Source organism: Kitasatospora atroaurantiaca (genome assembly GCF_007828955.1).
In the GTDB taxonomy this organism is placed as follows: Bacteria; Actinomycetota; Actinomycetes; order Streptomycetales; family Streptomycetaceae; genus Kitasatospora; species Kitasatospora atroaurantiaca.
Genome location: NZ_VIVR01000001.1, coordinates 7546896 through 7603705, shown reverse-complemented (window position 1 = coordinate 7603705; position 56810 = coordinate 7546896). Strand labels below are relative to the sequence as shown.

Annotated in this window: 48 protein-coding genes (1 of these 48 only partly in view); 26 read left to right on the top strand and 22 right to left on the bottom strand. The window is 72.6% G+C overall.

Translation table 11 applies throughout. The annotated features are described in order from the left end of the window. Window positions 1–158 precede the first annotated feature (158 nt). A complete protein-coding gene (locus tag FB465_RS34005; protein WP_145796779.1) occupies window positions 159–1049 on the bottom strand; it encodes a spherulation-specific family 4 protein in 891 nt (296 codons plus the stop codon). A gap of 245 nt (window positions 1050–1294) precedes the next feature. Here FB465_RS34005 and FB465_RS34000 point away from each other — a divergent pair, with 245 nt between their 5' ends. Next, entirely contained in the window at window positions 1295–1507 is a 213-nt protein-coding gene (locus FB465_RS34000) for an EF-hand domain-containing protein (RefSeq protein WP_145796777.1), read from the top strand. 105 nt (window positions 1508–1612) lie between these two features. Here FB465_RS34000 and FB465_RS33995 read toward each other — a convergent pair whose 3' ends face one another. Continuing rightward, the gene (locus tag FB465_RS33995) at window positions 1613–2089 is read right to left on the bottom strand and encodes a GNAT family N-acetyltransferase (protein WP_145796774.1); all 477 of its coding nucleotides are present in this window, start codon (window positions 2087–2089) and stop codon (window positions 1613–1615) included. 326 nt (window positions 2090–2415) lie between these two features. Here FB465_RS33995 and FB465_RS33990 point away from each other — a divergent pair, with 326 nt between their 5' ends. Then, window positions 2416–4041, top strand: a complete 1626-nt coding sequence (locus tag FB465_RS33990; protein ID WP_145796773.1) for a M4 family metallopeptidase — start codon at window positions 2416–2418, stop codon at window positions 4039–4041. Window positions 4042–4113: 72 nt separating this feature from the next. On the opposite strand, the gene FB465_RS33985 is transcribed toward FB465_RS33990, so the two are convergent. Beyond that, entirely contained in the window at window positions 4114–4515 is a 402-nt protein-coding gene (locus FB465_RS33985) for a pyridoxamine 5'-phosphate oxidase family protein (RefSeq protein ID WP_145796771.1), read from the bottom strand. A gap of 166 nt (window positions 4516–4681) precedes the next feature. On the opposite strand from FB465_RS33985, the gene FB465_RS33980 reads away from it, so the two are divergent. Both FB465_RS33980 and FB465_RS33975 read left to right on the top strand, forming a co-directional pair. Further along, window positions 4682–6124 (top strand): DUF2252 domain-containing protein, encoded by a 1443-nt coding sequence (locus tag FB465_RS33980; protein ID WP_425461232.1) that lies wholly within the window; start codon window positions 4682–4684, stop codon window positions 6122–6124. A 326-nt stretch (window positions 6125–6450) separates the two neighbouring features. Then, window positions 6451–7392 (top strand): NAD-dependent epimerase/dehydratase family protein, encoded by a 942-nt coding sequence (locus FB465_RS33975; protein ID WP_145796768.1) that lies wholly within the window; start codon window positions 6451–6453, stop codon window positions 7390–7392. Window positions 7393–7674: 282 nt separating this feature from the next. Here the strand turns inward: FB465_RS33975 and FB465_RS33970 are convergent, their stop codons facing one another. Beyond that, on the bottom strand, window positions 7675–8406 hold the full coding sequence (locus tag FB465_RS33970) for a DUF4386 domain-containing protein (protein ID WP_145796766.1): 732 nt from the start codon (window positions 8404–8406) through the stop codon (window positions 7675–7677). A gap of 153 nt (window positions 8407–8559) precedes the next feature. Between FB465_RS33970 and FB465_RS33965 the strand changes: the two genes are divergently transcribed. Further along, a complete protein-coding gene (locus FB465_RS33965; protein WP_145797765.1) occupies window positions 8560–9285 on the top strand; it encodes a TetR/AcrR family transcriptional regulator C-terminal domain-containing protein in 726 nt (241 codons plus the stop codon). A 38-nt stretch (window positions 9286–9323) separates the two neighbouring features. Here FB465_RS33965 and FB465_RS33960 read toward each other — a convergent pair whose 3' ends face one another. Together FB465_RS33960 and FB465_RS33955 are read right to left on the bottom strand one after the other, a co-directional pair. Beyond that, window positions 9324–10142: an ATP-grasp domain-containing protein gene (locus FB465_RS33960; RefSeq protein WP_145796764.1), complete on the bottom strand. Its 819-nt coding sequence runs from the start codon at window positions 10140–10142 to the stop codon at window positions 9324–9326. Beyond that, window positions 10139–11026: an ATP-grasp domain-containing protein gene (locus tag FB465_RS33955; protein WP_145796763.1), complete on the bottom strand. Its 888-nt coding sequence runs from the start codon at window positions 11024–11026 to the stop codon at window positions 10139–10141. The genes FB465_RS33960 and FB465_RS33955 overlap by 4 nt, the downstream gene beginning before the upstream one ends. Window positions 11027–11391: 365 nt before the next feature. Here FB465_RS33955 and FB465_RS33950 point away from each other — a divergent pair, with 365 nt between their 5' ends. Beyond that, on the top strand, window positions 11392–12042 hold the full coding sequence (locus FB465_RS33950) for an AAA family ATPase (RefSeq protein WP_145796761.1): 651 nt from the start codon (window positions 11392–11394) through the stop codon (window positions 12040–12042). 23 nt (window positions 12043–12065) lie between these two features. Here FB465_RS33950 and FB465_RS33945 read toward each other — a convergent pair whose 3' ends face one another. After that, window positions 12066–13883 (bottom strand): flavin monoamine oxidase family protein, encoded by a 1818-nt coding sequence (locus tag FB465_RS33945; RefSeq protein WP_145796759.1) that lies wholly within the window; start codon window positions 13881–13883, stop codon window positions 12066–12068. Between the two features lie 213 nt (window positions 13884–14096). On the opposite strand from FB465_RS33945, the gene FB465_RS33940 reads away from it, so the two are divergent. Next, window positions 14097–14858 (top strand): hypothetical protein, encoded by a 762-nt coding sequence (locus tag FB465_RS33940; protein ID WP_145796758.1) that lies wholly within the window; start codon window positions 14097–14099, stop codon window positions 14856–14858. Window positions 14859–14917: 59 nt separating this feature from the next. After that, window positions 14918–15052, top strand: coding sequence for a hypothetical protein (locus tag FB465_RS37620; RefSeq protein ID WP_281292373.1), 135 nt, complete (start codon window positions 14918–14920; stop codon window positions 15050–15052). A 13-nt stretch (window positions 15053–15065) separates the two neighbouring features. On the opposite strand, the gene FB465_RS33935 is transcribed toward FB465_RS37620, so the two are convergent. From FB465_RS33935 to FB465_RS33925, 3 genes are all read right to left on the bottom strand, one after another. Further along, the gene (locus FB465_RS33935; protein ID WP_145796756.1) at window positions 15066–15713 is read right to left on the bottom strand and encodes a response regulator; all 648 of its coding nucleotides are present in this window, start codon (window positions 15711–15713) and stop codon (window positions 15066–15068) included. Window positions 15714–15758: 45 nt separating this feature from the next. Continuing rightward, window positions 15759–17348, bottom strand: coding sequence for a sensor histidine kinase (locus FB465_RS33930; protein WP_145796754.1), 1590 nt, complete (start codon window positions 17346–17348; stop codon window positions 15759–15761). 82 nt (window positions 17349–17430) lie between these two features. Continuing rightward, entirely contained in the window at window positions 17431–19950 is a 2520-nt protein-coding gene (locus FB465_RS33925; RefSeq protein ID WP_145796752.1) for a SpoIIE family protein phosphatase, read from the bottom strand. Between the two features lie 226 nt (window positions 19951–20176). Here FB465_RS33925 and FB465_RS33920 point away from each other — a divergent pair, with 226 nt between their 5' ends. Then, window positions 20177–22435: a xanthine dehydrogenase family protein molybdopterin-binding subunit gene (locus FB465_RS33920; protein ID WP_246193058.1), complete on the top strand. Its 2259-nt coding sequence runs from the start codon at window positions 20177–20179 to the stop codon at window positions 22433–22435. Window positions 22436–22446: 11 nt separating this feature from the next. Continuing rightward, window positions 22447–22905 (top strand): (2Fe-2S)-binding protein, encoded by a 459-nt coding sequence (locus FB465_RS33915; RefSeq protein ID WP_145796750.1) that lies wholly within the window; start codon window positions 22447–22449, stop codon window positions 22903–22905. 518 nt (window positions 22906–23423) lie between these two features. On the opposite strand, the gene FB465_RS33910 is transcribed toward FB465_RS33915, so the two are convergent. Continuing rightward, on the bottom strand, window positions 23424–23708 hold the full coding sequence (locus FB465_RS33910) for a hypothetical protein (RefSeq protein ID WP_145796748.1): 285 nt from the start codon (window positions 23706–23708) through the stop codon (window positions 23424–23426). Window positions 23709–23711: 3 nt separating this feature from the next. Between FB465_RS33910 and FB465_RS33905 the strand changes: the two genes are divergently transcribed. Then, window positions 23712–23975: a hypothetical protein gene (locus tag FB465_RS33905; protein ID WP_145796747.1), complete on the top strand. Its 264-nt coding sequence runs from the start codon at window positions 23712–23714 to the stop codon at window positions 23973–23975. Between the two features lie 177 nt (window positions 23976–24152). On the opposite strand, the gene FB465_RS33900 is transcribed toward FB465_RS33905, so the two are convergent. Beyond that, window positions 24153–24566, bottom strand: a complete 414-nt coding sequence (locus FB465_RS33900; protein WP_145796745.1) for a winged helix-turn-helix transcriptional regulator — start codon at window positions 24564–24566, stop codon at window positions 24153–24155. Window positions 24567–24650: 84 nt separating this feature from the next. On the opposite strand from FB465_RS33900, the gene FB465_RS33895 reads away from it, so the two are divergent. Beyond that, entirely contained in the window at window positions 24651–25472 is an 822-nt protein-coding gene (locus tag FB465_RS33895; RefSeq protein ID WP_145796743.1) for an NAD(P)H-binding protein, read from the top strand. Window positions 25473–25708: 236 nt separating this feature from the next. On the opposite strand, the gene FB465_RS33890 is transcribed toward FB465_RS33895, so the two are convergent. Together FB465_RS33890 and FB465_RS33885 are read right to left on the bottom strand one after the other, a co-directional pair. Beyond that, a complete protein-coding gene (locus tag FB465_RS33890; protein ID WP_145796741.1) occupies window positions 25709–26974 on the bottom strand; it encodes an outer membrane protein assembly factor BamB family protein in 1266 nt (421 codons plus the stop codon). A gap of 102 nt (window positions 26975–27076) precedes the next feature. Then, the gene (locus FB465_RS33885; RefSeq protein WP_145796739.1) at window positions 27077–28603 is read right to left on the bottom strand and encodes an MFS transporter; all 1527 of its coding nucleotides are present in this window, start codon (window positions 28601–28603) and stop codon (window positions 27077–27079) included. A gap of 130 nt (window positions 28604–28733) precedes the next feature. Here FB465_RS33885 and FB465_RS33880 point away from each other — a divergent pair, with 130 nt between their 5' ends. The 3 genes from FB465_RS33880 (at window position 28734) to FB465_RS33870 (ending at window position 32136) form a co-directional block, all read left to right on the top strand. Further along, window positions 28734–29750, top strand: a complete 1017-nt coding sequence (locus tag FB465_RS33880) for an Lrp/AsnC family transcriptional regulator (RefSeq protein WP_342791870.1) — start codon at window positions 28734–28736, stop codon at window positions 29748–29750. Between the two features lie 66 nt (window positions 29751–29816). Then, window positions 29817–30359 (top strand): RBBP9/YdeN family alpha/beta hydrolase, encoded by a 543-nt coding sequence (locus FB465_RS33875; protein ID WP_145796735.1) that lies wholly within the window; start codon window positions 29817–29819, stop codon window positions 30357–30359. 160 nt (window positions 30360–30519) lie between these two features. Beyond that, complete coding sequence (locus FB465_RS33870; protein WP_145796734.1) at window positions 30520–32136, top strand: sigma-70 family RNA polymerase sigma factor; 1617 nt, start codon at window positions 30520–30522, stop codon at window positions 32134–32136. A gap of 5 nt (window positions 32137–32141) precedes the next feature. Here the strand turns inward: FB465_RS33870 and FB465_RS33865 are convergent, their stop codons facing one another. After that, a complete protein-coding gene (locus FB465_RS33865; protein WP_145796732.1) occupies window positions 32142–32366 on the bottom strand; it encodes a hypothetical protein in 225 nt (74 codons plus the stop codon). A 133-nt stretch (window positions 32367–32499) separates the two neighbouring features. Between FB465_RS33865 and FB465_RS33860 the strand changes: the two genes are divergently transcribed. Then, a complete protein-coding gene (locus tag FB465_RS33860) occupies window positions 32500–34629 on the top strand; it encodes an ATP-binding SpoIIE family protein phosphatase (protein WP_145796729.1) in 2130 nt (709 codons plus the stop codon). 14 nt (window positions 34630–34643) lie between these two features. Here FB465_RS33860 and FB465_RS33855 read toward each other — a convergent pair whose 3' ends face one another. Both FB465_RS33855 and FB465_RS33850 read right to left on the bottom strand, forming a co-directional pair. After that, complete coding sequence (locus FB465_RS33855) at window positions 34644–36668, bottom strand: bifunctional glycosyltransferase 87/phosphatase PAP2 family protein (RefSeq protein WP_145796727.1); 2025 nt, start codon at window positions 36666–36668, stop codon at window positions 34644–34646. A gap of 207 nt (window positions 36669–36875) precedes the next feature. Further along, window positions 36876–38273: a helix-turn-helix domain-containing protein gene (locus tag FB465_RS33850; protein WP_145796725.1), complete on the bottom strand. Its 1398-nt coding sequence runs from the start codon at window positions 38271–38273 to the stop codon at window positions 36876–36878. Between the two features lie 143 nt (window positions 38274–38416). On the opposite strand from FB465_RS33850, the gene FB465_RS33845 reads away from it, so the two are divergent. After that, window positions 38417–39745 (top strand): M64 family metallopeptidase, encoded by a 1329-nt coding sequence (locus FB465_RS33845; protein WP_145796723.1) that lies wholly within the window; start codon window positions 38417–38419, stop codon window positions 39743–39745. Window positions 39746–39914: 169 nt separating this feature from the next. Here FB465_RS33845 and FB465_RS33840 read toward each other — a convergent pair whose 3' ends face one another. Further along, a complete protein-coding gene (locus FB465_RS33840) occupies window positions 39915–40880 on the bottom strand; it encodes a LysR family transcriptional regulator (protein ID WP_246193056.1) in 966 nt (321 codons plus the stop codon). Window positions 40881–41106: 226 nt separating this feature from the next. Between FB465_RS33840 and snpA the strand changes: the two genes are divergently transcribed. Then, a complete protein-coding gene (gene snpA / locus FB465_RS33835; RefSeq protein WP_145796719.1) occupies window positions 41107–41787 on the top strand; it encodes a snapalysin in 681 nt (226 codons plus the stop codon). 36 nt (window positions 41788–41823) lie between these two features. Here the strand turns inward: snpA and FB465_RS33830 are convergent, their stop codons facing one another. Further along, a complete protein-coding gene (locus tag FB465_RS33830) occupies window positions 41824–44406 on the bottom strand; it encodes an alpha-N-acetylglucosaminidase (RefSeq protein ID WP_246193054.1) in 2583 nt (860 codons plus the stop codon). A gap of 155 nt (window positions 44407–44561) precedes the next feature. Here FB465_RS33830 and FB465_RS33825 point away from each other — a divergent pair, with 155 nt between their 5' ends. Beyond that, entirely contained in the window at window positions 44562–45479 is a 918-nt protein-coding gene (locus FB465_RS33825; protein WP_145796715.1) for a LysR family transcriptional regulator, read from the top strand. A 57-nt stretch (window positions 45480–45536) separates the two neighbouring features. On the opposite strand, the gene FB465_RS33820 is transcribed toward FB465_RS33825, so the two are convergent. After that, entirely contained in the window at window positions 45537–46637 is a 1101-nt protein-coding gene (locus FB465_RS33820; protein WP_145796713.1) for an O-fucosyltransferase family protein, read from the bottom strand. 195 nt (window positions 46638–46832) lie between these two features. On the opposite strand from FB465_RS33820, the gene FB465_RS33815 reads away from it, so the two are divergent. The 4 genes from FB465_RS33815 to FB465_RS33800 all read left to right on the top strand — a co-directional run bounded on the left by FB465_RS33815 (window position 46833) and on the right by FB465_RS33800 (window position 49295). Further along, window positions 46833–47165, top strand: a complete 333-nt coding sequence (locus FB465_RS33815) for an NAD-dependent epimerase/dehydratase family protein (RefSeq protein WP_145796711.1) — start codon at window positions 46833–46835, stop codon at window positions 47163–47165. 178 nt (window positions 47166–47343) lie between these two features. Continuing rightward, window positions 47344–47904: a hypothetical protein gene (locus FB465_RS33810; RefSeq protein ID WP_246193052.1), complete on the top strand. Its 561-nt coding sequence runs from the start codon at window positions 47344–47346 to the stop codon at window positions 47902–47904. A 132-nt stretch (window positions 47905–48036) separates the two neighbouring features. After that, window positions 48037–48363: an SHOCT domain-containing protein gene (locus tag FB465_RS33805; RefSeq protein WP_145796709.1), complete on the top strand. Its 327-nt coding sequence runs from the start codon at window positions 48037–48039 to the stop codon at window positions 48361–48363. A 119-nt stretch (window positions 48364–48482) separates the two neighbouring features. After that, window positions 48483–49295, top strand: coding sequence for an SDR family oxidoreductase (locus FB465_RS33800; RefSeq protein WP_145796707.1), 813 nt, complete (start codon window positions 48483–48485; stop codon window positions 49293–49295). Between the two features lie 36 nt (window positions 49296–49331). On the opposite strand, the gene FB465_RS33795 is transcribed toward FB465_RS33800, so the two are convergent. Beyond that, entirely contained in the window at window positions 49332–50945 is a 1614-nt protein-coding gene (locus FB465_RS33795; protein WP_246193050.1) for a peptide chain release factor 3, read from the bottom strand. A 217-nt stretch (window positions 50946–51162) separates the two neighbouring features. Here FB465_RS33795 and FB465_RS33790 point away from each other — a divergent pair, with 217 nt between their 5' ends. After that, window positions 51163–51879, top strand: a complete 717-nt coding sequence (locus tag FB465_RS33790) for an ABC transporter ATP-binding protein (RefSeq protein ID WP_145796703.1) — start codon at window positions 51163–51165, stop codon at window positions 51877–51879. Beyond that, a complete protein-coding gene (locus tag FB465_RS33785) occupies window positions 51876–53645 on the top strand; it encodes a DUF6297 family protein (protein ID WP_211785918.1) in 1770 nt (589 codons plus the stop codon). The genes FB465_RS33790 and FB465_RS33785 overlap by 4 nt, the downstream gene beginning before the upstream one ends. Window positions 53646–53666: 21 nt before the next feature. Here FB465_RS33785 and FB465_RS33780 read toward each other — a convergent pair whose 3' ends face one another. Continuing rightward, window positions 53667–55877, bottom strand: coding sequence for a molybdopterin oxidoreductase family protein (locus FB465_RS33780; protein ID WP_145796701.1), 2211 nt, complete (start codon window positions 55875–55877; stop codon window positions 53667–53669). Window positions 55878–56100: 223 nt separating this feature from the next. Here FB465_RS33780 and FB465_RS33775 point away from each other — a divergent pair, with 223 nt between their 5' ends. Then, window positions 56101–56810, top strand: partial view of an acyl-CoA dehydrogenase family protein gene (locus tag FB465_RS33775; protein WP_145796699.1) — the 5' portion only. The gene runs 448 nt beyond the window's last position; 710 of the gene's 1158 nt are visible here — the first part of the coding sequence; the start codon lies at window positions 56101–56103; its stop codon lies off the right edge, out of view.

The window sequence follows — 56810 nt, the reverse complement described above, 5'->3', positions numbered from 1 at the left end:
TCATCATTGCCGGACCAGGAGGTGGCCAGACCGGATCCGCTCTACAGGCTGATCGCTCTGCGAGGCCGCGGCGGCCGCCACGTCCGGGCGACGAACCCGACCACCTGAACCGGCGCCCCCTGGAGGGCGGAGCCCACAGCGGCTCCGCCCTCCTGCCGTCAGCCGATGGTGGCGGCGTACGACGTCTGGGCGCCGAACTTCCAGCTCGGGCTGACGTTCCAGGGGTTGGGCAGGCCCGCACCGGTCGCGTAAGCGTAGCCCGCGCCGCGGTTGAACGCGGTGGTCAGCGAGGTCTGCATGGCGGCGGTGTCCGGCACGTCGTAGACCAGGTGCCAGAAGGCGGTGCCGCTCGGGTCGAAGGTGGCGCCCGAGTAGTAGCCGGCCGTGTAGTTGAAGACGTTGCCGCCGAGCCAGCCGCCGCCGGTGTAGTCGGCGTAGCTGCCCTCGTACGTCACAAAGGTGTCGGCGGTGCGGTGGCCGGGCTCCAGGTAGCAGTCGGCGATGGCCGTACCGGGGTTGTCGACCACCAGGTCCTGCACGGACGGGTCCACGCCGTCCATGGTGTCCTGCACGTACTGGCGCAGCGAGTGGTAGTAGTCACGGATGCTGTTGTTGGTGCCGCACTCGCGGTTGACGACGTCGAAGAAGATGCCGTCGACGTGCAGCCGGCCGTCCGCGGTCTTCAGGTAGTTGTCGATGGAGGCCTTCACGGCCGCCACCGAGCGGCTGCCGTTCTCGGTGTGGACGTAACCCAGCACGCGGGTGTGGGCGCCGGTCGCGGTGACGCCCTGGCGCAGGGTGTCGGCCTGGGCCTGCCAACTCGCGTCGAACGGCGAGTCTCCGTTGCCGGGGTTGAGGATGACGATCGAGGTCGCCGGGGTGGCGGCCTTCAGGTCCGTGAGCATCGGGTCGCCCGGCCAGACGTACGCCGGGACACCGATCTCCAGGCCCCGGACCGGGGTCGCGGCCGCCGCATCGGCGGCGGTGGCCGGCACGGCCAGGAGCGAACTCAGCAGGACGGCCGCAAGGCCCTTCACCGCTGTACGCATGGGTTTTCCTCCGTTGACAAGAAGACAAGACGATAAACGGTGGCACTCGGCCACCCCCGGCATTCTGACTGATCGTCAGCGCGGATCGTCCGGCGCCCCCGCATGCTCGCCCGGGGCGCGGCCCGGAGGACGCGGGAGCGCACGCGACGGTTCCCACCAGGCACGATCCGGAGCCGGTGGACCAGGGCAGCCGGCGGGGCCGCTAAGGTACCTGCACGACAGCCATCCGTAGGAAGGGACAGACAATGGCAGACATAGAGGCGGCCAAGCAGGCATTCGACCGGTTCGACGTGAACCAGGACGGCTTCATCTCGGCCGCCGAGTACACCAAGGTCATGGCCGAGCTGGGCGACCCCTACGTCACCGTGCCCGTCGCTCAGGCCCTCATCAGCGACGCCGACACCAACAAGGACGGCCAGCTGTCCTTCGACGAGTTCTGGGCCATCCAGCAGCGCTGACGCGCCATCTCCGCGTCCGGCTCCCGGGCCGCCCCACCGGGCCGGTGCCGGACGCGGACATCACCTCAGCGCCCCACACCCGGCACGGCCTGCGGTCCGGGGCGCTCAGGCCCCGGTCAGGGCCAGTTCGCCGACGACCTGATCGCCGCTCTTCTCGCCGGTCAGGCGGAACCCGAGCCGCAGGTAGAACTCCTCGGGCCCGTGCTCTCCCGGGGCCCAGGTCACCGTGACGTGTGTCCGTCCACGCCTTCGGACCTCCTCGCACACGGACTCCACGGCGAAGCGGCCGTACCCCCGGCCCTGCTGGTCGGCGGCGGTGTTCAGCCGCCAGATTCCGGAGCGGAACCTGTCGTCCGGGTTGTCCGGGTCGAACTGGACATCGAAGAAGCCCATGACGAAGCCGACGAGCTGCTCACCGTCGAAGATCAGCCGGGGCCAGGCGATCTCAGGGTGCACATACGCCTCGGCGAGCGACTTGGCGACCGGGGCCACGAGCCCCTCCTGGTCGGGCCGCACCTTCAGCCGGCACGCGGCGTCGACGTTGTCCGGAGTGACCTTCTCGAGGCGAAGCGACGAAGACATGCCCGCACCCTACAGGCCCCTCACCAGCCGCTACCTGCGAGCTGTCGCCCAGTCAGCCCGCTGCCGGGCACGAGACCGTAGGGGTACGCACTCTGGACAGCTGATGTTCTGCACATGTAAAACTGCCTATCCGGCAGCTTCCACCCCCACCGGCCCTCGCGGCCCTGCCTGAACAGCGCCTCCCCACTCCCCGCGGCCCACGTCCGCCCTTCGCCATGCCCTCTCCGCTGCCGGCGCACACCCCTCCGCCCCGTCGTATCCCCGCCCGCACGGCGGCACACACCCGTGCCCCGCCGTCCGGGCGCCCCCGAGATCCGAGGAGCACGATGCCCGCCAGCATACGAACCACCGCCGCCGCCACGGCAGTTGCCCTGACCGCGAGCGCGCTGATCACTGCGGTGGCGCCCGCCGCCTCCGCCCAGGACGGCCGAGGAGCCGCGATCGGCAAGGCGGAGTCCGCGCTCACCGCGCACGCCGCCCAGCTCTCCGTCACCCCGCGTCAGGGGCACACCGTCCGCGACGTCGTCACCGACGCCGACGGCAGCCGGCACGTCCGCTTCGACCGAACCTTCGCGGGCCTGCCCGTGCTCGGCGGCGACCTCGTGGTCCACCTGACCGCCAAGGGCGCCTTCCGGGGTGCCGACCGGGCCGTCACCAATGACCTCGCGGTCGCCTCCACCACCCCCGCCGTCTCCGCCACCGCGGCGGGCGAGCAGGCCATCAGCGCCCTGCGGCAGGCCGCGCCCGGCCGGGCGGTCAGCAACCCCACCGCCGAGCCCCACCTGCTCGTCGACGCCCTGCACGGCACACCCCGGCTCGCCTGGCAGACCACGGCGGCCGGCCAGGACTCGCTCGGAAACCCGGTCGCCCGTACCGTGCTGACGGACGCCCGCACCGGCGCGCAGATCGACGCCTGGGACGCCATCGAGACGGCGGCCGGCGACGGCCAGTCGCTCTACGGCGCGACGGTCCCGCTGGAGACCACCCTCTCGGGCAGCACGTACCAGCTGAAGGACCCGACCCGCGGCAACACCTACACCGGTGACGCGGCCAACAAGACCGACCTGTGCTTCGGCAGCATCTGCATCAGCCGGGCCCCCGCCACCGTCTTCACCGACGCCGACAACCACTGGGGCACCGGCACCACCGCCGACCGCGCGACCGCCGCCGTCGACGCCCAGTACGGGACCAACGAGACCTGGGACTACTACAAGAACGTCCACGGCCGTAACGGCATCGCCAACGACGGCAAGGGCTCGTACAACCGCGTCCACTACGGCAGCAACTACAACAACGCCTTCTGGCAGGACAGTTGCTTCTGCATGACCTACGGTGACGGAGACGGCAGCACCTTCGGCCCGCTGGTCTCGCTGGACGTCGCCGGCCACGAGATGTCCCACGGCGTCACCTCACGGACCGCCAAGCTGACCTACTCCGGCGAGTCCGGCGGCCTCAACGAGGCGACCTCCGACATCTTCGGGACCCTGGTCGAGTGGTACGCGGGCAACGCCGCCGACAGCGGGGACTACCTGATCGGCGAGAAGATCGTGAAGCCGGGCTTCGGCAAGCCGGCGCTGCGCTTCATGGACCAGCCGTCCCGTGACACCAAGTCGGCCGACTGCTGGAGCTCCGGCGTCGGCAACCTGGACGTCCACTACTCCTCCGGCGTGGCCAACCACTTCGCCTACCTGCTCGACGAGGGCAGCGGTGCCAAGACCATCAACGGCGTCTCCTACAACAGCCCCACCTGCAACAACTCCACGGTCGCGGGCATCGGCCGGGACAAGCTCGGCAAGATCTGGTACCGCGCGCTGACCGTCTACATGACGTCCGGCACGACGTACGCGGGCGCCCGGACGGCCACCCTCAGCGCGGCGACCGACCTCTACGGCGCGGGCAGCGCCGAGTACGCCGCGGTCGCGGCGGCCTGGTCGGCGGTCGCCGTCGGCTGACCAGCGAAACGATCGGAGGCCCGGGCCGCCACATCGGCGCCCGGGCCGCCCCATGCCGTCCCGCCGAAGGACTCAGGCGCGGCCCAGCGCGCGGTCGACGGTGATCTCCATCACCACCCGCTCCGGGTTGACCCGCGGCGGACGGTAGCGCTCGGTGTAGCGGCGGACGGCGTCGGCGACGACGTCCGGCTCGTCGCGGATCACCGCGACGCCCTCCAGGGTGGACCAACGGGCCCGGTCCACCTGGCAGAGCGCGACCCGCAGCCCGCCCGGCCCGGCCTCCAGCACGTTGCGGACCTTGCGGCTGGTACGGCCGCTGATCACCCGGGCTATGCCGGTCTCGGGCTCGAAGGTGGCACCGACCGGGACGACGTGCGGCGAACCGTCCGGGCGCAGCGTGGTGAGGGTGCACAGGTGGTACTCGCGCCAGAAGGCCAGGTAGGAGTCGTCGAGCGCGCTGAGGTCGTGGGCCATACCGGCATGCTACGGCGCCGCCACCGGCGCTCGGCGGCCTGCCCGGGGTCCGGCCGTGGAACCGGCGAGCGGTACCGTTCGTCGCTGCAGGTGCGCCGGTTGTGGCGTGAACGTGCGACGTGAGCCAGTTGCGTGAGCCTGTGGCGTGCGACGGAAACGGAGTCCGGTGGTGGGGTTGGCTGATGTGAGAGTGGACACCGAGGCGCGGGCGGCCGGGGAGGGTGCCCGGACCTCCGCGGTGGCGGGCTTCGCGCCGTGGCCGCCGCAGGGCGGGGCGAAGCGGCGCGGCAAGCAGCTGCGCGAGGACGTGGCCCGCGAGGCGCACGCGAAGTTCGCCGTGCGGGCCGACCGGCCGGACGTGGCGCGGGCCGTGGAGGAGGCCAACGCGGGCCGGCTGGCCCACCTGGTGCCGATACGGGTCGGCCGGATGGCGGCCTCTCCGTTCGCTTTCCTGCGCGGCTCGGCCGGGCTGATGGCCTGCGACCTGGCCGGCACCCCGGCGAGCGGGACGACGGCGCAGCTGTGCGGCGACGCGCACGCGGCCAACTTCGGTCTGTACGGCGACGCCCGGGGCCGGTTGGTGATGGACATCAACGACTTCGACGAGACCGTGCCCGGGCCGTGGGAGTGGGACCTCAAGCGGCTCGCCGCCAGCCTGGTCCTGGCCGGGCGGCAGGCCGGCGCGAGCGAGGAGGTCTGCCGGCAGGCCGCGTACGACGCGGTCGGCTCGTACCGGCGGACGATGCGGGTGCTCGCCAAGCTGCCTGCGCTGGACGCCTGGAACGCGGTCGCCGACGAGCAGTTGGTCACCTTCGCCGATGCGCACGAGCTCACCGAGGTGCTGGGCAGCGTGGCGGCCAAGGCTCTGCGCAACACCAGTGCCCGGTTCGCCGCGAAGTCGACGGTGCGGGACGCGGACGGGCGGTGGCGGTTCACCGCCGCTCCGCCGGTGCTGAGCGAGGTGACGGATCGTCAGGCCGGTGGGGTTTCGGGCTCATTGGCCGAGTACCTGCGGACGGTTCCGGAGGAGCTGCACCCGTTGCTGGCCCGGTACAGCGTCCACGACGTGGCGTTCCGCGTGGTGGGCACGGGCAGCGTCGGCACCCGCTCGTACGTGGTCCTGCTGCTGGACCAGCGCGAGGAGCCGCTGGTGCTGCAGGTGAAGGAGGCGCGCCCGTCGGTGCTGCTGCCGCACCTGGCGCGGGCCGGTTTCCCGGTGCGGGAGGCGGTGGCCCACGAGGGCCGCCGGGTGGTGCTCGGCCAGAAGCGGATGCAAGTGGTCAGCGACGTCCTGATGGGCTGGACCACGGTCCACGGACTCCCCTACCAGGTACGCCAGTTCCGCAACCGCAAGGGCAGCGTGGACCCGGGGGCGTTGCAGCCGGAGCTGCTGGACGACTACGGCCGGATGACGGGCGCACTGCTCGCCCGGGCCCACGCGCACACCGCCGACGCGGGCGTGATCTCCGGCTACTGCGGCAAGAGCGAGGCCCTGGACGAGGCTTTCGCCGCGTTCGCCGTGGCCTACGCCGACCAGAGCGAGGCGGACCACACCGCACTGGTGGCGGCCGTGCGCTCCGGCCGTCTGCCGGCCGAGACCGGGGTGTGAGCCGGACGGGGGCCCGCCGCCCAACGGCGGGCCCCCACCCGCCTGATGGCTTGCTCAGGCATCCGGAGAGGGCACGAGGCGGTCGAGGCCTTGGGCGGCGGGGTGCGCTGCCCTGGCTCGACCTCCTCATCGGCCTCGCCACCACCGCCGTCCTCCTCCTGCGCCGCTACAACCACGCCCTCACCGCCAGGAGCGCCCCCACCGCACACGCGGTAGCCACCGCATAGCCGGCGCTGGAGGTGAGCGGCGGTGATCGGCGAGGTCCAACGGCCCTCGGCCGCCGGACATCTGACGTAGGGCAGCACAGTCCGCGCTAGTGTGCGTGCGTGAGCCTTTCTATCGTTATCGGATTCGGGCCCGCCGGCGCGGCCACTGCTCGGCTGCTGGCCGAGGAGGGGCACTCGGTACGGGTCGTCACCAAGTCGGGCCGAAGCCCGGAGCCCGGCATCGAGCACCTCGCGTTGGACGCGACGGACAGCAAGCAGCTGATCGAGGCGTCGCAGGGCGCGGCCGCGATCTACAGCTGTGCCGCACCGCCCTACCATCGCTGGGCGAGTGAATGGCCGCCGCTGGCCTCGTCGGTCTGCGCGGCAGCCGAAGCGACCGGGGCCGTCCTGGTCATGCTGGGCAATCTCTACGGCTACGGTCCGGTGGACGGTCCCATGACCGAGAAGCTGCCGCTCGCGGCGACCGGCCCCAAGGGACGGGTGCGCGCCGCCGTTTGGGAGCAGGCGCAGAACCTGCACGAGCAGGGTCGTCTCAAGGCGGTCGAGGTGCGGGCCTCGGACTTCTTCGGGCCCGGCGTGACCGACGGCGGGCACCTGGCCGCACGGGTCATGCCACGACTGCTGCGCGGCAAGCCGGTCTCCACGCTCGGGGATCCGGACACCCCGCACAGCTGGAGCTACCTCCCTGACGTGGCCAGGGCCCTGGTCGAGGTCGCGGGCGAGGAACGGGCCTGGGGACGGGCCTGGCACGTGCCGACGGAGCCCGCGCTGTCCACCCGGGAGATGGTCGACCGCCTTGCCGCTCAGGCGGAAACCGGGCCGGTCGCGGTACGCAGGCTCTCACCGGCCGTGCTGGGTGTCGCGTCGGTCTTCTCCCCGCTGATCCGCGAACTGAAGGAGGTCCGTTATCAGTTCGACCGTCCGTTTGTAGCGGATTCGAGCGCTTACGAAGCTGAATTCGCGGTACGAGCAACCCCCGTCGATGAGCAGGTCAAGGCGACGGTGGACTGGTGGCGTGACCGGCTGGCAAGCACCGGCTGAACAGACATCCTGCTCACCTCGCGTGGCCGGCGCCGTCCGGTGCCGGCCACGCGGGGTTTACGGACGGTCAGCCATCGCCACGGCTTCCCCGGCTCCGCCGGCGGAGCGAGATCCGGTTGCGCCGCCACCGCCCCGGACGGCCCGCCCTCGGCCCGGACGGCCGGACGCACCCGCGCCGCCCAACCTCAACCGCCCACGAGGCACTGGCCGAGGCCGCCGAGCTCTGCCCTGTGGAGGCCATCACCGTCCGCCTCGAAACAACCGGCGAACAGGTGGCACCGCTCAGCTGACACCGTGTGCCACCAGGACACCGGCCCCAGCTCCGGCACCTCCGGAGGTGAGCGGGGACGGCTTGAACCCCTTGGCCAGGAGCCGGACGGCGAGCGTCACCTCCCACGCGAACACCGGGAGGGCCGCGGCCGACCCCGGCACGGAGACCTGCTCGTAGAGTCCGAACATCACGGCGACCGCCGAAGCGCAGATCACCGGCCCTCCGACCAGCCCCAGCACGGCGATGAACCGTGGCACGAGCGCCGAACGGTACATCAGGTACGCCAGCAGCACGGTGTTCAGCCCCAGGGCGACGTTGGGCCCGAGCAGGAACGTCCAATCATGCATGGCCACCAGGGACTTGTCGGCAGCGACGAAACCGGCGGCGTCGGTGCCAGCAGCACCCGCCAGGTCCTGCCGCAACGTCACGACCGACAGCACGCTGACGATCCCGACGAGGATGAGGGCGGCTTCGAGCAGACGACCGCAGACGTACCCGAGCGCGATCCCCTCGTTCTGTCGCTTGACGACCGGGAACAGTGTCACCCCGGTGCCGACGGCGGCGACCGCCAGGACCACCTCGCACAACGCCCCGAGGAACACCCGGGTGTCGGCGCCGGAAGTGACCACGTAGTCCGCCCCGCCGAGCACCGGGCTGTAGAGAACAAGCCCTGCCATCGCGGCGATCTCGGTCACCAGGAACAACAGGCCCGCGACCACCGCGGTCCTTCTGTCTGAGCTCATCCTTGCTTCCTCTCGACCCACCCGAGCAGGTGTACGGCGTACACCTAGCCCTCGTGGCTCACCGTAGGCGTACGCCGTACACTCGTCAAGACGAGACACCGGACGGGAAAGCAGTCGATGCCTGATCAGGAGGAGCAGGAGGAGAGGGTCGCGATGGCTCAGCAGGTGGAGGCCGCGCGCCGCGTCCCCCTGAACAGGGACCGGGTGCTGCGGGCTGCCGTCGCGCTTGCCGACGACACCGGGATCGAGTCGCTCAGCATGCGCAGACTCGCCCAGGAGCTGGGCGTCGTGCCGATGGCGCTCTACAAGCACGTGGCCAACAAGGAGCAACTCCTGGACGGCATGGTGGATGTCGTCGTCGGCGAGATCGATCCACCGGCCGGCGGCTCCGACTGGAAGAGCGTGGTCCGGCAGCGGATCCTCTCGGCCCGGCGGGTGCTCCTACGCCACCGCTGGGCGTCCCAGGTGATCGAGTCGCGGACCAGCCCGACCCCGGCCGTGCTGGAGTACCTCGACTCGATGATCGGGATGTTCCGGGCCGGCGGGCTCTCCCTCGATCTCACCCATCACGTGATGCATGCCATGGGCAGCCGTCTGCTGGGGTTCAGCCAGGAGCTGTTCGACGACTCACAGAGCAACGCCTCACGAAGCGTCGACGCGGAAGCCCAGGCGGTCGCGCGCCGTCAGATGGCGGGGAAGTACCCCCACATCGCGGAGCTGGCCATGACGGCGGCCCACGACGAGGAGTCCACCGTCGGCCGGAGTTGCGACGACCAGTTCGAGTTCGAGTTCGCGCTGGATCTTCTCCTCGACGGCTTCGAGAGGCTCCGACAGCAGGGGTGGACGTCCGCCAACCGTCCAACAAAGAGACCGGCATGACGAAGCGCCCACGGAGCTGATGCGTACCCCCAAGCGCATCAGGCTGCCGCTCGTTCCTCCGCCGGGGCCGAGACCGTACGGGGGCGTCGGCGGCCGGCCGCGACCTCAAGGGCCAGTGCGGCCAGGGCCGATGGTGCGCCGGCCTGGCCGCGGATGCCGGGGAAGGCGTTGATGTCCACGATCAGCGGTTCGCCGGCCACGTCCAGGATGTCGACCCCGTAGACGTCCAGGCCGAACACCTCGCCCACCTGCAACGCCAGCTCTGCCCAGGGCCGTGGGACCGTCAGACGGCGGGCCGACCGCCTGGGGCCGGGGGCGAGTTCGGAGTGGCGCAGCTCCGCGAAGACCTCGCCCGCGATCACCCAGAGCTTGTGGTCCCACCCGGTGGTCGGCGCGAGGTCCTGGACGACCACGGGCTCGTCCGGCCAGTGGTCCGCGAGGGCGCGCAGCTCGGCGGCGTCCGTCACCCGCGCGACCAGGTCACCCCGGCGGCTGTGCCGGCTCTTGACCACGAGCGGGTGCTCGACCGGGCCGAGGGCCGCGAGGCGGTCGACCGCGGTGGTGGTGGCAAAGGGCAGTCCGGCGTGCTCGGCGAGCTCGGCCATCAGGACCCGGTCCTGGCACAGCTCGGTCGAGGCGGCCGAGTTGAGCACCGGCGCCCCCTGCGCCTCCAGCCGCCGGGCCAGGGCCAGCGCCGCCGGCGTCCGTGCCTTGAGCAGGTAGACGTCGGCGAGCTCGCCCGGGTCGGCCGAGCCGTCCGGCGTCAGCGCCGACACCTCGTGCCGCCCGGCCAGGAGCGCCGAGGTGGCGGCGAGCAGCGGGTGGCCGGGCGTGGAGGTCAGCAGGCAGATCCTCATGCGACGCCGCCCACGGCGGCGGAGGCGGGCATCCGGGGCGCCGGCATCGCCGGGACGAAGGGCCAGGAGGAGCCGGTCCGGGCCAGTTGCAGGACGGCGCGGGCCACCTTGGCCACCGCCTGCGGCACCTGGCGGAAGCTCGGGAAGTCGTTGACGTCGACCACGACCGGGCCCTCGGGCCCGAGCAGGATGTCCACGCCGTACAGGTCCAGGCCGAACACCTCGCCGACCCTGGCCGCGATCCCCCTGACCTCGGCGCTCAGCTCCACCGGGCGTTCCCGCAGCGGCCGCCCGCCCTGGTCCAGCGGCGAGGTGCGCTCGGTGCCGAACAGTTCGCCCCCGGCGCAGTACACCTTCAGGTCGACCCCGGTGTTGGGCACGTACGGCTGCGCGATCAGCAGGCCCTCGCCCGCGAGCCGCTGCCCGAGCGCCGACAGCTGCTCCGGCCGGTCGACCCGGTGGACGGCCCGGCCCGAGCTGCCGTCAGCGGGCTTGACCACCAGCGGATAGCGGTCGGCGGGTATCAGCGCGAGGTCCTCCGGCCGGGCCGCCGCCCAGGTGGTGGGCACGGGCAGACCACGGCCGGCCGCGAGCACGGCCGCCTGCGCCTTGTCCCGGACGCCACGGATCGAGCGGGCGTCGTTGATGGTGGTCAGCCCGGCCGAGGCGGCGGCCTCCAGCAGGCCGAGACCGGGGCCGCCGGAGACCGTCTTGAGCACCCAGGCGTCATGGCTGCCCGCCCGGACGAGCTCGCCGAGGTCGAGCAGCGAGCTGCCGGGACGCAGCACGTCGACCTCGTGGCCCCAGTCCGTCAGCTGCCGTACGACGTCCAGCGGCATGCCGTCGTTCCGGTAGTGCTCCTCCACCAGAAAGCAGAATTTCATCCGCACGACCCCTGTCCCCCCGCTCTCCCGCCGACCCCGCCCGGCCTGTCTGTAGCGCCCCAGGATGCCACGAATCGTCCACGCAAGATCACCCGCCCGGTAAGGAAACGGCAACAACCGGGCCACAGCGAGCCAAAGGGCGGTGGTCCGGGAAGCGGCCCCCTCGATCGCTCCGGCAGCGCGTCACCCACCGCTGTGCGACGGGCGGGGCAGCGCGCCGAAGGTCACAGCTTCGTCCTGACCAGGCATCGGACGGGCCCCAGCTGCGGTGGGCCCCTCGGCCGTGTCAGGCCGGGCCATTACGCTCTCTTGGTGAACCCTTGGCCGATCAGGGGCATGCTCACGGGGAGCGAGAAGGAGGGGCCGTGCGAGAGTCCGTCAGACCCGGCCCTGTCCGGACCGTTCCCGGCTGTCCGCCGTGGCCGCACGGCGCCCTGCGGCCGCACGGTCTGCACGACCTGCGGCACGGCCGTGCCCCGGTCGCGCTGTGCTACCCGCCCTCGGATCTCGTGGTCGTCTCCGGCCTGCCGGGCAGCGGCAAGAGCACGCTGATGCGGCGCTGCGCCCGCGCGCCGGTCATCGACTCCCAGCAGAGCCGGGAGCACTACGAGAACCTGCTGCCGCGCTGGCTTCCGTACGCGCTGTACCGGCCGCTGGTGCGGGTCCGTCACTACCGCGTCCTGCGGCGGGCCCTGCTGGCCGGCGGTCCGCTGGTCGTCCACGACTGCGGGACGCTGCCCTGGGTACGCGCGTGGCTGGCCCGCAGCGCCGCCCGGCAGGGCCGCCGGCTCCACCTGATACTGCTGGACAGCAGCCCGGCCCAGGCCAGGCAGGGCCAGTGCGCCCGGGGGCGGCGGGTGTCCGCCTACGCGTTCGCCCGCCACCGGCGCGCCACCGCCCGGCTGCACGCGCAGCTGACGGCGGGTGGCGGGCCGGCCGCCGGCTGCGCGTCCACGGTGGTGCTCGACCGCTCCGGCGCACTGGACCTGCAGCACATCGACTTCCCGGCGGTCTGACCAGGCCAGGGCCTAGCCAGGGCCTAGCGGGGGTGCACCTCCAGGAAGGCGCGCACCGCCGACTCGAGCGCCCCCTCGATCCAGGCGGGCTTCAGGCTGGTGTGCTCACCGGCGAAGTGCACCCGGCCCTCCGTGGTCCGGGCCGCCGGGTGCAGCTCGTGCAGCTGACCCGGGGTGAACATGACCGCCTCGCCGAGCGCGTAGCGGGCCCGCGCCCAGGACTGGGTGACGCCGACGCCGGTGAACTCGCTGCGCACCTTCGGCCCGAACAGCCGCTCCATGTCGTTGAGCGCGAAGGCGTACCGCTCGCCGGGCGTCAGCGAGTCCCAGCGCATCGCGTCGTCGGACCAGGTGTACGAGGCCAGCACCACGCCGCCGGGCGAGCCGTCGGGGGCGTGCGAGGGGAAGTAGGTGAAGCGGCTCGGGCTGTCCGAGACGCAGCCGCCGCCGGTGAAGCCGTTCGGCCCCTCCTCCCAGAAGCGGGTCTTGAACTCCAGCAGCACCTTGGTCGCGGAGTCGTAGTGCAGCTCGTTGACGGCCCGTCGCTTCTGGTACGACATCAGCGGCTCGATCGAGCAGAACCGCAGCGCGCTGAACGGGATGGTGACGATCGCGTAGTCGCCCTTGAAGGTCTCCACGGGCTCGATCGGCGCGCCGTCGGGCGACTCCTCGTCGCCGCTCTCGGCCATGGTCTCGATCTCCACGCCCGAGTCGGTCTGCACCAGCCGGGTCATCCGGCGGCCGAGCCGCAGCTCGTTCTTGAGCGGCGCGGCGAGCGCCTCGGTCAGGACGTCGGTGCCGCCCTCCAGCTCCCAGTACCGGTTGGTCGGGCTGATCACCGCATGGTCGATCAGGGTCGGGACCAGGGAGTAGTGCAGACGCGAGGTCATGTTCTCCAGGGTGCCCGCGGCCTGGATCCGGGCAAGGTCCCAGCCCGCTTCCTCCACCAGGTAGCGGTGGGTGGAGTAGCCGTCGTACTTCTGGAAGATCTTCGCCCAGGCCGCGAGCTGGTCGCCGATCTTGCCGTCCGGCACCGTGACCTCCTCGAAAGCCTTGGTGACCGCCGCCGAGACCGTGCTGTCGAGGTCCGTGCCGAAGGTCTTGTTGACCGCCTGCGGGGACTGCGCGTACGAGGCGCGGGTGACCTGGGTGCCGTTGACGGCGATCTTGGTGCGGAAGTTGGGCGTGGGCGCACTGAAGGTGCCCGACTCGGGACCGTTCGTCCAGGTCTCGCCGGTGAAGGAGCGGTAGACGACCGGCGGTACCGAACCGTCGGGCTGGGCCTTGGGGGTGATGTCGGCGTTGTAGAAGAGCCGCCGCTTGAGGCCGAGCTTGTCGGCCAGGGCCAGGACCATCGGGTGGAAGTCGGGCAGTCGCATCGCGCCGGCCTCGGCGTGCAGCTGCTTGTCCTGGAACATGCCGCGGAAGGTCTTGACCCGCCCGCCGACCCGGCTGGCGTTGGCCTCGATGACCACCACCTCGTGGCCCGCCTGCTTCAGCAGATGCGCGGCCGTCATCCCGGCCACGCCGGCGCCCACGATCAGCACCCTCTTCCGGCGCGCCGCCCGGGGCGGCAGCTTGCCGTCGATCAGGATGCGCAGGTACTCGAGCTTCAGGTCCTCCTGCTCGTCCTTGCCCACCAGCAGCATCTTCCGCGCCAGATCGTGGGCCTGCGCCTCGTCGGCGCCGCCGCTGCTTCGCGGCTTCGGCGCCTCGGTCACCGTACGGCCGGCGAACCCGGCGGCGCCCGCGACCGCGGCAACCGCTGCGGCGGAACTGATGAAGGTCCGCCGGGCGACCTTCGGGCGATCCTCGGCGGGCTGGGCAGTGGACAGATCCATAAGAACTCCATCACCTGTGTGCTCGGACAACATGTGAGGCAACTTCTGGATCTGATCAAGGTCACGTCATAACGGCACAGTTCACCTTTTTGAGCGGAACAGGCCCGGTCACGACCGGAACCGACACCACGTCACCCGATCGAGCGAGCAGGACGGGTGAGCCCGTCGGCGCCGTTGCGCCACGCACGGAACACCGGTCGCTACTGTGCTGCCATGCCCACCCCCACCCCCTCCCACCAGGCACGTCTGCAGCGGCTCGCCGACCGCCTCGGCGCGCAGCACCGGACGCCGATCGAGCCGCTGTACGACCCCGGCCGGCGTGGCTGGACCCTGCGCTGGTACGACGGGCCCGCCGTGGCCACCGTCCGGGCCGCCCTCGACCGGGACGGCCAGGTCGGCGCCAAGGCACTGGCCCGGCGTGACCTGACCACCCGCGCGCTGGCGCTCGCCGCCATCCGCGAGACCCGTGCGGGGGCGATGCGCCGCTGGGTCGGCAGCTGGGGCCAGCGCTACCACCTGGAGCAGATGATCGGCGACCGGCCGTACCCCGAGCGGGCCGGCAACCCGCGCGAGGAGGCCATGCTGGAACGCCTGCTGCGCACGGCCACCACCGGCACCGGCCGCTGGGCGGTCCCGGACGAGAGCCGGGCCTTCGAGCTGATCGCGCGGGACGGCATCGCCTGGCTGCTTCCGCACCACCGGCTCGCCGAGCCCGGCGAGACCGGCGGCCTGGCGCTGGACCCGCTGGAGTTCCTGACCGCCCGTTACGCCACCGGCGTGCACCGCACGGCGTGGGAGACCGCGCTCACCACGATGCCGCTGCGGGAGGCGATCGCGGCCGCCCAGACCGACTCCGACCCCTCCCCGGACGCCGCCCGCGCCGCCCTCACCCTGCTCCCCACCCTGCGCGCCCAGGTCACCGGCGAGCTCGACGCGACCCAGGCCACCCTCACCCGCGCAGCTCGCGTGCCGTAACCCTTGACGGCGCCCCGCCCCGGCGGTCTGATGGGGGCCCTGCGGCCGAAGGGGCTGGGATGGCGAACGAGAATGCGGGCCGATCGGGTCTGACGGGCTGTCTGGTCATGCTGATGCTGCTGGCGGCACTGGTCGCGTTCGCGGTCTGGGCCTGGAGCCAGGGCGGCGGGGGCGAGGCCAGCTACTGGCACTGAGCGGACGGCCGGTTCAGAGCTCGGCGTCGCGTGCCAGCAGTGCCGCCTGCACCCGGTTCTCGCACCCCAGCTTGGCGAGGATGCGGCTCACGTACGTCTTCACGGTGGCCTCGCTCATGTGCAGGCGAGCCCCCGCGTCCGCGTTGGAGAGGCCCTCCCCGAGCAGTGCGAGTACCTCGCGCTCACGCGCGGTGAGCCCGGCCAGCCGTCGCCGGGCGGCCTCGCCCCGGGTGGACGCCGGGCCTGCGGCGAGGCTGTCCACGATGTGCCGGGTCGCGGCCGGCGACAGGAAGGCGTTGCCGCTCGCGGCCGCCCGCACGGCCTGGATCAGTTCGGTGGGCGCGGTGTCCTTGAGCAGGAACCCGGCGCCTCCCGCGGTGACCGCCCGGAGCACGTTCTCCCGCTCGCCGAAGGTGGTCAGGATCAGCGCCCGCGCCCCCGGCGCGGCCCGGGGCAGCTCGGTGAGCGCGGTCAGACCGTCCATCACCGGCATCTGGATGTCCAGCAGCACCACGTCCACCGCGTGCGCGCGGGCCAGTTCGAGTGCCTCGCGGCCGTCGGCCGCCTCGGCGACGACGTCGATGTCGTCCGCCGAGGTGAGGATCATCCGGATCCCGGCGCGGATGAGCGGCTCGTCGTCGGCGACGAGGACTCGGATCACTGCTTGGCCTCCTGAACGGGCGGGGTGCGGGCGCTCTGTCGTGCTCTACACCTTCGCACGGTAGTGCAGCTTCTCGATCAGCACGCCGTCGCGGAAGCAGAGCCGGTCAACGTAGTCGGAGTTGAACTCCGAGCTCTGCTCCCCCGACATGAACCAGCTGCACGAGGCGCCCGGTGGGACGGCGGGCCCGCTGTCCCGGTACCCCTTGGTCAGGAAGTCGCTGCCGGGCGGCAGCTTCCCCCGTACCTCCGCCTCGGACTGGCCGACCTGGAGCGAGTCGTACACGCTCGTCGGGAGGGTGGCGTGGTCGAGCGACCGGAAGAACGTGACACCGCCCCAGACCACCAGACCGAGAACGGCCAGCACCACGACCGCGACGACGGCCGCGCAGCCGATGGCCGGGCTGCGCCGCAGGCCGGCGGACGGCTGCGGCGGCGCGTCCGGGAGGTCGGGGTCGTCGGCGGGCGGGCGGCCGGTGCCGTCGTACGGCAGCACGCCCGCGAGGCGGTAACCACCGTCGGCGGTGGGCCCCGTGTGCACCATGCCGCCGAGCAGCCGGGCCCGTTCGCGAAGGCCCGTCAGGCCCTGGCCGCCGCTGACGGCCGGCGCCGCCGAGGGGCCCGGTCCGTTGACCACCTCGACCAGGAGCGCGTCCGGCTCGAAGCGCAGGGCCACGCTGATCGGCGCCGTGGGCGCGTGCTTGTGGGCGTTGGTCAGCGCCTCCTGGACGATCCGGTACGCGGCGTGGCCGGTGGCGGCGGCCAGCGGGCGGACCTCGCCGCTGCGGTGCAGCTCGACGGCGGTGCCGGCAGCGCGGGAGGCGTCGGTGAGGCGCTCGACGGCGTCCACTCCCCCGGCGGCCTCGACCGCCTCGGAGTCCTCCCGCAGCAGGCCGACCACCTCGCGCAGCTCGCGCATCGCGGTGACGGCCGCCTGGCGCAGCACGGCGACCCCCTCCCGCTGAGGGCCCGTCAGGCCACGGTCCACCTCCAGGGCGCCGGTGTGGACGGCGATCAGGGCGAGCTGATGGCCGAGGCTGTCGTGCATGTCCTGGGCGATGCGCTGGCGCTCGCGCAGCCTGGCCTGGTGGGCGATCATGGCGCGCTCGCGCAGCAGCTGGTCGTTGCGTTCCTGCAGGGTGGTCAGCAGCGTGCGGCGCTGGGCCCGGTAGCGGCCGAGCACCGCGGGCAGGACGGCGACCAGCAGATACCCGGCGACGGTGACACCGAGCAGTGCCGTGGCGGGGAGCTCGTCGCCGTCGTGCCAGACCGACGCTGCGGCGTTCAGTCCGAAGGCGGCGAGGAAGGCCGCCGTGAGGGTCCGGGCGCGGGTGATCCGATAGCCGGCCGACCAACTGGTGACGGCCAGCAGCGGCAGGAAGCCGCCGAGCGCGCCGGCCAGAGCCGCGGCGCCCGCCAGCGCCACCCCCGGAAGGCCACGGCGCAGCGCGTAGAGGGTGCTCGCGGCGAGGCCGACGGCGGTCAGCCGGAGCGGGTTGCCCGAGCCGATGGCGGAGAGCAGCGTCGTCAGAGCGCCGAGAGCGAGGGAGACGGCGAGCTCACGGACGACGTCCCGCCTGCCCCACGGTCCGGGGAGCGCCCGCCGTCGTACCGTCGTCCATATGTTCCCCGTCATCGCCACCAGGCGAGGTTAGAGGTACGGGGGCAGTGGTGGCCGTCGCCGTTGGTCGCGACCGGCAGCGACGAAAGTCGTGGGCTCAGCGTCGGGCGGTGAGCAGCAGGGCGACGTCGTCGGCGCGGTGGGCGGAGTGCCTGGCGTCGCCGAGCAGCCGGTCGGCCAGCGCCTCCAGGCTCCCGTCGGCGGCGTGGGCGAGCGAGGCCCGCAGACGCTCGATGCCCTGGTCGATCCCGTAGCCGGACTCCTCGACCAGACCGTCGGTGTACAGGGCGAGCACGGAGCCGCGCGGCAGCAGGATCTCGTTGACGGGGTACTCGCTGAACGGGTCTACGCCGAGCAGGGCGCCGCCGTCGAGCTCGAGGATCTCGGTGTGCCCGTCGGGGTGCCGCAGCAGCGGCGGCACGTGGCCGGCACGGACGGCGCGGGCCCGCCCGTCGGTCGGGTCCAGACGGATCAGGCAGCAGCTCGCGAGCAGTCCGGGGTCGAGGTCGACGAGCAGCTGGTTGGTCCGGAGCAGGACCTCCGCCGGTGTGCTGCCGCCGGTGGCGAAGGCCCGTACGGCGCTGCGCAGCTGGCCCATGGTGGCGGCGGCGCCGACGCTGTGGCCCTCGACGTCGCCGATGACCAGGCAGAGGCCCTCGGCGGTGACGATGGCGTCGTACCAGTCGCCGCCGATCTCCATGCCCTGGGTGCCGGGCAGGTAGCGGGCGGCGATGGTGAAGCCCGGGACGTCGGGGAGCCGGTGCGGGAGGAGGGCCTGCTGGAGGCCGCGGGCGAGCACGAACTCGGCGTCGTACAGGCGGGCACGCTCCAGGGCCTGGGCGATCAGGCCGCCGAGGGCGGTGAGGACGGAGCGCTCCTCGGCCGTGAAGAGGCGGGGTTCGTCGAAGCCGAGGATGCAGCTGCCGATGGGGTGTCCGGAGGCGATCAGCGGCAGGAACGCCCACGCGCGCATCTCGTCGAGCGGGATGCCCGGGTAGGCGGCGAGCAGCTCGTGCTCGTCCTCGAAGAAGATCGGGGCACCGGAGCTGAGGGCGTCCGTGCCGGGCAGCCGGTTGCGCAGCGGGGTGCCCTCGAAGCCGTCGAGGAAGCCGTCGGGGTAGCCGCGTTGGGCGACCAGGAACATCCGGCCGGAGCGGACCAGATAGATCGCCAGCTCCTGGCCGCCGAAGCCGGGCAGGATCTGGTCGGCGACGGCGTCGCACACCTCGCGGACCGAGATGGCCTCGGTGAGCACGCTGGCGAGCTGGAGCAGGTGGTACATGGCGCCCGGACCGGCCCGGGCCCCCGCGGCGGCTTCGGGGGGTGCCGTCTCGGGGCGCAGGACGTCCGGCTGCATCGCCGCCGCGGGGTCGTGGGGCGGCGCGGACGGGACGACGCGGCCGGTGATGCCGTGGGCGTCGGGGTAGAGCGAGAAGGCCAGCCACTGGTCGGGCGGACGGCGGGCGAGGAACCCGGTGGGCCGCTGGGAGACCATGGCGGCGCGGTAGCGGTCCTCGTACGCCGGGTCCGCCAGCCAGGGCATCACGTCCCACGGGTGCCGGCCCTGCAGCTGCTCGCGCGGGGTGTCGAGGAGCAGTTCGAGGCTGCGGTTGGCGTAGTCGACCCGGCCTTCGGGGTCGAGGGAGAAGACCCCGTCCCGGAGCCGTTCCACGGCCGCGACGGCCGCGGCGCCGGCGGTGGTGTCCAGGACGGCGCCGATCAGGTGGGAGCGGGCCGGGCCCGTCGGCACCCGCCCCCAGATCTTGACCGGGCGGTAGCGGCCGTAGGCGTCGCGCACGCGCACGGTCTGGGTCGCCAGCGAGCCCGTCCTGGCGGCGGTCGCGGCGGCCGCGCGCAGCCGCGGGAGGTCCGCAGGTGAAATCAGCGTGGCCACGGTGGCGGCCCGGCCGTCGAACTCTGCCGGTGCCACGCCGAGGATGTCGCACAGCCCCTCGTCGGCGGCGACCGTGCCGGTGGTGAGGTCCCAGTCGAACAGGCCGACCCGGACGGCGGGGCCCACCGGCCCCGGCAGCTCGACCACGACGGGCTGCCCGGCGGCCTCGACGGGCAGCCCGGCAGCCGTCAGTTCGGCCAGCGAGGCCCCCAGCCGGTTGGCGGCGGCCCGCAGGTGGCGGCGGGCTGCGACCGGCACACCGGCGTCCGAACTCGGCCACAGCACGCTCAGCACCCCGAAGACCTCGCCGCCGCCCGCCACCGGCGCGCAGGCGGAGGCGAAGGCGTACGGCAGGCCGACGGCGAGCCGGGGGAAGCGCCGCATGGTGTCGTCGGCGCCGGAGAGACAGACGGTACGGCCGGTGCGGTAGGCCTCGGCGGCGGGCAGCGGGCTGGCCACCGGGACCCGCCGGAAACCGCTGAGGACGGGCAGCGGGACCCCGGCGACGGCGCCCAGCACCAGCGAGCGGCGGTCGGGCGAGCGGAGGTAGACCACTCCTCCGTAGGCCGAGGTGCTCTGCACCGCCTTGCGCAGCGCCACGCCGAGCAGTTCGTCACGGGCGACGGCGTTCTCCGGGGACGGGCGGTCCGCACCGGTCCGCGTCGCTCTGGTACCGCCGGTCACGTGCGGGCCAGGCGCACCCGCCGGAAAACCGTGGCGCATCTCTTCTCTGTACGCCCGCCGCCTGGGGGGTGTCAACCGGGGGCCTGTCACCCAGTGTCACCCACGGTGAGCCAGCTACCCTGTCCAGGGGCGCGTGGGGGCACCTCCCGGCCGGAGGCTGGGGGAGAACTGCGCGAGATCGGAAGGCAACGACCTGTGCCCTACCGCTTCGCGCAGTTCCTCGCGCCCCTACGGGGTTGACCGGCTGCCTTCACTACGAATCGGCATGACCATGTTGACCCGTCAACTGCCCGTCCCTATGCTCGACCCGCTCCGGTCCTCCCGGGCCGCGCAAGGCGTTCGGGAAGGACCTGCCATCAGCACCTCCACCACCCCGCAGCCCGTCAGCCGCAGGCGATTCCTCACCTATCTGGTGGCCGCCCCCGCCCTCGCCGTGGGTGCCCAGCTCGCCCTCGACGCCGAGCCGGCCCAGGCGCTGCCCGGAGTCCCCGACATCGCCGACCTGGGCGACGCACTGATCCTGGCCGGTCTGCCGACCTCCCACCTGCTGGTCCTGGAGGTCACCGAGGCGGGCCGGGTGGTGCTCCAACTCCCGCGCGTCGAGGTCGGCCAGGGCCTCACCACCGCAATGGCGATGCTCGTCGCCGACGAGCTGGACGCCCGGCTGGCGGACGTCGAGGTGCCGCTCTCGCCCGGCCGTCCGGATCTGATGTTCAACCAGCTGACCGGCGGCTCCAACTCGGTGCGCTCGCTCTACGACCCGGTACGAGCCGCCGCGGCCGCCGCCCGCGCCCGGCTGGTCACCGTCGCGGCCCGCCGCTGGGCCGTACCGGCGTCCACCCTGCGGACCCAGGACGGCGCCGTGCTCGCACCCGACGGGCGCAGTGCCCCGTACGGTTCGCTGGCCGTCGAGGCGGCGTCCGTGCTCGTACCGGCGGTGCCCGCGACCCCCAGGTCGCCCGCGCAGCAACAGCTGGTCGGACGGCCCACGGGCAGGATCGACGCGCGCGACATCGTCACCGGCAGAGCCAAGTACGCCGGCGACCTGGACGTCCCGGGCGCCGTGCCGACCGTGGTGTCCCGGCCCCCGACCATCAACGGCACCGTCGGCTCGTACGACGCGACGGCTGCCCTGGCGATGCCGGGTGTGCTCGGCGTGGTGCGGATCCCCAGCGGCATCGCGGTGCTCGCCGAGACCTTCGACCAGGCGCTCAAGGCCAAGTCCGCGCTGCAGGTCAGCTGGCAGCCGGGCCCGGTCGCCGCGCTCTCGGACGCGGACATCCGGGCCAAGCTGCGGGCCGCCCAACCACCGTTCCTGATACCGCCGCTGCTCACCCTGCACCTGGACGCCGAGTTCGACTTCGCGTTCGTCAGCCATGCGCCGATGGAGGTGCTCACGGCCGTCGCGGACGTCAGGGCCGACCACGCGGAGCTGTGGTTCGCCGCCCAGTCCCCGATCGTCGCCCAGCAGACCATCGCGGCCGAACTGGGCCTGCCGGTGTCCGCGGTGACGGTCCATGTGGTGCGTGGCGGCGGCTCGTTCGGGCGACGGCTGTTCTTCGACGCCGCCCTGGAGGCCGCGCAGATCTCCAAGGCCGCCGGGCGGCCGGTCAAGCTGATGTGGACCCGTAACGACGACGTCCGCCACGGGCGCCTGCGGCCCGCGAGCCACCACCGCATCCGGGCCACCCACGCGCTCGGCCAGGTGCTCACGTACGAGCACCGGGTCGCCACCGTCAGGACCGACTTCCGGCACGGCCTCGGCGAAGCCCTGACGGCGGCCGGGTTCGACCTCTCGGTGGCCGGGCTGAGCCTGGCACAGGCGTTCTTCCTGCTCACCGAGAACCTGCCGTACGAGCTCGGGGTGAGCACCCAGCTGCTCGCCGAGGTCCCGTTGGAGATGCACACGGGCAGCTGGCGCTCCGTCTACTCCGGCCTGGTGCGCACCGCCGACGAGATCATGGTCGACGAGCTCGCCCGGACGCTCGGCCAGGACCCGGTCGCCTTCCGGCGCGCCCGGCTGGCGAGCGCCGCCTCGCGGGCCGTCCTCGACAAGGCGGCGCAGGCCGGCCAGTGGGGGCGCGCCATGCCGGCCGGGCACGCCCAGGGCATCGCCTTCCACGAGGAGCACCGCTCCAGCGTCGCCTGCCTGGTCGAGATCGACGCCACCGACCGCGCCAACCCCCGGGTCACCAAGGCCGTGGTCGCCGCCGACGTCGGCAGGCCGGTCAACCCGCGCGGCCTGGAGGCACAGTTGATGGGCGCGGTGATGGACGGCATCTCCGTCACCCTGCAGGCAGGCGTGCACATCGACCACGGCGCCGTCCGCGAGGGCAGCTTCGCCGACTTCAGGTACGCCCGCCAGCGGCACAGTCCGCCCGCCTTCGAGGTGCACCTGATGCCGCCGAGCGGCGACCCGGGCGGCGCGGGAGAACTCGGCGTCCCGGCCGCCGCGGCGGCCGTCGCCAACGCCTACGCGCGCGCCACCGGTACGTCGCCCCGCAGCTTCCCGATCAACTTCTGAAGGGGCCTCACTTGCCCAGCTACGACTTCGTCCTCAACGGGCGGGCGGTCACCGTCGACGCGCCGGCCGACATGCCGCTGCTGTGGGTGCTGCGCGACAAGCTCGGTGTCACCGGGCCCAAGTACGGCTGCGGGGTCGGAGTCTGCCGCGCCTGCACCAGCCACCTGGACGGCGAGGAGATCCAGCCCTGCGTGGTGCCGGTCGCGGACTGCGCGGGCCACCAGGTCACCACCATCGAGGGCCTCGCGGACGGCGAGCAGCTGCACCCCGTCCAGCAGGCGTGGCTGGACTGCGACGTCGCGCAGTGCGGCTTCTGCCAGCCGGGCCAGATCATGACCGCCGTCGCCCTGCTGCGCCGCACCCCGAACCCCACGGACGCCGACATCGACCGGATCGAGAACGTCTGCCGCTGCGGCACCTACTTCCGCATCCGCGAGGCCATCAAGCAGGCCGCGGCCGCCCTCGACTGAGCCCGACCGGCCCATCTTGGGCATGCGGTCAGCCATAAACGAAACGGCACCGGCCTGGGCCCCTATCAAGTCGTCCGCGAGCTTCAGACACTCCTCGCCGCCCGGGCCGGCGCCTGCCCGGACGGTCCGTTCGGATAGCCACCGATCAGACGGGCCCGGAGGGGGCTTTGGTGGTTCGGGGTGGGTCATCGCCCTGGGCCTCCTCCTCCATCTCTCTGATCATCTCGTCCAGCCAGTCGATGCCCTGAGCGCACGCGCAGAGGCCCTGCTGTGGACGAACTGAAGGTTGGTCCGGTGGCATGGTCATTCTCCTCACAGCTCGGCAGGCGAGACGTCCAGCCTCACCTCCACGATTATCGGTCAGCACGCGCTCTGCCGATCGCCGCCCCAACACGGTCACCCGCCCGGCTCGCCTGCACTGGCTGCGCCGACCTGCGGCCGCTGGCCCGTCAGACCCTGGTGGCACCATCCCCACCATGGGCTTCTACTAGGACTACTTCAGCGCACCTGACGACGCCTCAGCGCTCTCCGCCTTCGCCGACGGGCCGGAAGGCGCTGGTTTCGACGCATTCTGCGTCAAGGGAATCGACCCCTGCGTCCTGCTCGGTCGCGCCGCCGCGCTGATCCTCGGCAAGCCGTTCTCCCAGGTCGTCGCCGATCCCCGGTTTGGTCGTCTGCTGACCGACCCGGCATCGGAGAGCAGCGGGATCCTCACCCTGACCGACGAGCTGCGCGATGCCCTCGGGGACGCGGGCGTCCCGGGCCGGCCCGCAGGCCTGACCGATCGCGAGCGGAGGAAGCATCTGGTGTCGGGGTCGGCCCCCTTCCGGTTCGTCGCCGCGGAGCGCACGTTCCTCAGTGGGGTCAACGCGGTCAACCCGGAGCCCTGGGAGGAAACCCTCCAAGTCCCGCTGGTGCCTGGTGAGCACAGAATCATCGCGAGCATGGTCAAGTGGGACATCGAACCCGCCGGCCACCAGGAAGACGGGACACCCGCCTCCGAGGCGTACATCGTCCTCGCGATCAACCCGATCGACACTGCGGACGATCTCCCTCCCCGGCACGGTTGAGGCTTTCCAGCGTCCTGGGCGGCGACCGCCGCTCCGACGGCCCGAGCTGATGCCGACACTGATGCCGACAGGCAGACAACTTCGCCTGATACGTGAGGTGTTGTCGGCGTACACCTGAAGTGTTCGGCCGGGGACAGATGAACGTGCTCGATCCCTCTTCCTCCCGGGGTGGCCTCGTCAGTGGATTCCCGAGCCGGGGTTCGCGTCGTCCCATTCCTGTCGGGCCCGGGCGATGGGGTCGCGGTGCTCCAGCGACCAGTCAGCGAGGGATTTGACCAGGTGGGTCAGGCTGTGGCCCATCGGTGTCAGGGCGTACTCGACCTGGGGTGGAACGGTCGGGTGGACGGTTCGGGTGAGCAGGCCGTCGCGTTCCAGCCGGCGTACGGTGAGCGTCAGCATTCGCTGGGAGATGCCCGGGACAGCGCGCTGCAGCTGGCGGAAGCGGCGCACGCCTTGTGCCAGCTCGACGACGACCAGGACGGACCACTTGTCCCCGATCCGGTCGAGGACGTCGCGGATGCCGCAGTCTTCGTGTTCACCACTGCAGCTGACGACGGGCCCGCTGGTTACCTCCGTGTGCCCTGCTGACATTGAAGTGCCTCCTTACGCCCCGCGACTCTGACCCGCAGGATGGTGCTGGTTACCGAAGAGAACCTACCCGCACAGGAGAGACCGTTGATCCTCGTCACCGGCGCCACCGGCGCCCTGGGCACCCTCATCGCCGAGTTGCTCGCCGACCGCGACGACGTGGTGCTCGGCACGCGCGAGCCCGAGCGTGTGCGCGTGGCGCTGCCCGTGCGCCGCATCGACTTCGACGACCCGCGTACCCTCACCGATGGCTTCGCCGACGCGGACGTGCTGCTGCTGGTCTCCGCCGGCTACGGCGAGGACGACACCGTCATCGCCCGCCACGGCGCCGCCATCGACGCGGCCGAGAAGACGGGTGTGGGCCACATCGTCTATACCAGCCTGACCGCGGACGGGGATCACCTCCCCTACGCCCTGCCGCACCGCTGGACCGAACGCCGGCTGCGCGCCGGTTCAGCGAACTGGACGATCCTGCGCAACGGCCTTTACGCGGAACTCCTGGGAGGGCTCGCGGCACCGGGCCCGGACGGCAGGCTGACCGCCCCGCTCGGCGACGGGCGCCTGGCGGCCGTGGCCCGCGCAGACCTCGCGGACGCCGCCGCCACGGTCGCCCTCCACGCGGCCGCCCACGCGGGACGGATCTACGAGCTCGTCGGCGAGGAGGCCATCAGCGGCGCCGACCTGGCCCGGGCCCATGGCCCGGCCACCAGCTACGAACCCGAGACCCTCGCCCAGGCCCGCAAGCGCCTTGACGCATCCGGCGCCGAGCCCTTCCAGGTGCCGATGCTGCTCGGCACCTACTCCGCCATCGCCGCCGGCTTCATGAGCCGCACCGGCAGCGAGCTGCGCCAACTGCTCGGAAAGACTCCCCGGCGCGCGATGGACGTCATCACCCACCACATCCGATAGAGAGCACCCCGCGCCACGGGAGAGAGATGTCGGCGGGTTTCGAGAGCATTTGGGTGCTCGCTTCGGGGCCATGGTTGTGCTGTGCACGACGACGGTCTTGGGTGCTGCCGAGCTCTCCTGGCTGTTCCGCGCGGGCGTCGAGCTGCCGGCCTGACGGTCCGGCCCGGTCCGGCCCGGTCCGGTCCCAGAGCAGTCCGGGGTCGGGTGTGCCGGGGCAGGCGTTGCCCGATGCGGCACTACCGAACCGGGAGGGCGTAGAGCACCGTGTCGTGCCCGGCGAACAGCCGCCGGCCGTCGGTGCTGAGGGTCCAGACCTGGATGCCCGGGCCGGAATCGCGGAAGGTCCAGCGGATCGTGCCGTTCTCGGTGTCCACCGCGCAGACCCCGCCGTCCGCCGGCCCGGGCACGAACAGGGTCTTCCCCACCAGGAGCGGCCTGCTCCGCGAGTCGAGCCGGAACGGCAGCCGGCAGGACCACACCTCGCGGCCGTCGACGGCGGAGTTCCTGGTCAGCAGGCCGCTGTCCCTGGGGACGTACACGGCACCGTCGGCGGGCAGCGGCTTCAGGCAGCGCCAGCTCTCGCCCTGATCCGGCATCAGGGACCACCTGCTGCTGCCGTCCGAGAGCCGGACGGCCCGCAGCCCACTGGCGCGCTGGGCGACGTAGACGTTGTCACCGTCCGTGGCACGCCAGCTGAGTGCCTGGTCGGCGGGGACGACCCAGAGCCGCGAGCCGTCCGCCACGTTGAGCGCCACCAGCTCGTCCCGGGTGCTGCGGGCCACGAGCCGGCCCCCGGGTGCCACCTGGACGTCCGACAGGTAGCCGCCTGCCTCGTCGTCCGGCCGGGACCAGAGCAGTTCGCGCGTCTGCGTGGAGAGGGCGAACAGGTCGCCGGTACCCATTCCCCTTCGGCGGACCCGGCCGTAGAGCACGGCCTGGTCGCAGCAGTCGAGGCTCCACGAGGCCGCCTCGCCGCCGAGGCTCTGCGGAGCCGTCAGCTCCCAGTCGGTGTCGGGGTCGGTGAGGTGGTAGCCCGTGAGGTGTCCGATGGTGGTGTCGTAGACCCGGTCGGCACCCATCACCACCCGGCTGCCGGGACGTTCGGCACCTGCCGAGCCCTCGTCGCCGGGGAGCCGGATCCGTCGGCGCACCCCACCGGTGGCCGGGTCCAGGCTCAGCAGCTCCGAGCGGGTGAGGAAGAGCGGCAGCACCGGCGGCTCGCCCAGCCGCTCGGCCGCCAGCGCCTCGTTGTCCCGGTGCGTCCACAGCGGCCGGGGGCCCGACACCGCCGGCGGCGGCGTCTCGGCGGCCGGTGCCCGGTTGAACCACCAGGCCGCCCCGCCCGCCAGCAGCGCGGCCCCGCCGACCAGCAGCTGACGCCGAGTCGGCCCGCCCGTTCCCTCGACGACGTCTTCCTCCGCCTCGGAGAGAGGGTCCGCCCGTACCTCGACGGATATCGCCCCCACCCGCTCGGCGGGCCCCTCCGGCCGTCCCGAACCCATACCTGCCCTCGCCTCCCCCGTGCGGCGCGGCCCCCGCCGCGCCGACCGGGAGACTACCGGACGCCTCGCGCGTACGAACGACCGCGGCCGCACCCTGACGGGTCACCCGGCGACGGCGCTGCCGACCGGGGCCGTGACAGGCGGCCGGGCGGGCGCCACCGGCCGGCGTACCAGCAGCAGCACCGCGGCCCCACCCGCCAGGCCCAGTGCACCCGACACCAGGAAGGTGTCCTGCAGGCCGGACGCGAAGGCCACGTGCACCAGGTGCCCGACAGCGGGCCGCTGCTCGGGCGCGGCCTGTGCGATGACCGCGCCCGCCTGACCACCCGTCAGTGCGTCGGCCGTACGCAGCGGGTCCGGCAGCGTACGGGCGGTGCGGAGTGAGTCGAGCAGCCCGGCCTGGAACACGGCGCCGAGCAGCGCGATGCCGAGCGCGTTGCCGAGCTGCCGCGCGGTGTTGAGCGCCCCGCCCGCCATCCCGGCCCGGGCCTGCGGGACGGCCGCCATCGCGGAGGAGGCCATCGCCGGGGTCGCCAGTCCCACCCCGGCCCCGGTCACGGCGAGGCCGAGGACCAGCGCCGTCCAGGTCGAGCCGGCGTCCAGCGTCGCCTGCAGGAGTGCGCCCGCGCCGATCAGCAGCAGCCCGCCCCCGATGGTGAAGCGGGGCGGCGCGCCGTGCAGCAACCGCCCGGCCAGACCGGCCACCAGGAAGGCCACGATGCTCATCGGCAGCAGGGCCAGACCCGCCGCCACCGGCCCGAGGCCGAGCACGGACTGCAGCCAGAGCGAGGTGTACACCAGGTAGGAGAAGGCGGCCACCGAGAGCAGCAGACCACCGATCATGATGCCGACGAAGGCCGGGCTGCGGAACAGCGCGAGGTCGAGCATCGGCCGGCTGCTGCTCCGCTGGACCAGCAGGAAGGCCAGCAGCGAGACGGCGCTCAGCGCGAGGAGTCCGAGCGTGGTGGTCGAGGTCCAGCCGTTGTCGCCGACCCGGATCAGCGCGTAGGTGAGCGCTCCGGCGGAGAGGGTGAAGGTGACCAGCCCGGGCAGGTCGACGCCACGGGCCTCGGGGTTGCGCGACTCCTTCACCACGCGGAGGGTGACGACCACCGCCAGTACGCTGACCGGCAGGTTGACGTAGAAGATCCAGCGCCAGTCGAGGTGTTCGGTGAGCAGGCCGCCGAGGATCGGGCCGGCCGCCGCCGCTGCCCCGTTCACCGCGCCCCAGACGCCGAACGCGATGCCGCGGTCCCGTCCCTGGTACGCGCCACTGAGCAGGGCCATCGTGGTGGCGAACATCGCCGCCCCGCCGACGCCCTGCAGACCCCGGAAGGCGATCAGTGCGGCCGGGCCGGTGGCCAGGCCGCAGGCCAGCGAGGCCGCCGCGAACAGGACCAGCCCGGCCAGGTAGACCTTGCGCCGTCCTATCTGGTCGGCGAGCGAGCCCGCGCCGAGCAGCAGCGCGGCCAGGGCGAGGGCGTAGACGTCCATCACCCATTGCAGGTCGGCGAAGGTGGTGTGCAGGCTGGTGGCCATGTCGGGCAGGGCGACGGTCACGATCGTGACGTCCACCAGCAGCATGAACGCCCCCAGGCACACCGCGATCAGCGGCAGCCATTTGCGCATCGGAATCTCCTCGGTTCCTCGGCCGGGCAAGGGCTGCCCGGGCTCCCACCGAAGCTCGCAGCCGTGGGGCGGATCGGCCTATCCAGCCGAACGGCTGCGGCGGATTCCGATGCTGAGGCACCCTGTGATGATGGAAACCATCAAGGAGCCGGAGCTGGACGGGCTCGACCGGATGCTCGTCGAGGCGCTGATGATCGACGGCCGGGCCTCGTTCAGCCGGCTCGCCGAGGTGCTGGAGGTGTCGGACCAGACGGTGATCCGGCGCTACCGCCGGATGCGCACGGCCGGGATCCTGCGCGTGGTCGGCCTGCCGCTGGGCCACCGGGTCGGCTTGTTCGAGTCCTGGCTGCGGGTCCAGTGCACACCGGACGCCGCGGTCGCCGTGGCGGACGCGCTGGCGCGTCGCCCGGACACCGCGTGGGTCACGCTCAACTCGGGCGGCACCGAGATCCACTGCGTCACCAAGGCCAGGACCCGGCAGGACCGGGACGCGCTCCTGCTGCAGAAGCTCCCGCGCACCCGCCGGGTCACCGCCGTCTCCGCCCACAGCATCCTGCGGACGTACATCGGCGGCCCGGCGCGCTGGCGCGGCCCCGACGTCCTGACCGAGGCTCAGGTGGCTGCCCTGGAACGTCCGGTGACCGCCGGTCCGGGGCTCCGGGTGAAGCTCGACGAGGCCGAGCTGGCGATGCTGGCCACGCTGAGCCACGACGGCCGGGCCGGCTACCCGGAGCTCGCCAGGGCGACCCGGCTCTCCGAGTCCACCGTCCGCCGCCGCCTCGACCAGCTGCGGGACAGTGGCGCGCTCTACCTCGATGTCGAGATCGACCCCCTCCTGCTCGGATTCGAGAGCCAGGCGGTCCTGCTGGCCACCGTCGCACCCGGCGAGCTGGCGGCGGTGGGCGCCGCGATCGGCCGGCACCGTGAGGTCCCGTTCGCCGCGGCCATCACCGGGTCGGCCAACCTCCTCGCCGTGGTGGTCTGCCGCGACACCGACGCGTTCTACGACTACCTGACCGAACGCATCGGCGCACTCAAGGCCGTCCAGAACGTCGAGGTCGTGCCCGTGATCCGCACCGTCAAGCGCGCCGGGATGCTGATGGACGGCTCCCGCCTGGTGGATCCGCCGTCGCAGGTGATCGGCTAGGGTCCTCGCCAGGGGACGGCCAATGACGCCCCGTCCGCCACGTGACACTGAGGGAGACGTGCCCCGATGACGGCAAACCCGACGATCCTCGTCCTGCCCGGCTACGAGAACTCCGGCCCCGAGCACTGGCAGAGCCGGTGGGAGCAGGAGACCCCGGCCTTCCAGCGGGTCGAGCAGGCCGACTGGGACAACCCGCTCGTCGGCGACTGGGTGGAGACCCTGGACAAGGCGGTCACCGACCGGCCGGGCCCGGTCGTCCTGGTCGCCCACAGCCTCGGCTGCATCACGGTCGCCCACTGGGCTGCGTCCCACCCCGGCCGTGAGGTACGCGGCGCCCTGCTCGTCGCCCCCGCCGACATCGACACCGCCGACGTCCCCGAGCTGGTGAACTTCCGCCCGATCCCGCTGCAGCCGCTGCCCTTCCCCAGCATCGTGGTCGCGAGCAGCGACGACCCCTGGTGCTCCCCCGCCCGTTCCCGCCTCCTCGCCGACAGCTGGGGCTCCCGCTTCGTCGACGTCGGCCCGTACGGCCACCTCAACTCCGCCTCCGGCCTCGGCTCCTGGCCCGAGGGCCGCGCCCTGCTCGCGGAGCTGACCGCCGGCCGGTGAAACCCCGGCGGGCGACCCGGCCTCCGAGGTCGGGTACGCTCCGCCGCCGGAGGCGGCGAGAAATCCGTGGCCCGGATTTCCGTTATCGGGCGGCAGCCGCCGGATCTCCCAGTACGACAGGGCAGAGCCGGACGAGCTGACGGAGAAGGTGGACCACGCAATGGACAGGGACTGCGGCGTAACGACGGTGGTGCAGGCGCAGGCCGGGGACCAGCGAGCCACGGACGAGCTGATCAGCAGCCACCTCCCGCTGGTCTACAACATCGTCGGCCGGGCCCTCGGCGGGCACCCGGACACCGACGACGTGGTGCAGGACACCATGCTCCGCGCGGTGGACAGCCTGCCCGCCCTGCGCGAGCCGGCCAGCTTCCGGTCCTGGCTGGTGGCGATCGCGATGAACCAGGTCCGCCGCCGGCATCAGGAGCACCTGACCCACCAGGCGTACCGGGCGGCCACGCCCGGCCCGGGCTTCGAGGACGCGTACGAGCCGGCCGATCCCGGGGCGGACTTCGTCGACCTCACCATCGTCCGCCTCGGCCTGGCCGGGCAGCGCCGGGAGGTCGCGGAGGCGACCCGCTGGCTGGACGAGGCGGACCGCGAGCTGCTCTCCCTGTGGTGGCTGGAGGCGGCGGGCGAGCTGACCCGGGCGGAGCTCGCGGGGGCGCTCGAGCTGTCGCCGCAGCACGCGGCGGTGCGGGTGCAGCGGATGAAGGGCCAGCTGGAGACGGCCCGGGTCGTCGTCCGGGCGCTCGCGACGACGCCGCCCTGCTCGGAGCTGGCGGAGCTGACGGCCGGCTGGGACGGCGTCCCGAGCGCGCTGTGGCGCAAGCGGATCGCCCGCCACGCCCGGGACTGCGGGGTCTGCTCCCGGCACTGGAGCGGCCTGGTGCCCGCCGAGGGCCTGCTCGCGGGCCTGGCCCTGGTGCCCGTCCCGCACACCTACGGCGCGTCCGCTGCCGCCTCGCTGCTCGGCTCGCACTCGGCGGCGAGCGCCTCGAACTCCGCGGCCGCGCACTCCGCGGCCTCGAACGCCTCGGTGTCGAACTCCGCAGTGTCGGCCGGCCACCGCGCCCGGCCGAACGGCGGCGGTCGGCGTCACCGGGCCAAGCCCCGCCGGCGCATGCTGACGGCCGCCGTCGGCACGGCGGTCCTGACGCTCGCCGCCGTGGGAGTGGTGGCCGCCGACCAGGATCAGCCGGCCGACTCCACGGCCCGTACGGACGCCGCTGCGGCGGCCTCACAGCCGGTCCCGGTGGAGGCCGCCCTCGAGAAGACGGCCTCGGCATCGCCCACCCCGACCCTCTCCCCCACGCCCACGCCCACCCCGACGCCCAGCAAGAGCCCGAGCGCCTCCCCGACGCCGACCCCGAGCGTCTCCCGCAGCGCGACGCCGTCCACCACCGCGCAGCAGGTCCTCGACCTGGTGAACACCGAGCGCGCCCGGGCGGGCTGTGCGGCGGTGCGCAGCAACTCCAAGCTGCAGGCCGCGGCCCAGGGCCACTCCGACGACATGGCGGCCCGCAACTTCTTCGACCACACCAACCCCGACGGCGAGGGCCCGCAGCCCCGGATCGAGGCGCAGGGCTACCGCTGGAGCACCTGGGGGGAGAACATCGCCCGCGGCCAGCGCGACGCCACAGCCGTCATGACCAGCTGGATGAACAGCCCGGGACACAAGGCCAACATCCTCAACTGCGCCTTCACCGAACTCGGCGTGGGCGTGCACCAGGGCACCGGCGGCCCCTGGTGGACGCAGGACTTCGGGACTCCCCGATGACCTGATCAGCGCTCGTCGTCGCCGTCCTCCCGAAGACGGCTGGGACCGGTGCGGTCGGTGTGGTGCGGTGAGCGGTTCCAGAAGAGATCGTCGGGCCCGGCCTCGGGGTCCGGAGGCTCGTGGCCGGCCTCGTGGGGAGCCGAACGGCCCTCGAAGAGATCGTCGCCGGCGCCGTCGTAGGGCCCTTCGAAGGACCTCGATGCGCCGTCCTGATGGTGCTGACCGGTCATCATGACTCCCGCAATTGGATGGCCCGGACACCGCAAGCCTACTGCCGGGCGTCCCGAGGCCCGGCTTGATGACATGCGGCGGAAGGATCACGCTGGCAGAGGGGCCTGGTAGCGGGTACGGGAATGAGCGGCGATGCACACCGACCGTAACGACTCCTCCGCCGAACCCGGCGATCGGGCGATCGTGGAGTGGGCGTTCGCCCAGTCCCCGGTGTCCATGGCCATCTTCGACACCCAGGTCAGGTACTGGCGGCTCAACGAGACCGCCAGTCGCTTCATGGGAGTCGGCGAGGCGGATCTGCGCGGGCGCGGCTACCTGGAGACGGCGCCCGAGGACGAGGCCGGCCAGGGCTTCCATCGCCGGCTGCGCCAGGTCGCCGAGAGCGGGCAGCCGGCCTGCTACGAGAGCTTCACCCGGGCACCGTCCTCGACCCGCGAGCACGCCTGGAACACCTGGATGTGGCCCGTACGGGACGAAGCCGGCACCGTGTGCGCCGTCGCCATCGCGGCGTTCGACAACAGCGAGCAGCACGCGGCCCGGCGCCGGCTGGCCCTGCTCAACGAGGCCAGCACCACCATCGGGACCACCCTGGACGTGCTGCACACCGCCGCCGAGCTCGCCCGGCTGGTGGTGCCGCGGCTGGCGGACTTCACCACCGTGGACCTGCTGGAGTCCGTGCTGTACGGGCAGGAGCCGACACCCGGACCGGTCGGCGGCTCCGTGGTGCTGCGCCGGGTCGCGCACGAGTCCGTCAGTCCGGGCGTCCCGGAGACCGTCGTCGAGCTAGGCGGGATCGACAGCTATCCGCCGTTCTCGCCCGCGGCCCGCGCTCTGGCCGCCGGCCGGCCTGTCCTCAGCGGGCCGGGCGAGCCGGACTTCGAGCGCTGGCTCGCGCAGGACGCCGCCAGGGCCGCCATGGTCCGCGAGTACACCCTGCGCTCGATCACGGCGGTGCCGCTGAGCGCGCGCGGCACCACGCTGGGGGTGGCCGTGTTCATCCGCCGGGACGGCCGTGATCCCTTCGACCGGGAGGACGTCGCGCTGGCCGGGGAGCTCGGCGCCCGCGCCGCCGTCAGCATCGACAACGCCCGCCGCTACACCCGCGAGCACACCACGGCCCTGGCCCTGCAGCGGAGCCTGCTCCCGCAGGGGCTGCCCGGGCAAGCGGCCGTGGAGGCCGCGTCGCGGTACCTGCCCGCGCACGCGGGCGCCGGTGTGGGCGGCGACTGGTTCGATGTGATCCCGCTGTCGGGCATCCGGGTCGCGCTGGTGGTCGGGGACGTGGTCGGCCACGGCCTGCACGCCTCCGCCACCATGGGCCGGCTGCGCACCGCGGTGCGCACCCTCGCGGACGTGGACCTCCCGCCCGACGAGCTCCTCGCGCACCTCGACGACATGGTCAGCCATCTGAGCGTCGAGTCGGAGAACTCCGGGGCCGCGGGCGACACCCACGACGCCTACGCCGGGCCGGTCCCGGAAGCGGCCGGCGACATCGGCGCCACCTGCCTGTACGCCGTCTACGACCCGGTCTCCCGACGCTGTACGGTCGCCAGCGCCGGCCACCCCTCGCCCGTGCTGCTCCGCCCGGACGGCGTCGCCGAGGTCATCCGGCTCTCGCCGGGCCCGCCGCTGGGTGTCGGCGGCCTGCCCTTCGAGGCGACCGAGCTGGAGCTGCCCGAGGACAGCCTGATCGCCCTCTACACGGACGGTCTGGTGGTGTCGCGCGACCGCGACATCGACGCCGGGGTCGAGGAGCTGGGCCGGGTCCTGACCTCCGCCTCCCCGTCCCTGGAGGTGACCTGCGACTCCGTCATGAAGGCCCTGCTCACCGCGCGCCCCACGGACGACGCCGCCCTGCTCCTCGCCCGCACCCGCGCGCTCACCGCCGACCAGGTCGCGACCTGGGACATCCCCGCCGACCCTGCCCTGGTCGCCGACGCCCGCAACCTGGCGGCGCGCCAACTCGCCGTGTGGGGGCTGGGCGAGGCCGCGTTCGTGACCGAACTCGTGGTCAGCGAGCTGGTCACCAACGCCATCCGCTACGGCCGCACCCCCATCCAGCTGCGGCTGATCCGGGACCGCGCCCTGATCTGCGAGGTCTCCGACGCCAGCAACACCGCTCCCCACCTGCGACGTGCCCGGAAATTCGACGAGGGCGGCCGGGGCCTGCTGCTGGTCGCCCAGCTGACTCAGCGTTGGGGCACCCGCCAGAGCGCCGTCGGCAAGACCATCTGGGCCGAACAACCGCTTCCGACGGGGTGACGGACCGACGGGTCCTACGGCCCGTGCGGTGGCGGGTTGCCCGGCGGGGGCGGGGGTGTCGCGACGCCCCCCTGCGGGGTGCCCTCCGCCTCGGGCTCCGCCGTGGCCGAGGGGGGTGGGCCTGGAGTGGTGACCGCGAGGCGGTCGCGGTCGGTGAGCCGGCGGCCGGTGAGCAGGTACTGGACCAGGCACCCGACCGCGAGCACCAGGGCGCCTCCCACCGCGTCCAGCAGCCAGTGGTTGGCGCTGGTGAGGACGACGAAGAGGGTGACCACCGGATACAGCACCGCCGGGATCCGGGCCCATGGACTGCGTGTGGTCGTGACGACGACCAGCGTGCACCACACGGCCCAGGCGATGTGCAGTGAGGGCATCGCGGCGTACTGGTTGGTCAGCGAGGTCAACGCCCCGAGCGGGGCGGAGTCGGGGCTGCTCACCGGGCTGTCCCGGAACCCGAGGCCCGGGGTGAGCCTGGGCGGGGCGAGCGGCAGGCCCCAGAAGCCGAGCAGGGCCAGGCCGGTGGTGGCGAACAGGACGGTCCGGCCCGTGCGGTAGCGCGAGGGATGGCGCACGTAGAGCCAGATCAGGACGCTCAGCACGCTGGTGAAGTGCATGAGCTTGTAAAAGTCCAGCATCACGTCCAGGAGCCAGTCGTACTGCAGGGCCCAGGCGTTGAGCGTCTGTTCGATGTCGAGGTGCACGGCCTGCTCCCACCGGTAGATCTCCCGTGCGTGCTCGACCGACAGGGCCACCCGGTCCGGCGCGGCATTGCGGATCGTGGTGTAGATGCCATAACCCACCTGGATCAGCAGCAGCTCCAGCAGCAGGTTGGGCCGGGAGACCGGGCGCAGCACCGCCGGCAGCAGCGGCAGGTAGGAACGACCCAGGGGGTGTTGCGGGGTCGGCCCGGGCGTACGGCGCACCCGCCACAGGGGGTCGGCCCGGCGGCGGAACGGCAGCACGGCGGCGGCCGCCGCGGCGGTCAGCGTCGGGGCGTTGAGCAGCAGGTAGCCGGTGACCGGCTCGATCCGCGGGTCCAGCGCCTGGCTGGGCAGCAGTGCGGCGGTGGCCGCGACGATCGGCCAGAGCGCCCGGTCCTCCGGCCGTCGCCCCACCCGGCCGGTCGCCGCGAGCAGCAGCCAGCCGAGCTCGGCGGGCTGGACGACGGGGGCCGCGACCACGGCCGCGCAGCCGACCAGCCCGGCGGCCAGCAGCCGCTGGCCGTCCGCTGCGAAGGCCGCACCGCGTCGCAGGGCGAGGACGCCGACCACGATCGCCGCCGCGAGCCAGGCACTCAGCAGCGGCAGTTCGTGCAGCCCCAGGCGCAGCAGGGCCCCGAGCACCGACTGGTCCCCGAGGTCGGCGACGGGCACGACCGCCGGGTCGGCGAGATGCTGCCAGTACCGGATGGTCCCGGCGGGCCGGGCGGCCCAGGCGATCGCGTCCAGCCCGAGCGTGACCGCGACGGCGGTCAGGGCTCGCCGCCGTGAGTGCGTGCACCACAGCAGCACCGCGAAGAGGACCAGCGCGGGCTGGACCGTCATCGCGACGCCCAGCGGAACGCCGCCGGGTATCCGTCTTCGGCCCCGGCCGCCGGCGAGCAGGTCCGTCAGCACGAGTGCCAGACAGCACAGGCCGAGCACCGCGTCGACCGCGGAGCCTCGTAACTCGGCGCTGATCAGTACGGCGCTCGCGGCCGGCGCGGCGGCCGGGACCAGTACGGGCGCGTCGGACGGTCTGTTCCGGGCGACCAGGACGCTGATCCCCGCGACGGCGGCGAGCGCCGCCAGCGTCAGCACGAGCCTGCCGCCCGTCGCGGCGCCGGCGCCGAGCAGGTCCAGTGCCATCCCCGGTACCGGGGTCCCCCGGCCTGCGGTGAGGGTGTCGAGCCGCTGCCGGTCGGCCGGCCTGCCGAGCGTGAACCAGGTGACCGCCGCCGAGGCCGTGAGCGCCAGCAGAAGGCAGACCGGCGTCACAGCGCCCAGAGCCGCGGAGCCGACCGCACCACGCCGCACCGGGGCCGGCCGGGTCGGAGGCATCGCCGCTCCTTTCGCCCTACCTCGGCACGCTCCGAACCGCGGCGAGGGGACGGGGCCTCACCTCGAGCCCTCCGCCGGATTCCGCGATTCCGGGACCGGGGGCCGAAACCCCTCATCTGCCGACCTTCCGGCGACGGCGCGCTCCCCGCACCTTCTGCTTGCCATCCGAGTGGCCGCCGGGCGGGCGACCCGGATGGCCGCCGAGGCCTACCGGGACTGGTCCGGTGTGCGGGTCGGGAGAGGCCGGCCGAGGCTGCCCGGCGGCACCGGGGGGTTCGCGGGGGCGGGCCCCAGCGTCGTCGTGCCCGGGGCCGCCCGGTGGCCGAGTCCGGTGCGGTACACGTCCAGGGCCAGTTCGACCCGGCCGGTACGACGCAGCAGATCGCCCAGCAGCCGGCACAGGTCGGCGAGGTCTCCGGCCGCTCCCGCGCGTTCGAGCAGGGACAGGGCGCTGACGTAGTGCTCCTCGGCGAGCTCCGGCTCGCCCCCGTCCTCGGCAATGAGCCCGAGCAGCCGGTGCGCTCCGGCGGCGTGGACGGCGCCGCGGTCCGGGCCGATGCGGTTCAGAAGACTGCTGAGCAGTTCGCCGGCCTCCCGGTCGCGGCCACGGCGGCGCAGCACGTCCGCGAGCTCGACCTCGACCTGGTGGGTGAAGAGCACGGCGTGCTGAGAGGCCAGCATGTCGCGGGCGGTGCACAGTTCGCGTTCCGCCCGTTCCAGGTCACCGGCCTGCGCGTGGACGTAGCCGCGCATCCAGTGGCACTTGGCGAGGTCCGAACTGAGCCGCAGCCGCTGGTACAGCTCCTGGGCCTTGGCCAGGGAGACGTCCGCCTCGGCGGTGCGGCCCTCGGCGATCAGGGTCCGCGCGACGCTTCGGTGCAGCCCGGCGACGAGCGCGGGGTCGGTGGCGCCGGGGGCGAGCGCGAGGGCGAGTTCGGCCGCCTGGGCGGCGCGGGCGTGTGCGCCCATGTCCATGTAGGGGCCGATGGCGGCGGAGTAGAGCAGCAGCAACGCGTCCGGATCGTGCAGACCGCCCGCGTTGAGCTGGTCGATCGCGGTCTCCAACAGGTAACAGGCGTAGCGTAGTTCGCCCGCGAGCAGGTGGGCGACGGCCCGGCCTCGGATGGCGGCGGCGCGGCGCGGCAGCGGCTCCTCGGCCAACAGCCGCTCGGCCGCCTCGAAGTGCTCGCGGGCCTCGTCGAGCTGCCCGCTCTCCAGCGCGCACTCGCCGAGGCCGAGCAGGGCCGCCGGCTGTACGGTCTCGACGCCGTGCCGGGTGGCGCTTGCCAGGCAGGCGGCGAACTGCTCGGCCGCGACGGCGGTGTCGCCCGCCGCGAGGGCGCTGTGGGCCTCGGTCAGGGCGAGCCGTAGCTCGGTGTCCAGGTGGGCGGGGCGGCCGGTGGCGAGCTCGTCGTAGGTCACGCCGAGACGTTCGGCGAGATGTCGCAGCGCGGCCTCGGAGGGGCGGACCCGGCCGGCCTCCAGCGTGGAGACGTAGGCGGCGGTGTAGGCGGGCTCGGCGAGCTTGCGCTGCGTCAAGCCCCTTTCCCGCCGGAGTCTCTGGACACGCTGCCCGATGTCGTCCGGGCCCTTCCCCTCGGTCATGGCTTGCTTCCTTCCGCGCGAGCTCGCCATTCTTCCCGCCCCATTGCCGGAGGCGTAGAGGTGCCCTACATTAACTCAGCACTTAAGTCTGATTAACCGTCAACTTAATCTCGACCCATCATCCCTCACCCGGAGGTTGTACCGTGCGCAGCGGAAGACTCACCACCCTGGCCCTGGCCGCCGCCACCGCCCTGGCGGCGCTCGGCACCGGCACCGCGCCCGTCGCCGTGGCCGCCACCGCTCCCGCCGACCCGGCCGGTCCGGGCCCGGGCTCGGCCGGTCACCAGGTCGAGGTCTTCGGCGAGGACGGCAGCATCAGCCGCGCCCGAGTCCCGGCGGCCTCACCGTTCGCCTCCGCCGGGCGCGCGCCCCGGGCCGCCGGTGCCGACGGCGCCGTCACCTCGATCGTGCGGAGCGGCGGCACCGACGCCAAACTCGACGTGGTCGTCATCGGTGACGGCTACACCGCGGACGAGCAGGGGAAGTTCCACGCCGACGCCGCCGCGAAGTGGCAGGAGATCACCGCCGTCGAGCCCTATGCGACCTACCGCGGCCTGTTCAACGTCTGGGCCGTGGAGGCCGTCTCCGCCCAGTCGGGCGTCTCCGGGGACCCGGCGCAGTCCACCGTCCGCGACACCGCCCTCGGCTCGTACTTCTGGTGCGACGGCGTCGAGCGCCTGCTGTGCGTCGACACCGCGGCGGTGGAGCGGTACGCAGCCAAGGCCCCTCAGGCGGATCTCGTCATCGTCGTCGCCAACAGCGCCAAGTACGGCGGCGCCGGCTACAACGACATCGTCTCCCCGCTGGGTTACTCCGGCATAGCCACCGTCGCCGGTGGCAACGCCCTGTCCGGCCAGATAGCCGTCCACGAGACGGGGCACTCGCTCGGCAAGCTCGCGGACGAGTACTCCTACGACGGCTACGGCACCTACGACGGGGACGAGCCGGCGGAAGCCAACACGACGAAGCTGACCGCCGATCAGATGCGCCGCACGCACGCCAAGTGGTACCGCTGGCTCGGTCGCACCTCCCCCGACGGCGGTACCGTCGGCGCCTACGAAGGCGGCGGCTACTACCCGCTCGGGATCTACCGGCCGACCGACAACTCGATCATGCGATCGCTGGGCCATGAGTTCAACCTCCCCGGCCGCGAGGCGATGATCGCGGGCTTCTACCGCTACGCCTCGGTGCTGGCCAGCGCCACGCCCACCACCACCCTCCTCAGGCAGGGCGACCGGCTCACCGTGGACCTGCCCGCTCCCGGCACCCGGCTGCGCTGGTACGTCGACGGCAGGGAGGCCCGGGAACTCGCGGGCCGCACCACGATCAGCATCTCCTCCCTCGGCCTCACCGGCCCGAAGGGCCTGCGCCACCGCCTCACCGCCCTGGCCACCGACCCGACCCCCGCCGTCATCGACCCGGCCCTGCGCAGCTCCCTCACCGACCGGCTGTCCTGGCAGGTCGCCCGCTGAGGGCGGCAATCGATCAGGATCGTGCATCCCGGGGCATCCCCAGGGGCCCGGGGAACTGCGCGACATCGGAAGGCAACGGCGTGTGCCCTCCCACCTCGCGCAGTTCTCCCCCAGCCTTCGGCCGGGGGTACCCCCACGCGCCCCCGGACAGTGCAACCAGCTGCGCCGCCTACCGGCGGAGCGGCCCGAGAAGGTGGTGCAGGGTGCGGTTGTTCCGCAGCAGCCAGGCCAGATAGGTGGGGTTGACGCGCGCCAGGTCGAGGTAGGCCGAGCGGAGGTCGGTGTAGAGCGCGTCCAGAGCGGCCGCGCTCAGTGCTCTCGGTCTCCAGGCGAGCAGCAGGCGGACCGCGAGGGGGTCGCCGTGGACGGGGCGGACGACGGTGCCGGCGGCGGCGACCGAGGTGGGCTGGCACGGGCGGACGGCCTCTCCGGAGGCCACCAGCTCGGCGGCGGTCGCGTTGTCGCGGACCTGCACCACGCGCGGGTTCAGCCCGGCCTCGGTGAAGACGCGGCGCATCGCCGCGTACTCGTGGTCCGCCGTCGGGTCCACCATCCAGGTGTCGTCGGCGAGATCCGCGAGGCGGACCACCGACAGCGCGGCGGCCGGATGTCCGACGGACAGCGCGACGAACTGCGGCTCGCGTGCCAGCAGGACGCGGTGCTCCGCGTCGGCCGGTACGCGGAGCGGGAAGCCCTCGCTCTCGTGGACGAAAGCGATGTCGAGCTGGTTCGCCGCGACCATGCGCAGGAGGGCGTTGGCCGAGATGTCGATGTGGATCGTGGTGTCCGTGTCGGGCAGCCGCTCGTGGACCCGGCGCAGCCAGGCGGCGACGGCCCGGCTGCCGACGCTTCCGATGCGTAAACGTCTCTTCTCGGCGCCGCCCGCCTCATGGCGGGCCGCGGTCACCAGCGCAGCCATCTCGGTGATGATGGGCCGGGCCCGGGACAGCACCGAATGACCGAGCGCGGTGGGCCGGCTGCCGGTCCGCTCGCGGGTGAACAGCTCGCCGCCGATGGACCTTTCGATACGGTGCAGCTGGGTGGTGAGGGACGGCTGGGTCATGCCGAGCTGCAGCGCCGCCTTTCGCATGCTGCCGTTGTCGGCGATCGCGCACAGCACACGGAGATGTCTCACGTCGAGCTCCACGGACGGAGCATAACGGCGCCACGAGGACATTAGCCAGGGACATGTCATATACCAAGACGCCTTGCCCACGGGGGTATTGAGCGCAGCTATCACCGGTTGACATCATCCGCTCGCCCGCCGGAGTGGATGAAGCTCTGTGCATCAACGATTCATCCGGTGTCCCACGGCCGTCGAATCCCCCGGGCCGTGGGGCTCGCGAATTGGAGTCCCCCACATGAAACGCTCCATGACTGCGCTGTCGATGACGGTCGGGCTCGCCCTGGCGACCGGACTCGCCGCCGCGCCCGCGTCCGCCGCCACGCCCGCCACTGCTCCCCACCAGCAGTACGCCGCGTCGTCGTACGTCGGAACGGCCGCCGAGCAGGCGGACAACCAGGCCTTCTACCAGGCCGTGATGAAGTCCGCGCTCGCCAAGCAGGCCGCGACCCCCTTCCTCAGGACGGTCGTCGTCACCTACGACGCCAGCCGCGCACCCTCGTTCGCCAACCAGATAGCCCGTAGCGCACAGATCTGGAACGGCTCCGAGCGCAACGTCCAGCTCCGGGCCGGCAGCAACGCCGACTTCCGGTACTACGAGGGCAACGACTCGCGCGGCTCGTACGCGAGCACCGACGGCCACGGTCAGGGGTACATCTTCCTCGACTACGCGCAGAACCAGCAGTACAACTCCGTCCGCGTCACCGCCCACGAGACCGGCCACGTGCTCGGCCTGCCGGACCACTACTCGGGCCCCTGCAGTGAGTTGATGTCCGGCGGCGGGCCCGGCACGTCCTGCACCAACCCCTACCCGAACGCGAACGAGAAGCGCCGGGTGGACTCGCTGTGGGCCAACGGCCTCAGCGCTTTCGAGAAGAGTGCGTTCGTGAAGGGTGCAACCGTCACGACGGCCCGCTGAGCGAGCGGCTCGCAGGACAGTGGCAGCTGCCCGGTCTCAACCGGGCAGCTGCCACTGCTGGTTGGCGCTCGCCGTACATGTCCAGACCAGCAGCCGGGTGCCGTTGGCACTGCTGCCGCCCTCGGCGTCCAGGCAGAGTCCGGACTTGGTGTTCTGCAGGGTGCGGTCGGCACGTGCGATCCAGGACTGGGCGGGCGTGCCGTTGCAGTCCCAGAGCTGGACGACGGTGCCCGCCGTGACGGCGCCCCTGCGCACGTCCATGCACTTGCCGAGGGCCCGCAGGGTGCCGTCACCGGCGAGCGTCCAGGTCTGGGCGGCCGTGCCGTTGCACTGGAAGAGCTGGAGTCCGGTGCCACTGGTGGAGTTGCTGTTGGGAATGTCGACGCAGCTACCGCCGACGCCGGTGACCGGCCCCGGCCGGGCGGGCACCGGCAGGGCGTCGTGCACCAGCGCCGCCTGGGCCACGGGGTCGCCCCAGGGCTGGACGGGATAGGCCTCGCGCTGCCGGTTCCAGGCGTCCTCGGTGGCGAACCAGTCGATCGCCGCGGCCGCCTTCCCGGACGCCAGCTCGGCGTCGAGCGCGTCGAGGTACGTGGTCCACCGCACGGCGTAGAACTCCGAGACCAGCCCCGACCACTCCCGGTTGGCGTAGTCGTGCAGCCCACCGGACTCGCTGCCTGAGCGGGTGCCCCAGGTGGTGAGGATGGAACGGGCGTCGTACTCCACGGCGGCCTGCTCCGCGTCCGTGCTGCCCCACGACTTGGCCGCCTCCAACCACGGGCCGAGCAGGAAACGGGAGTCGGTGGCGAGCAGCCGGTCCAGCAGGATGAGGTCGTTCTTCCACTCGGTGGCGTGCCCGCGGAAGGCGGTGAGGTCCTTGGCGTCATACGCCGCTCTGAGCAGCGGGAGCAGGCTGCGGCTGCGGTTGGCGAGCGCCTGCCTGGCCACGTCCACCAGGTCGAAGCGGTAGGCGTCGGTACTGCGCAACTCCGGTGCCACCTGGAGCAGTTCGGCGAGCGCCTGCTGGACGGTGGCGGGGTCGTAGCGCATCGAGTCCGGGCCCCAGGACGCCGCCGTGGCCACGGTGAGGCTCGGGCGAGCGGTGAAGAGGCTGTCCTGCGGCTCGCTCCAGCTGCCGGACGGCGTGCTGTAGGGGCCGCGTCGCAGCAGCTCCCAGGCCTTGGCGGCGTGCGGGTCGGCACCGCCGTACCGGCGGGCGGAGTAGTCGGCGAACCAGGCGTGCTGATCCACCGGGACCGTACGCCAGGCGAGTTCGGCGAACAGCTCGTAGCCGGCCGGGTTGCCGCCGGTGCCCTCGGGGAGGTAGGCGATGCCCTGCAGAGCGCTGTTCGGCTTGGTGCGCCACTGGTCGAAGCGGCCGGCCCAGACGGTCGTGTTGGCACCGATGCTGGTGTGGCCGCCGAAGTTCGGGATGGTGCCGAAGGCGTAGGGCGTGCCGTGCCAGGCCTTCTCGCGGTCGAGGTCGTCGTAGCGGTCGGACAGGCCGTCCACGACGAACAGCCTGCTCCTGTCGACGGCGTCGATGACCTGGGTGGACGGATTGTTCTGCCAGCCGAGGAGCACCCAGGTGGCGCCGGGGTGGGCGGTCTGAAGAGCGTTCATCACGGCCCTGGCCGCGTCCGGGACGGGTACGTCACCGGCGGTGCCGCCCTCGTGCAGCAGGTCCATCTTGTACATCGTCGAGTCGCCGAACAGCTCGCGCTGGTGGCGGTAGAAGGCCTCGGCCACCGTCGGGTACATCGCGTTGCGCGGGTCCAGCCAGTCGGGCCGGGCGAAGCCGACCCAGCCGCCCTGCGGGACGACCCGGCCGGTCGGGTTCCTGGCGACGAACTCCGGTGGGACGGTGCCGAAGTAGCCGGGGAGGACCGGGGTCATGCCGAGCGAACGCAGCCGGTCGGCGATCCTGCGACCCAGGGCGGCGCGGCCGTCGATGAGCCGCTCGGTGACCGGGCCGCCGAAGCCGGACATGTTCTGCATCAGCCACCAGGACTGGTGGGCGGGGCCGGGGATCCAGGACCGGAGTTCGGCCGTGGAGTAGCCGAACTCCTGGAAGGCGGCGTAGTAGGCGGCGTCGGCACCCATCTGGAGGAAGACCTCGTTGACGCCGTGGAGTGCGAGCAGATCGATCTGCTTCTCGTACGAGGCCCAGTCGCGGTACGCGCCCGAGTAGCCGTCGTCGGTGTCGTTGAGCGCGAAGCGGTGCGGGACGGTGGCCGACTGCCGGACGGTCCCGGATGGGGCCGGGAGGGTGGCCGGGAGCCGCGCGGTGCTGGCGCCCGGCCAGCCGATGTCCACCTTGGCGGTGTACTTCAGGTACCAGTTGACGCCGCTGAGCAGGACGGCGGGGCTGGTCCCCTGGACGTGGACGTCTCCGGCGCTGCCGGACACGGCGAAGAAGTCACCGGCGGCCGGCCTGGCCACCGGCTCCAGGGTGAACTGGGCGGCGTGGTCCGGCAGCAGCCGGGCGAGCGCGGCCTCGGCGGGCCCCGCGGCGAACGCGGACACCGTGACCACCCGAGTAGGAGCGGCAAAGGCGGTGCCCAGGACGGCGAGAGCGGTGGCCACGCCGACTGCGGCCCAGGTTCGGAGGCTTCGCACGAGGGCCACCTTGCCGCAGAAACCCACCGCCCGGCCGCCGCCTCGCCGTTCGGCACGCGCCAGGTCGCTCAGGCGGGTGAAGATGATTCCTGCAGCTCTCCGGCTTGCTGCATAGATAATCTATAGCGAGCCTCCCCCGCCAGACTGGATCGCCCATGCTCGAGCTCCGCCATCTCCAGGTCCTGCGCGCCATCGCCCGTGAAGGCTCGCTCGCCGCCGCCGCGCGGGCGCTTCGCTACACACAGCCCACCATCACCCACCACCTCGCCACGCTCGAGTCCCACTTCGGCGCTCCGCTGTTCCACCGCGGCCCGCGCGGAGCGAGCCTCACCGAGGTCGGGGAGTCGCTCCTCCCCCATGCCGAGGCGGTGCTGGAACGCGTCCGCCTCGCCGAACAGGAGGTCCGCGGCCTGGTGAAACGCGGCACCGCCTCCCTGCGCGTCGGCACCTTCCCCACCGCCGGCGCCCTGCTGCTCCCACCTGCCGTCAGAAGGCTGCACCAGCGCGGAGTCCACATCTCCCTCCGGGAGGGCGAGCTCCCCACCCTGCTGGCCGGACTCCGCTCCCGGGAGCTGCACCTCGCCCTGGTCTTCTCCCAGCCCGGCGACCGCCTCGACCTGGAGGAGGAGTTCGCCGTCCATCCGCTCCTCGAGGATCCGCTGTTTCTCGTCCTCCCCGCCGACCATCCGCAGGCGGCGCTCGAACGCGTCCCCCTGACCGCTCTCCGCGACGACGGCTGGATCATGGGAACCACCGACTGGGACCCGTGCGACCGCCTGCTCAACTGGGCCTGTGCACAGGAGGGCTTCGCACCGGTCCACGTCATGCGCACCGACGACTACGGCGTGCTGCAGGGCTTTGTCGCCGCAGGCATCGGGGTGGCACTCGTCCCGCGTCTCGGGCTCGGCAACCCCCGGGAGGACATCGCGATCCGCCCGGTCGACGGCCCCGCGCTGGCACGCCAGATCGGCGTCGCGATGCTCCGGACCACCACCGTCGGCAGCGCCGAGGAGCTGCTCGCCGAACTACGGGTGGAGGCCGACCAGCTCCGGGCCGCGCAGGAGAGGAACTGACCGACCGGCTGCCGGCGAGCGCGGCGTCGGTTCGGACGGCCGGACGGTACCCAAAGGTCATGGACCACTTGGGGTGAACACTGTTTCAGAGCTCTTCGGGATCGCCCCGAAGTGAATCAGGTCGGCGCTTCGCCTTCTGAGAGCGACTCGCATTCTCAGGTAGTCGGCCAGCCAGGCCGGTACGTCATCGCCCATTCCCATCGCCGCTCCGCGGGCCGGCATGCCGGACGGGTCCCGCTGCTCCTGCCGGATGTTCGCCGCCGTCCGGCCGGTCCGCTGCTCCGGCCTGAACCCCCAGATGCTCAGGAATCCTTCGCTCTCGTCCAGATGGGGGCGGAACCAGATGTACGGCGCATCGGAGAGGAACGCCGCGAGCATGGAGAAGGTCGAGATCGAACAGACCAGCAGATCCGCCGCCGCCATGACCGAGAGGTCCTCGAGCGTACGACGCGGGCGGGCGATACTCCGGCTCCACTCGGGAAGCAGCCGAGCAGCCTTTGACGGGTCGTCGCTCATGATCTCGACATGCAGCATTTCGCCGAACTGCTCGCGCAACGCACTCAGGACGGACCGGTACCACTCGGCGGGCAGGGACTCATTGGTGTCCCCGGGACCGGGGCCGGTCGCGGTGGTGTCCTCGAAATCTCCCAGCCGCACGTGAACGGCGACATGGATGCGGTCGCTGCCCGGCTGGTGGTCCTCGAGGCTCACGTGCGGCAGGCGCCCCAGCAGGGTGTTGCGGAAGTAGTTCCGGGACCGCGCGATGCCGAGCAGACCACCGGACATACCGCGGTGCACCAGCAGGAGCGATCTGCGCTGCGACCAGCCGAACTCGGCGTCCAGCACCCGGATCGCGGCGCCGTAGTCGGTCTCTCCGGTGGACCGGATCATCTCGTCGGTCACGGTCACGGTCGGCATCACCGCGCGGAGGGCCCGATGTCCGAACCAGTCCAGCCTCGACGTGCCGAAGTCCTTCCAGTAGCCGCGGCGGTTGAGCCCCCACGGAGGTGGCAGGAGCCCGAACCCCAGTTCACGGCTGGCGAGGTAGGCCTTGGCCCAGGGGAAGATCTCGTTGCCGAGCCCCTCTCCTCGGTACCTGCCCACAGTTCGGGCCATGCAGATGCGGCCCAGGTCGGCAGGCCGGCTGTTGGATCCCATACGAGTCTCTCTCCACGATTCGGTCCTGGGTGTCAGCATGCGGGACCGGTATCGCCCGAGCCGCTCCGCAACGCGGCGGGGAGAGCCGGGATTACCGCCTTGGAGTACGGAGCCGGGCGATCCGCCGACATACCTGACGCACCGTCAGCGCACTGCGCTGCGCCACATGAGTGACGGCATCCCTGGCGGGGCGTCATCTCTTCCTGTCGCACCATCGGCCGTCCGACGCCCCAGCCGATCCCCGAAGAGGCCCTGCTGACCGGCCCGTTGGAGCGCACCCACGACGGTCTTACCATCACCGAGGTCGCCGGCCTCGTGCAAATCCGGGCGCTGCGCCGCCGGTACGGGCTGCGGTGGATCTCCGCCACGCCGATCAACCTCTACGGCCCCGGGCGACATCCCGACGACACGCCGCGCAAGCTGCTCGATGCCTCCCGGCTGCTCGCCCTGGGCCGGCGTGCCCGGATCGGACTGCCGGACGGCTCGCGCACCACCTGCGACTGGTACCTGCGCGGCCAGGCCGGCTGAAGGCATCACCGCCCCGGTCACCCCGTACGGACCAGCGCGGGTCGCCTCGACTGCCCGAACCGGGCGAGTGTGGGGGCAGGAGGCGTGGGAACGGTCTGCGCTGCTGACTCAGGGCGGACCCGTGGACAGTGCGCACTCACCAGCGGCCGGGGCCGGGAGCGGTCGACGGTGCCACGTGGTGATCGCCGTGGTCCTCATGGCGGCGGGTGCGGTCGGCCTGTCGGCGTGCAGCAGCGGGTCGACCCCTGCTGCCGGGGCGTCGTCGTTCTCACCCGTCACCGGTTCGTTCTCCGGATCACCCCCGTCCGCGCTGGCCTCGCTGGCGTCGGCGGCACAGGCCTCGGTATCGGCTGCCGCCGCTTCGGCGTCGGCCGCCGCGGCCTCCTTCGAAGCATCGGTCTCGGCGGAGGGCTCCAGAGCCGCAGCTGCGGCGAGAGCCGCGCTGGCATCGGTCTCGGGGAGCGGCAACGCCCTGTCCGACGTGACGCTGACCGGGATTCCCAAGACCGCGTCCGGCGGCCTCAACGCGGCGAAGGTGACCATCACCAACAGCACGGCGAGCAAGGCGTCCTACGCCGTGAAAGTCGAGTTCGTCGACGCGTCCGGGACGACGGTGGACACCACCGTCGTAGGAGCGGAGAACCTCGAACCGGGCCGGCAGGCATCCCCGATCGCCTTCAGCACCAAGGACACCGACGCGACCTTGACCCCCCGAGCCGTCCAGGCACAGCGCTACTGACTCTCGTGGCCGGTCCGCTTCGATCACCCGAGCGATCCGGGCGGCGGGCGGTCTGCTGGTGGCTCACGAGCAGGTCCCCGCCTCGGTGGTCGAGCAGGACCTTCTGGCCATCGCCTCGGACGGAGCAGTCTCATGATCGGCCGACGTCTTGCCCGTGGCGGGCGCCCGGGCCTGATCGGCGCCGCCGCACGCACCGCCGTGGTGGCCGGAACGGCGACCGCCGTCAGCGGGCGCGTCGCCGCGCGCCAGCAGGAACGCGCCGCGACCCAGGAGGCGGCCGATCGGGCCGGTACCGCTCCCCCGGCGCCGGTGGCCGAGGCGCAGCCGCCCGCTGCGGAAGCTCCGCCGCTGGACGACCAGGCGATCTCGGCGCTGGCGCGGCTGGGGGACCTGCGCGAGCAGGGCGTGCTGTCCGACAGCGAGTTCGCCGCCGCGAAGCAGCGCATCCTCGGCACCTGAGCCGGACCCCGACGTCCAACCGGTTTGCCCGACTTGCACCATTCGCGACCGGGGCCTGACGATGAGTGAGCCGCGACGCCCGTCGCGTGCTGATGTGGGAGAGGTTGGGCAGCCGGGCGATGAGGAAGTGCATTCTGATCACCGGCGCGGGTTCCGGCTTCGGCCGCGACGCGGCGCTGGCGCTCGCGGCCAACGGTCACGACGTGATCGCCGCCGTGCATCACCCCGCCCAGGTCGCCGAGGTCCAGGATGCGGCGGCGGCGCGGGGCCATCCCGTACGGGTCGAGAAGCTCGATCTGCTGTCCGAGGACGATCGGCAGGCGGCGTTCGACTGGGACATCGATGTCCTGGTGAACAACGCGGCGATCGGCGAGGGCGGTCCGATCGCCGAGATTCCACTCGAACTGGTCCGCCGGGTCTTCGACGTCAACGTGTTCGCGACCCTCGCGCTGACCCAGGGCATCGTCCGGCGGATGGTGCAGCGGGGGCGAGGCCGGATCATCTTCGTCTCCTCGATCGCCGGCCTGACCGCGGGCGCCTACCTGGGAGCGTATGCCGCGTCCAAGCACGCACTCGAAGCCATCGCCGAATCGATGGCCAACGAGCTTGCGCCGTACGGGATCCAGGTCGCCACGTTGAATCCCGGCCCCTACGGGACGGGATTCAACGACCAGATGGTGCGGAGCCGGGACCGCTGGTACGACCCGGCACGCAACTTCACCCGGCCCGAGCACATGGCTGCGCTCGACGAGAGGTTCGAGAAGCAGTTCGACCCCGCCCGGCTCGTCCGGGCCATGGTCGAGCTGGCGCAGTCCGAGGCCGGCCTGTACCGCAACGTGCATCCGCAGGAGTCCGAGCGGCTCGTGCGCGAGCGCCAGCGGGACGCGTGGACACGCACGCAGTCGACGCCCGCCGGCGACCAGGGCATGTGATCCGACGGAGGTGCGCCGACGCGTCCTGACGGCCGGTCAGTCCGCGGTGGCGATCAGCGGCCGGAGCAGGATGTCGGGCTTGGCGCGCTGGAAGGCGCTCAGGTGCCACTTGTCGGCGAACAGGGCCAGCAGCGCGTTGTCCGAGCGGCGGGTGAGCACCTCGGAGTCGGTCAGGCGGGCCTTGGCCAGCTCCGCGGCTCCCTCGGGGTCGGTGACCCTGGCCAGCTTGTAGGAGAGGCGGTCGAGCGTGATGGGGGAGGAGAACTCGTGCTCCATCCGGTGCAGCACCACGTCGAACTGCATCGGGCCGACGGCGGCCATCACGGGCGCCTGGTCGCCACGGCGGTCCGAGACCAGCACCTGGACCACGCCCTCCTCGTCCAGCTGCGAGATGCCCTTGCGGAACTGCTTGGAGCGGCTGATGTCCTTCGGGCGCGCCACCGCGAAGTACTCGGGGGCGAAGGCCGGCAGCGGGGGGAACTCCGCCTTCTTGCCGGTGTAGAGCGTGTCCCCGACCCGCAGTGCGCTCGCGTTGATCAGGCCGACCACGTCGCCCGGGTAGGCGGTGTCGACGACGGTGCGCTCGGCGCCGAAGACGGTCTGCGCGTACTTGGTGGCGAAGGAGCGGCCGCTGGCCGCGCGGGTCACGTTCATGCCGCGCTCGAAGACGCCGGAGACGACCCGGACGAAGGCCATCCGGTCGCGGTGGGCCGGGTCCATGTTCGCCTGGATCTTGAACACCAGGCCGGAGAACTCCTCGCCGACCTCGCGGCTGCCGCCCTTGGCCAGCGGGCGGGCGGCGGGGGAAGGAGCGAGGTCGACCACGGCGTCCAGCAGCAGCTTCACGCCGATGTTGCTCAGCGCCGAGCCGAAGAAGACCGGGCTGATCTTGCCCGCCTCGAAAGCCTCCTGGTCCCAGCCGGGCCCGGAGGAGAGCACCAGCTCCAGCTCCTCCAGCGCGGTCTCCCAGTCCTCGCCCTCCTGTTCGGCGGCCTGCTGGGCGGTCAGCTGCTCCTCGATGGCGGCGTGGGTGCCGCCGGGCACCTTGGTGAAGCGCAGCATCTGCTCGGTGTCCTCGGCCCGGACGAGCCCGCGCAGGTTGCCGGCGACGCCGACGGGCCAGACCACCGGCACCGGGGTGATCCCCAGGTGGGTCTCGATGTCCTCAAGGAGGGTCAGCGCGTCGCGGCCGCGGCGGTCCCACTTGTTGATGAAGGTGATCACCGGGACGCCGCGGTGCCGGCAGACCGAGAACAGCTTGCGGGTCTGCTCCTCGAGGCCCTTGGCCGCGTCGATCAGCATGATCGCGCAGTCGACGGCCGCCAGCACCCGGTAGGTGTCCTCGGAGAAGTCGGCGTGGCCGGGCGTGTCGACCAGGTTCATCACGTGGCCGCGGTAGCCGAACTGCAGGGCCGCCGAGGTCACCGAGATGCCGCGCTCACGCTCCAGCTCCATCCAGTCGCTGGTGACGCCCTTGCGGGCGCCCGAGCCGTGCACGGCGCCCGCCGAGGTGATCGCCCTGGCGTGCAGGGCCAGGGCCTCGGTGGTGGTGGACTTGCCCGCGTCGGGGTGGCTGATGACCGCGAAGGTACGGCGGCGGCCGGCCTCGTTCAGGACCTGGACGACGGGGATCGACTGCTCGTTGCTCACGTGATTCCTCGGGTACGGGTAGGCATCAGGCCGGTGACGCCTCTCCGTACCTGCTGAGCCGGGCATCTGGTCCGCAGGCCCAAGGAGCGATTCTAGTCGGCCGGACGGCCTAACCACGCACGGACCTGAGAGGGCGGCCGATCTCGTTCGCCGGGCCCTCCCGGCGGTGGCCGTGAAGATAGGGTGGGCCGACACCCGTAGCGAGAGGCACTCGTCCATGGCCAAGTCCCCTGCCGAGCCACGCAGGTCCCTGCTCCAGCTGAGCGGAGTAAGTCGCACCTACGGTGAACGGCAGGTTCTCCACCCCGTCGATCTGGAGCTCGCGGCCGGTGAGTGCGTGGCGCTGCTCGGCCACAACGGCTCCGGCAAGTCGACGCTGCTGAGGATCGCGGCCGGACGCGAGCTGCCGACCAGTGGCACCGTCCGCTTCGACGGGCTTCCCATGAACGAGAACGATCCCCGGATCCGGGCCCGGGTGGCCGTGGTCGGCGACACCGTCGCCTGCTACCCCGACCTCTCGGTCCGCGAGCACCTGCTGCTGGTGGCGGTCGCGCACGGGGTCGCGGACGCAAAGGCCTGGATCGAGCACGTCCTGGCCGACCGGAACCTGGCGGAGCAGGCCGACGCCTTCCCCTCGGCGCTGTCCTCCGGCCAGATGCAGTCGCTGCTGCTGGCCTGCGCGATGGTCCGGCCCCGCGACCTGCTGCTGCTCGACGAGCCGGAGCAGCGCCTGGACCCGGACGCCCGCCGGCGGCTCGCCGAGCTCCTCAAGGCCGAGCTCGCGGACGGCGTCTCGGTCCTTCTCGTCACCCACCACACCGATCTGGCGCTGGAGGTGGCCGACCGGGTCGTGGTTCTGGAGGACGGCAAGGTCCTCGCCAAGGGTGCCCCGCGCAGCGTCCTCGCCGACAGCGTCCGGGCAGGTGCCCGGTGACGGACTCCGCCACCCGGCGTCCCGCCGAGCCCGCGATCGACCCCGATGGCTTCGAGTCGGCCGACGAATCCGGCCCCGACGGCTTTGATCATGACGACCCCCAGCCGGAGTGGTCCCCGGAGGACGACTGGACCGACGAGGCGCTGAGCCTGCTGCGGACGATGCGCGCGCCCCACCGCCGCAAGCGCGCCGGGCAGATCGGCTTCGCCGTCTACTGCACGCTGCTCATCCTCGTCGTGTGGGGCGTGACCCCGAGCTTCGGGCTTCTCCTCCAGTCCTCGATGGGCGCCGACTACACCGGCAGCGGCCCCGCGCTGCTCGCCGCACTTCCGAGCGGCATCGCCGCCGCCGCGCTGGCCACGATCCTGTTCGCCGCCCGCGACGGGCTCTGGCGCGGTCCGGTGGTGCCACCGCGAGCCACGGCCGACTGGCTGCTGCCGCACCCGGTCGAGCCGAGGCGGGTCCTGCGGCCCTGGTTCTGGTTGTCCTGCGCGCTGGCGGCCGCGCCCGGGATCGTCGTGGCGGCCGGTGCGATGGTCACCCTTGCGCTGACCGCCAGGACCGGCCTTCCCGCCGCCTTCGGCTGGTGTGTCCTCGGCGGGGTCTGTCTGCCGCTGCTGGCAGCCTGCGCGGGCCTGGCGGTGGAGCTGAACGACCGGGTCGCCGCCCAGGTCCGCAGGTTCACCCCCGTACTGACCGTGGCTGTGCTCCTGCTCGTGGCCCAGAGCGTCCTCGCCGCCCAGGGGCACCGGATCCCCTGGCTGGAGCGCGCCGAGCTGTGGTCCGGGCCCTGGGGTTGGGCCGGGCTCGCGGCGCTCGCCCCGACGCCTGCGGCGCAGCCCGGGGCCTGGCCGGCCGCCGTGCTGCTCCTGCTGGTCACCGCGGCCTGCGTCGTGCTCGCCGACCGCGCCTGCGGCAGGATCCCGCCGTCCCGGCTGCGCGAGCGCGCCCGCACGGCGGCCGGGGTGCTGGCCGCACTCCGGACCGTCGAACTGCGGGCTGCCAAACTCGCGGTGACCAGCGCGTCGCCAGGGGCGGGACCGCGCCGCGTGCGACTGCCCGCACCGCGTGCCGGCTGGCTCGTCGTGCCGTGGCGCGATGCCCTCGCGCTGCTGCGCTCCCCCGCCCGGCTGGGACGCTCGGTCCTGCTCGCGATACCGGCGACGCTCTGCGCGGTACTCGCCCACTCGGCCACCGGCGCGGCCTCCTGGGCAGGCACCGCCGTCGCGCTGGTCTTCGGCTACCTCTCGGTGGCTCAGCTGCTGGAACCGGCCCGGGTCGAGACCGACGACATCCGGCGCGCATCGTGGTCGCCCTATCCGTTCTCCGAACTGATGCTGCGTCACACGATCCTGCCCGCCGCCCTCGGGGTCGGCGCGGGGCTGGTGGGGGCGGCGGGCGCCGCCCTGGCCGGCTTCGGCGGGGCACAGGTCTGGCTCGCGGCCGCCGCCGTCCCCGCCATGGTCGCCGCGGGGCTGGTCAACACCTGCCGCGGCGTCATCCGCAAGGACCTGATGTACCGTCCCTCGCAGACGCCGGGTGGCGGGGCCGGACCGTTCCTGTTCGCCGTCTGGTACGCGGCCGGCCCGCTCGCGGCCGTCGCCGTCCTCATCGTTCCGTTCACCAAGGCACTCACCGGCGGCACGGCCTCGGCCACGCTCACCGCCGTGGCGTGGAGCGTGGCGCTGACCGCCGTACTGCTGTGGTGGGCCCGCGAACGGGCCGCCGACATGACCACCGGCAGCCGGTCCGGCCGCGCGAACTGAGCGGCGCGCGGCCGGACCGGACTACCGGGCCGGTGCCACCTCCACCGGGATGCCGTTGAGCACCGCGGTGCCCGAGAGCGGGTCGATGGCGTCGGGATCGGTCAGCAGGTTGACGTTGACCCCCGGAGCGGCGGCGGCGACGCGCATGCGGGTGCCGGGCCGGTCGTGCCCCCAGCCGTGCGGGAGGCTGACCACCCCGGGCATCAGGTCCTCGGTGATCTCCACCGACACAGCGACCTCGCCCGTACGGCTGCGCACCTTCGCGGTGTCCCCGTCGCCCAGGCCGAGGGCGGTCGCGTCGGACGGGTGGAGGTGCAGGGTGCAGCGGTTGGTGCCCCTGGCCAGGGCGGGCAGGTTGTGCAGCCAGCTGTTGTTGGACCGCAGATGACGGCGGCCGACCAGGACCAGGCCGTCCTGACGGGAGCTCAGTCCGGCGCGGAGGCGGTCCAGGTCCGCCGCGAGAGGAGCGGGGCAGAGCTCGATCAAGCCTGAGGGGGTGCGCAGGACCTCGGGCAGGCGCGGCTGGAGCGGGCCGAGGTCGACACCGTGGGGTTCGGCGATGAGCCGGGCGAGGGTCAGGCCGTCCGCCCGGGCCCCGAAGCCGTCCCCGTACGCGCCCAGGCGCAGCATCATGTCGATCCGGCGCTCGCTCCCGGTCCGCCCGTCGAGGGTCTTGGCGAGCTCGGCCGGGTCCCTGCCGTACACGGGTGAGGAGGGGTCCGCGGTGGCCTTGGCCAGGGTGCCCGCGATCACCAGGTCGTCGACGGCTGCGGCCGCCGCGGCGTCCTGGCCGGAGACGATCATCACCAGGCCGGCGAGGATCTCGCACTCGTCACGTTCGCCCTCGGCGAGCGGGATCGGCGCCGGCGAGTAGCGGGCGGTGTTGCGCACGGCCAGGTCGGCGAACGCCAGGTCGTAGTGCGCGGAGCGGCCGGGCGGCGGGGGCGGCAGGATGACGTGCGCGTGGCGGGTGGTCTCGTTGAGGTACGGGTCGACGCTGACCATGAAGTCGAGCCCGGCCAGGGCCTCCTCCAGCCGGTCGCCGCCGGGCGTGGACAGGACGGGGTTCCCGGCGACGGTGATCAGGGCCCGCACCTGGCCGTCGCCCGGCGTGGTGATCTCCTCGGCGAGCGCGGTGGCGGGCAGCTCGCCCTTGACCTCGGGAAAGCCGCGCACCCGGCTGCGCCAGCGGCCGAGGGCGAAGCCGCGTCCGGTTCCGGACCCGCGGCGGCGGTGCGGGGCGAGCGGGAACATCGCGCCACCCGGCCGGTCGAGGTTGCCGGTGAGGACGTTGACGACGTCGACGAGCCAGCTGGCCAGGGTGCCGAACTCGACGGTGCTGGTGCCGATCCGGGCGTAGACGGCCGCGGTGGGTGCGGCGGCCAGCTCACGGGCGAGGGTCCTGATCTCCTCGGCCGGGAGGCCGCACACGCCGGACACGGTCTCCGGGGAGAGGTCCGCCGTCAGCTCCCGTACCTCGTCCACTCCGGTGACGTGCCCGGTGGGCGTCGCGAGATCCTCGGCGAAGAGCGTGTGCACGATGCCGGCGAGCAGGTAGGCGTCGGTGCCCGGACGGACCGGCAGGTGCCGGTCCGCGAGCGCGGCGGTACGGGTGCGCCTCGGGTCGACGACCACCAGGCGGCCGCCGCGCCGCCGCAGCGCCTTCAATTTGCCCGGGAAGTCGGGTGCGGTGCACAGGCTGCCGTTGGACTCCAGCGGGTTGGCACCGAGCATCAGCAGGTAGTCGGTGCGGTCCAGGTCGGGCACCGGGATCGCCAGCGGATCGCCGAACAGCAGCCCGGAGGAGACGTGTTTCGGCATCTGGTCGACGGTGCTGGCCGAGTACACCTGGGTGCTGCCGACCGCCTTGGCCAGCGCTCCCGCGTAGAGGCCGCCCGCGATGGTGTGCACGTTGGGGTTGCCGAGGTAGGTGGCGACGGCCTGCCGGCCGTACCGCTCGAAGACGCCGGCCAGGCCGTTCCGGACGGCGGCGAAGGCCTCGTCCCAGCCGACCTCCCGCCACTGCGTCCCGCTGCGCACCATCGGGCGCCGGAGGCGGTCGGGGTCGGTGTCGAGCTGTCCGATCGCGGCGCCCTTGGGGCAGATGAACCCCGCGCTGAAGACATCCGCCCGGTCGCCGCGGGCCGCGGTGATACCGCCCCCGTCCAGGGTGAGTTCGAGGCCGCACGTCGCCTCGCAGAGGGGGCAGATGCGATACGCCTTGTCGACCATGTCGGGCTCCCGTCGCCACCGTTTAGCGGAACGATAACGGACCAGGTCCCCCTGTGTCCCCCTCTGCAGACCGTGATTCTCCAGGGCATGCGTGCATCCGCGACCCTTTGATTGCCTGCGGCTATGGCCGAGGTCACACCACCCACGTCTTAGCAGGTGAGCGCATCGGAGCTAATTTAGCGTTCTGTTAGATCGGTTTCGGTCGAGAGAGATGAGGCGGACCGTGCGCCGTACGGTGTTCAACGAGGACCACGAAGCCTTCCGGGAGACCATCCGGGACTTCATCGCCAAGGAGGTCGTGCCCGTCTACGAGCAGTGGGAGCAGGCCGGCCACGCACCGCGCGACTTCTACTACAAGCTCGGCGAGCTGGGCATCTTCGGGATCGAGGTGCCCGAGGAGTACGGCGGCGCCGGCCAGGGCGGGTTCAAGTACCAGGCCGTGATCGCCGAGGAGCTCATGCGGGCCGGCGTCTCCTTCGGCGGCTCCGGGGTGCACACCGGACTCTGCCTGCCGTACCTCATGGAGTACGCGACCGAGGAGCAGAAGAAGCGGTGGCTCCCCGGCTTCGTCTCCGGCGAGATCATGACGGCGATCGCGATGACCGAGCCGGGCACCGGCTCGGACCTGGCCGGCATGACCACCAGTGCCCGGCTCTCGGACGACGGCACCCACTGGATCCTCAACGGCGCCAAGACCTTCATCACCGGCGGCGTGCTCGCCGACCTGGTCCTGGTGGTCTGCCGCACCTCGCCGGCCACCCCCGAGGACCGCCGCCGCGGCCTGTCCATCCTCTGCGTGGACACCAAGAGCCCGGGCTACACCGTCGGCCGCAAGCTGGAGAAGATCGGCCTGCGCAGCTCCGACACCGCCGAGCTCTCCTTCACCGATGTCCGCGTCCCGGTGGAGGACATGCTCGGCGAGGAGGGCAAGGC

Coding starts and splice junctions, on each gene's coding strand:
- FB465_RS34005 (WP_145796779.1), bottom strand. CDS start 1,049: ATGCGTACAGCGGTGAAGGGCCTTGCGGCCGTCCTGCTGAGTTCGCTC.
- FB465_RS34000 (WP_145796777.1), top strand. CDS start 1,295: ATGGCAGACATAGAGGCGGCCAAGCAGGCATTCGACCGGTTCGACGTG.
- FB465_RS33995 (WP_145796774.1), bottom strand. CDS start 2,089: ATGTCTTCGTCGCTTCGCCTCGAGAAGGTCACTCCGGACAACGTCGAC.
- FB465_RS33990 (WP_145796773.1), top strand. CDS start 2,416: ATGCCCGCCAGCATACGAACCACCGCCGCCGCCACGGCAGTTGCCCTG.
- FB465_RS33985 (WP_145796771.1), bottom strand. CDS start 4,515: ATGGCCCACGACCTCAGCGCGCTCGACGACTCCTACCTGGCCTTCTGG.
- FB465_RS33970 (WP_145796766.1), bottom strand. CDS start 8,406: ATGAGCTCAGACAGAAGGACCGCGGTGGTCGCGGGCCTGTTGTTCCTG.
- FB465_RS33965 (WP_145797765.1), top strand. CDS start 8,560: ATGGCTCAGCAGGTGGAGGCCGCGCGCCGCGTCCCCCTGAACAGGGAC.
- FB465_RS33960 (WP_145796764.1), bottom strand. CDS start 10,142: ATGAGGATCTGCCTGCTGACCTCCACGCCCGGCCACCCGCTGCTCGCC.
- FB465_RS33955 (WP_145796763.1), bottom strand. CDS start 11,026: ATGAAATTCTGCTTTCTGGTGGAGGAGCACTACCGGAACGACGGCATG.
- FB465_RS33945 (WP_145796759.1), bottom strand. CDS start 13,883: ATGGATCTGTCCACTGCCCAGCCCGCCGAGGATCGCCCGAAGGTCGCC.
- FB465_RS33940 (WP_145796758.1), top strand. CDS start 14,097: ATGCCCACCCCCACCCCCTCCCACCAGGCACGTCTGCAGCGGCTCGCC.
- FB465_RS37620 (WP_281292373.1), top strand. CDS start 14,918: ATGGCGAACGAGAATGCGGGCCGATCGGGTCTGACGGGCTGTCTGGTC.
- FB465_RS33930 (WP_145796754.1), bottom strand. CDS start 17,348: ATGACGGGGAACATATGGACGACGGTACGACGGCGGGCGCTCCCCGGA.
- FB465_RS33925 (WP_145796752.1), bottom strand. CDS start 19,950: ATGCGCCACGGTTTTCCGGCGGGTGCGCCTGGCCCGCACGTGACCGGC.
- FB465_RS33920 (WP_246193058.1), top strand. CDS start 20,177: ATGACCATGTTGACCCGTCAACTGCCCGTCCCTATGCTCGACCCGCTC.
- FB465_RS33910 (WP_145796748.1), bottom strand. CDS start 23,708: ATGCTTCCTCCGCTCGCGATCGGTCAGGCCTGCGGGCCGGCCCGGGAC.
- FB465_RS33900 (WP_145796745.1), bottom strand. CDS start 24,566: ATGTCAGCAGGGCACACGGAGGTAACCAGCGGGCCCGTCGTCAGCTGC.
- FB465_RS33890 (WP_145796741.1), bottom strand. CDS start 26,974: ATGGGTTCGGGACGGCCGGAGGGGCCCGCCGAGCGGGTGGGGGCGATA.
- FB465_RS33885 (WP_145796739.1), bottom strand. CDS start 28,603: ATGCGCAAATGGCTGCCGCTGATCGCGGTGTGCCTGGGGGCGTTCATG.
- FB465_RS33880 (WP_342791870.1), top strand. CDS start 28,734: ATGGAAACCATCAAGGAGCCGGAGCTGGACGGGCTCGACCGGATGCTC.
- FB465_RS33875 (WP_145796735.1), top strand. CDS start 29,817: ATGACGGCAAACCCGACGATCCTCGTCCTGCCCGGCTACGAGAACTCC.
- FB465_RS33870 (WP_145796734.1), top strand. CDS start 30,520: ATGGACAGGGACTGCGGCGTAACGACGGTGGTGCAGGCGCAGGCCGGG.
- FB465_RS33865 (WP_145796732.1), bottom strand. CDS start 32,366: ATGACCGGTCAGCACCATCAGGACGGCGCATCGAGGTCCTTCGAAGGG.
- FB465_RS33860 (WP_145796729.1), top strand. CDS start 32,500: ATGCACACCGACCGTAACGACTCCTCCGCCGAACCCGGCGATCGGGCG.
- FB465_RS33855 (WP_145796727.1), bottom strand. CDS start 36,668: ATGCCTCCGACCCGGCCGGCCCCGGTGCGGCGTGGTGCGGTCGGCTCC.
- FB465_RS33850 (WP_145796725.1), bottom strand. CDS start 38,273: ATGACCGAGGGGAAGGGCCCGGACGACATCGGGCAGCGTGTCCAGAGA.
- snpA (WP_145796719.1), top strand. CDS start 41,107: ATGAAACGCTCCATGACTGCGCTGTCGATGACGGTCGGGCTCGCCCTG.
- FB465_RS33825 (WP_145796715.1), top strand. CDS start 44,562: ATGCTCGAGCTCCGCCATCTCCAGGTCCTGCGCGCCATCGCCCGTGAA.
- FB465_RS33820 (WP_145796713.1), bottom strand. CDS start 46,637: ATGGGATCCAACAGCCGGCCTGCCGACCTGGGCCGCATCTGCATGGCC.
- FB465_RS33805 (WP_145796709.1), top strand. CDS start 48,037: ATGATCGGCCGACGTCTTGCCCGTGGCGGGCGCCCGGGCCTGATCGGC.
- FB465_RS33800 (WP_145796707.1), top strand. CDS start 48,483: ATGAGGAAGTGCATTCTGATCACCGGCGCGGGTTCCGGCTTCGGCCGC.
- FB465_RS33790 (WP_145796703.1), top strand. CDS start 51,163: ATGGCCAAGTCCCCTGCCGAGCCACGCAGGTCCCTGCTCCAGCTGAGC.
- FB465_RS33780 (WP_145796701.1), bottom strand. CDS start 55,877: ATGGTCGACAAGGCGTATCGCATCTGCCCCCTCTGCGAGGCGACGTGC.